General features: G+C 52.3%; 49 protein-coding genes and 1 pseudogene (2 of these 50 cut by a window edge). 40 read left to right on the top strand and 10 right to left on the bottom strand.

Annotated features, from left to right (window positions below):
• The 4 genes from IRJ17_RS00505 to IRJ17_RS00490 all read left to right on the top strand — a co-directional run.
• Positions 1-508, top strand: partial view of a mandelate racemase/muconate lactonizing enzyme family protein gene (locus IRJ17_RS00505; protein WP_242772707.1) — the 3' end only. Its footprint begins 602 nt before the window's first position; only the last 508 of its 1,110 coding nucleotides appear in the window; the start codon falls outside the window, past its left edge; the stop codon is at positions 506-508.
• Positions 509-548: 40 nt separating this feature from the next.
• Positions 549-1,022 (top strand): GNAT family N-acetyltransferase, encoded by a 474-nt coding sequence (locus IRJ17_RS00500; RefSeq protein WP_242772705.1) that lies wholly within the window; start codon positions 549-551, stop codon positions 1,020-1,022.
• A 17-nt stretch (positions 1,023-1,039) separates the two neighbouring features.
• Positions 1,040-2,137, top strand: coding sequence for a C45 family autoproteolytic acyltransferase/hydrolase (locus IRJ17_RS00495; protein WP_242772703.1), 1,098 nt, complete (start codon positions 1,040-1,042; stop codon positions 2,135-2,137).
• A 150-nt stretch (positions 2,138-2,287) separates the two neighbouring features.
• Positions 2,288-3,094, top strand: a complete 807-nt coding sequence (locus IRJ17_RS00490; RefSeq protein WP_242772701.1) for a leucine-rich repeat domain-containing protein — start codon at positions 2,288-2,290, stop codon at positions 3,092-3,094.
• A gap of 70 nt (positions 3,095-3,164) precedes the next feature.
• Here IRJ17_RS00490 and IRJ17_RS00485 read toward each other — a convergent pair whose 3' ends face one another.
• Entirely contained in the window at positions 3,165-4,463 is a 1,299-nt protein-coding gene (locus IRJ17_RS00485; RefSeq protein WP_173597170.1) for an MFS transporter, read from the bottom strand.
• Entirely contained in the window at positions 4,460-5,083 is a 624-nt protein-coding gene (locus tag IRJ17_RS00480) for a TetR/AcrR family transcriptional regulator (RefSeq protein WP_173597169.1), read from the bottom strand. Before IRJ17_RS00480 ends, IRJ17_RS00485 begins: the two co-directional genes overlap by 4 nt.
• Positions 5,084-5,415: 332 nt before the next feature.
• Here IRJ17_RS00480 and IRJ17_RS00475 point away from each other — a divergent pair.
• The 5 genes and pseudogenes from IRJ17_RS00475 to IRJ17_RS00455 form a co-directional block, all read left to right on the top strand.
• Positions 5,416-5,607, top strand: a pseudogene (locus IRJ17_RS00475) (response regulator transcription factor); the annotation flags it as partial.
• Positions 5,608-5,621: 14 nt separating this feature from the next.
• Entirely contained in the window at positions 5,622-6,737 is a 1,116-nt protein-coding gene (locus tag IRJ17_RS00470; RefSeq protein WP_173597168.1) for a sensor histidine kinase, read from the top strand.
• A gap of 115 nt (positions 6,738-6,852) precedes the next feature.
• On the top strand, positions 6,853-7,791 hold the full coding sequence (locus IRJ17_RS00465) for an ABC transporter ATP-binding protein (protein WP_122966340.1): 939 nt from the start codon (positions 6,853-6,855) through the stop codon (positions 7,789-7,791).
• 17 nt (positions 7,792-7,808) lie between these two features.
• Complete coding sequence (locus tag IRJ17_RS00460; RefSeq protein ID WP_173598703.1) at positions 7,809-8,936, top strand: ABC transporter permease; 1,128 nt, start codon at positions 7,809-7,811, stop codon at positions 8,934-8,936.
• Position 8,937: 1 nt separating this feature from the next.
• On the top strand, positions 8,938-10,086 hold the full coding sequence (locus IRJ17_RS00455) for an ABC transporter permease (protein ID WP_173598702.1): 1,149 nt from the start codon (positions 8,938-8,940) through the stop codon (positions 10,084-10,086).
• Positions 10,087-10,151: 65 nt separating this feature from the next.
• Here IRJ17_RS00455 and IRJ17_RS00450 read toward each other — a convergent pair whose 3' ends face one another.
• Positions 10,152-11,279: an NAD(P)/FAD-dependent oxidoreductase gene (locus IRJ17_RS00450; RefSeq protein WP_242772699.1), complete on the bottom strand. Its 1,128-nt coding sequence runs from the start codon at positions 11,277-11,279 to the stop codon at positions 10,152-10,154.
• 194 nt (positions 11,280-11,473) lie between these two features.
• On the opposite strand from IRJ17_RS00450, the gene IRJ17_RS00445 reads away from it, so the two are divergent.
• Both IRJ17_RS00445 and IRJ17_RS00440 read left to right on the top strand, forming a co-directional pair.
• On the top strand, positions 11,474-12,115 hold the full coding sequence (locus IRJ17_RS00445; RefSeq protein ID WP_242772697.1) for a prepilin peptidase: 642 nt from the start codon (positions 11,474-11,476) through the stop codon (positions 12,113-12,115).
• 46 nt (positions 12,116-12,161) lie between these two features.
• A complete protein-coding gene (locus tag IRJ17_RS00440) occupies positions 12,162-15,314 on the top strand; it encodes a hybrid sensor histidine kinase/response regulator (RefSeq protein ID WP_423751972.1) in 3,153 nt (1,050 codons plus the stop codon).
• A gap of 161 nt (positions 15,315-15,475) precedes the next feature.
• Here the strand turns inward: IRJ17_RS00440 and IRJ17_RS00435 are convergent, their stop codons facing one another.
• From IRJ17_RS00435 to psiE, 3 genes are all read right to left on the bottom strand, one after another.
• On the bottom strand, positions 15,476-17,230 hold the full coding sequence (locus tag IRJ17_RS00435) for a DUF4179 domain-containing protein (RefSeq protein WP_242772692.1): 1,755 nt from the start codon (positions 17,228-17,230) through the stop codon (positions 15,476-15,478).
• A complete protein-coding gene (locus IRJ17_RS00430) occupies positions 17,227-17,784 on the bottom strand; it encodes an RNA polymerase sigma factor (protein ID WP_122966333.1) in 558 nt (185 codons plus the stop codon). The genes IRJ17_RS00435 and IRJ17_RS00430 overlap by 4 nt, the downstream gene beginning before the upstream one ends.
• A 187-nt stretch (positions 17,785-17,971) precedes the next feature.
• Complete coding sequence (psiE, locus tag IRJ17_RS00425) at positions 17,972-18,388, bottom strand: phosphate-starvation-inducible protein PsiE (RefSeq protein WP_173597161.1); 417 nt, start codon at positions 18,386-18,388, stop codon at positions 17,972-17,974.
• Between the two features lie 221 nt (positions 18,389-18,609).
• Between psiE and IRJ17_RS00420 the strand changes: the two genes are divergently transcribed.
• Positions 18,610-19,356 (top strand): metallophosphoesterase family protein, encoded by a 747-nt coding sequence (locus tag IRJ17_RS00420; RefSeq protein ID WP_173597160.1) that lies wholly within the window; start codon positions 18,610-18,612, stop codon positions 19,354-19,356.
• A gap of 307 nt (positions 19,357-19,663) precedes the next feature.
• On the opposite strand, the gene IRJ17_RS00415 is transcribed toward IRJ17_RS00420, so the two are convergent.
• Together IRJ17_RS00415 and IRJ17_RS00410 are read right to left on the bottom strand one after the other, a co-directional pair.
• Positions 19,664-21,310, bottom strand: a complete 1,647-nt coding sequence (locus tag IRJ17_RS00415; protein WP_122966330.1) for an MDR family MFS transporter — start codon at positions 21,308-21,310, stop codon at positions 19,664-19,666.
• Positions 21,307-21,756, bottom strand: a complete 450-nt coding sequence (locus IRJ17_RS00410) for a MarR family winged helix-turn-helix transcriptional regulator (RefSeq protein WP_242772689.1) — start codon at positions 21,754-21,756, stop codon at positions 21,307-21,309. The genes IRJ17_RS00415 and IRJ17_RS00410 overlap by 4 nt, the downstream gene beginning before the upstream one ends.
• Positions 21,757-22,027: 271 nt before the next feature.
• Here IRJ17_RS00410 and IRJ17_RS00405 point away from each other — a divergent pair, with 271 nt between their 5' ends.
• From IRJ17_RS00405 to IRJ17_RS00395, 3 genes are all read left to right on the top strand, one after another.
• On the top strand, positions 22,028-23,794 hold the full coding sequence (locus IRJ17_RS00405) for an amidohydrolase (protein WP_242772687.1): 1,767 nt from the start codon (positions 22,028-22,030) through the stop codon (positions 23,792-23,794).
• Positions 23,795-23,982: 188 nt separating this feature from the next.
• Positions 23,983-24,660, top strand: coding sequence for an MBL fold metallo-hydrolase (locus IRJ17_RS00400; RefSeq protein ID WP_242772685.1), 678 nt, complete (start codon positions 23,983-23,985; stop codon positions 24,658-24,660).
• Positions 24,661-24,898: 238 nt separating this feature from the next.
• Positions 24,899-25,897: an ABC transporter substrate-binding protein gene (locus IRJ17_RS00395; RefSeq protein ID WP_412679076.1), complete on the top strand. Its 999-nt coding sequence runs from the start codon at positions 24,899-24,901 to the stop codon at positions 25,895-25,897.
• Between the two features lie 92 nt (positions 25,898-25,989).
• Here IRJ17_RS00395 and IRJ17_RS00390 read toward each other — a convergent pair whose 3' ends face one another.
• Positions 25,990-27,276, bottom strand: coding sequence for a hypothetical protein (locus IRJ17_RS00390; RefSeq protein ID WP_242772683.1), 1,287 nt, complete (start codon positions 27,274-27,276; stop codon positions 25,990-25,992).
• Positions 27,277-27,635: 359 nt separating this feature from the next.
• On the opposite strand from IRJ17_RS00390, the gene IRJ17_RS00385 reads away from it, so the two are divergent.
• From IRJ17_RS00385 to IRJ17_RS00280, 22 genes are all read left to right on the top strand, one after another.
• Positions 27,636-28,403, top strand: coding sequence for an ABC transporter ATP-binding protein (locus tag IRJ17_RS00385; RefSeq protein WP_122966328.1), 768 nt, complete (start codon positions 27,636-27,638; stop codon positions 28,401-28,403).
• A gap of 12 nt (positions 28,404-28,415) precedes the next feature.
• A complete protein-coding gene (locus IRJ17_RS00380) occupies positions 28,416-30,308 on the top strand; it encodes an ABC transporter permease (RefSeq protein WP_242772681.1) in 1,893 nt (630 codons plus the stop codon).
• 179 nt (positions 30,309-30,487) lie between these two features.
• Positions 30,488-31,525: an ABC transporter substrate-binding protein gene (locus tag IRJ17_RS00375; protein WP_122966324.1), complete on the top strand. Its 1,038-nt coding sequence runs from the start codon at positions 30,488-30,490 to the stop codon at positions 31,523-31,525.
• Positions 31,526-31,593: 68 nt separating this feature from the next.
• Positions 31,594-33,612, top strand: a complete 2,019-nt coding sequence (gene fhuB / locus IRJ17_RS00370; protein ID WP_341276017.1) for a Fe(3+)-hydroxamate ABC transporter permease FhuB — start codon at positions 31,594-31,596, stop codon at positions 33,610-33,612.
• Between the two features lie 119 nt (positions 33,613-33,731).
• Positions 33,732-35,378 (top strand): helix-turn-helix domain-containing protein, encoded by a 1,647-nt coding sequence (locus tag IRJ17_RS00365; RefSeq protein ID WP_423751951.1) that lies wholly within the window; start codon positions 33,732-33,734, stop codon positions 35,376-35,378.
• Positions 35,379-35,482: 104 nt separating this feature from the next.
• Positions 35,483-36,517 carry an ABC transporter substrate-binding protein gene (locus IRJ17_RS00360; RefSeq protein WP_173597151.1) on the top strand — a complete coding sequence of 345 codons (1,035 nt, stop codon included), beginning with the start codon at positions 35,483-35,485 and terminating at the stop codon, positions 36,515-36,517.
• A gap of 183 nt (positions 36,518-36,700) precedes the next feature.
• On the top strand, positions 36,701-37,525 hold the full coding sequence (locus IRJ17_RS00355) for a hypothetical protein (protein ID WP_242772677.1): 825 nt from the start codon (positions 36,701-36,703) through the stop codon (positions 37,523-37,525).
• 43 nt (positions 37,526-37,568) lie between these two features.
• Entirely contained in the window at positions 37,569-38,303 is a 735-nt protein-coding gene (locus tag IRJ17_RS00350; protein WP_242772673.1) for a hypothetical protein, read from the top strand.
• Positions 38,304-38,474: 171 nt separating this feature from the next.
• The gene (desA, locus tag IRJ17_RS00345; RefSeq protein WP_122966318.1) at positions 38,475-39,530 is read left to right on the top strand and encodes a Delta(5) desaturase DesA; all 1,056 of its coding nucleotides are present in this window, start codon (positions 38,475-38,477) and stop codon (positions 39,528-39,530) included.
• Positions 39,531-39,595: 65 nt separating this feature from the next.
• Positions 39,596-40,726, top strand: a complete 1,131-nt coding sequence (locus IRJ17_RS00340; protein ID WP_122966317.1) for a sensor histidine kinase — start codon at positions 39,596-39,598, stop codon at positions 40,724-40,726.
• A gap of 2 nt (positions 40,727-40,728) precedes the next feature.
• A complete protein-coding gene (locus tag IRJ17_RS00335) occupies positions 40,729-41,328 on the top strand; it encodes a response regulator transcription factor (RefSeq protein WP_063230618.1) in 600 nt (199 codons plus the stop codon).
• 207 nt (positions 41,329-41,535) lie between these two features.
• Complete coding sequence (locus IRJ17_RS00330; RefSeq protein ID WP_173598690.1) at positions 41,536-42,525, top strand: ROK family protein; 990 nt, start codon at positions 41,536-41,538, stop codon at positions 42,523-42,525.
• A 105-nt stretch (positions 42,526-42,630) separates the two neighbouring features.
• The gene (locus tag IRJ17_RS00325; protein WP_173598689.1) at positions 42,631-43,695 is read left to right on the top strand and encodes a Gfo/Idh/MocA family protein; all 1,065 of its coding nucleotides are present in this window, start codon (positions 42,631-42,633) and stop codon (positions 43,693-43,695) included.
• A gap of 85 nt (positions 43,696-43,780) precedes the next feature.
• Complete coding sequence (locus IRJ17_RS00320) at positions 43,781-45,367, top strand: glutathione ABC transporter substrate-binding protein (protein ID WP_122966314.1); 1,587 nt, start codon at positions 43,781-43,783, stop codon at positions 45,365-45,367.
• A gap of 144 nt (positions 45,368-45,511) precedes the next feature.
• Positions 45,512-46,435, top strand: coding sequence for a nickel ABC transporter permease (nikB, locus tag IRJ17_RS00315; RefSeq protein WP_122966313.1), 924 nt, complete (start codon positions 45,512-45,514; stop codon positions 46,433-46,435).
• A gap of 18 nt (positions 46,436-46,453) precedes the next feature.
• Positions 46,454-47,347, top strand: a complete 894-nt coding sequence (locus IRJ17_RS00310; protein ID WP_217022501.1) for an ABC transporter permease subunit — start codon at positions 46,454-46,456, stop codon at positions 47,345-47,347.
• Positions 47,348-47,365: 18 nt separating this feature from the next.
• Entirely contained in the window at positions 47,366-48,358 is a 993-nt protein-coding gene (locus tag IRJ17_RS00305) for an ABC transporter ATP-binding protein (RefSeq protein ID WP_122966312.1), read from the top strand.
• Positions 48,351-49,313 (top strand): ABC transporter ATP-binding protein, encoded by a 963-nt coding sequence (locus IRJ17_RS00300; protein ID WP_122966311.1) that lies wholly within the window; start codon positions 48,351-48,353, stop codon positions 49,311-49,313. The genes IRJ17_RS00305 and IRJ17_RS00300 overlap by 8 nt, the downstream gene beginning before the upstream one ends.
• A 27-nt stretch (positions 49,314-49,340) precedes the next feature.
• Positions 49,341-50,564 (top strand): ROK family transcriptional regulator, encoded by a 1,224-nt coding sequence (locus tag IRJ17_RS00295; protein WP_122966310.1) that lies wholly within the window; start codon positions 49,341-49,343, stop codon positions 50,562-50,564.
• Positions 50,565-50,593: 29 nt separating this feature from the next.
• Positions 50,594-51,520: a Gfo/Idh/MocA family protein gene (locus IRJ17_RS00290; RefSeq protein WP_122966309.1), complete on the top strand. Its 927-nt coding sequence runs from the start codon at positions 50,594-50,596 to the stop codon at positions 51,518-51,520.
• Positions 51,517-52,509, top strand: a complete 993-nt coding sequence (locus IRJ17_RS00285; RefSeq protein WP_242772671.1) for a Gfo/Idh/MocA family protein — start codon at positions 51,517-51,519, stop codon at positions 52,507-52,509. Before IRJ17_RS00290 ends, IRJ17_RS00285 begins: the two co-directional genes overlap by 4 nt.
• A 52-nt stretch (positions 52,510-52,561) precedes the next feature.
• A complete protein-coding gene (locus IRJ17_RS00280; RefSeq protein WP_173598683.1) occupies positions 52,562-53,434 on the top strand; it encodes a sugar phosphate isomerase/epimerase family protein in 873 nt (290 codons plus the stop codon).
• A gap of 54 nt (positions 53,435-53,488) precedes the next feature.
• On the opposite strand, the gene IRJ17_RS00275 is transcribed toward IRJ17_RS00280, so the two are convergent.
• Entirely contained in the window at positions 53,489-53,848 is a 360-nt protein-coding gene (locus IRJ17_RS00275; protein WP_122966369.1) for a DUF805 domain-containing protein, read from the bottom strand.
• A 257-nt stretch (positions 53,849-54,105) separates the two neighbouring features.
• Here IRJ17_RS00275 and speD point away from each other — a divergent pair, with 257 nt between their 5' ends.
• The 3 genes from speD to IRJ17_RS00260 all read left to right on the top strand — a co-directional run.
• Positions 54,106-54,918, top strand: a complete 813-nt coding sequence (gene speD, locus IRJ17_RS00270) for an adenosylmethionine decarboxylase (RefSeq protein WP_122966306.1) — start codon at positions 54,106-54,108, stop codon at positions 54,916-54,918.
• Between the two features lie 131 nt (positions 54,919-55,049).
• Complete coding sequence (locus IRJ17_RS00265) at positions 55,050-56,699, top strand: AraC family transcriptional regulator (protein WP_242772669.1); 1,650 nt, start codon at positions 55,050-55,052, stop codon at positions 56,697-56,699.
• Positions 56,700-56,793: 94 nt separating this feature from the next.
• Positions 56,794-57,671, top strand: partial view of an ABC transporter substrate-binding protein gene (locus IRJ17_RS00260; protein ID WP_122966304.1) — the 5' portion only. The gene runs 70 nt beyond the window's last position; the window shows 878 of its 948 coding nt (coding positions 1-878); its start codon is at positions 56,794-56,796; its stop codon lies off the right edge, out of view.

The following is a 57,671-nucleotide window of genomic DNA, read 5'->3' as shown; positions in this document are numbered from 1 at the left end:
TACATTGACGGCTCTCAAGCAAGTAGAAGATTGCCGGATTGACTGGATGGAGCAGCCTGTCGTCGCCCATGACCTGGACGCATTGTCGGACATTCGCAGACAGACATCCATCCCGATCATGGTCGACGAAGGATTGCTGGGAGCGAGCGAAATGCGCGAGGTGATCGCGAAAAAAGCAGCCGATAAAGTGAACATCAAGCTGATGAAGTGCGGCGGGATTTACCCAGCGGCCAAGCTGGTTCATCAGGCGGAGATGGCCGGGATGGAATGCCAAATCGGGTCGATGCCGGAATCGTCTATCGGGAGCGCGGCGGGGGCGCACCTGTCGATTGCGAAGAAAAATATTGTTTCCAATGAGCTGGCCGGACCGTTCATTTTTGCCAAAGACGTCGCTAACTTGACGTGCCAGGGAAATCAAATTTTGCTGTCCGACAAGCCAGGATTCGGGGTGGAGCTTGACGAAGCGGTATTGACACAATTGACAGTCCGCCAAGAAACGGTTTCCTAAAATCGCCCCTCATGTCCAGGGAAAAGGAGAGATCGGCGCTATGCATACAACAAGAGCGACAACGCTTGCGATTGTAGAGACATTGACAGAGCAGCAGCTGACCATGCTGAAGGAGCTGGAGCAGGAAGCGTTTGGCGTGCACGGAGCGATCGACGAATGGGTGCTGGTCCCACTGGCGAGACACGGCTGCCTCGTCCTGTTTCAGGAAGAAGGAGATGCGAAGCCTGTCGGTGTCTGCGAGCTGATGCGTGATTTTCGCAACCCGGATCATGTTTACATGTACGGATATTTGATTCGCTCGGATAAAAAAGGCTTGGGGTACGGCTTTGCTTTCCTGGAGCAAATACTGGATCGGCTGCGCAAGGATGGATTTGCCAAAGTGTGCCTGACGGTCAGCCCCGACAACAAAGGCGCGGTTGCGCTGTATCAAAAGGCGGGTTTTCAAATTGTGGAGACACGGATCGCCGAATATGGCAGCGGAAACGATCGCTACTATATGGAAAAGAGCTTGTAAAAGGGGGAGCACTGTCCATGAACAGATTTCCTGTCTTTCGGATCAGCGGTACGCCGCGCGAGCGCGGGCGGCAATTCGGCCAACTGGCGAGTGAGCAAATCAGGAACAACGTTCGGGCTTACGAGCGTACTTTTCGCGAGGGAGCCGCGATCCAATGGAAAGACGCGACAGCGTATGCGGCGCAGTTCATCCCCTGGATCGAGCAGTACGATCAGGAAATCATGGAGGAGATCAGGGGCATCAGCGAAGGGGCCGAGCTTGATTTGCTCGACGTGCTGGCGTTGAACGTGCGCAGCGAGATCATAACGAATCTGGGAGACACCTCGACCTCACACAAGGCGGACGGTTGTACGTGCATCGCGGCTGTTGCGCCAGCTACGCAGAACCGGGAGACGCTGCTCGGGCAAAACTGGGATTGGATCAACCTCGTGGGCGCCGGGCTTGTCGTGGTAGAGATCGAGCAGCCGCCGCGCCCAACCATTTTGATGATCACCGAAGCGGGAATAGTCGGGAAAATCGGCATGAACGCAGACGGGATCGGCGTGTGCCTGAATTTTTTGCGAACGAATGAAAAAGCGCTCGGAGTGCCGATCCACATCGTTTTGCGGGGCATTTTAAACAGCCGCACGCTGCCGCAGGCCATTCGCCAAGTGACAAGGCTGCCGCGAGGGACAGCAGCCAACTATTTGATCGCCCATCGGGAGGGCGAGACGGTCGGAGTCGAGACTGCCCCGGTTCGTTACGAGGTGTTTTATCCGCCAGACGGCCATATCGTCCACACCAATCATTTTGTCGGAGCGCGCATGCAGGCAGCGGATTGTGTCCGCATGGGGGCGGCTGACACGTATTTGCGGTTGGGCCGCGCCTCCAAGCTGCTGGCAGCCAGACAAGGAAGCATAGATGCCGACTGCTTCAAACATATTTTTCAAGATCACGCCGGAACCCCCGAAGGAATATGCCGTCACGGGGAAGTAACAACAAGCGAGTCAGACGAGATGGTAGATTGCACGCTATTTTCGATTGTGATGAATTTGACGGCGGGCACGATGGAATTGACGCCGGGCAAGCCCTGTGAAAACGTGTACGAAACATATGGATTTAGCCAAAACGAATAGGATGAAGCCAGCTCCACAGTCGTCGCACAGAGCGTTTGTTGCGGCGGCTGTTTTTTTCTCAAAAAGGAGTGAAGAAAACGGGGATGGCGACGTCAGACCGAGATTGATCTGCAAGGATTTCAAGCTCTCGATCTGGAGCCGCTTGCCAAATTGCCGAAGCTGAAAAAGGCATCATTCAGTGTTGTGGAGATTGCCGATGTCAGTCCACTCCAGCGTATTGAGGATTTGAGCATGCACTACGCGGAGGTAAAAAATATCGATTCACTCAAACAATTGAAGCAACTGCAAAAGCTGTTCATATACAGATATAGCGGAGCGACCGATGTCAGCCAACTGCTGGAACGCCTGCAAAACAGCACACGAATGAAGGAAATCCACGTAATTGACAACGAAGTGACGAACCTGCAGCCGCTTGGTCAGATGAAAAATCTGGAGGTGCTGCAACTCGTCATAGACAATCCGCTACATGATCAAACAGTAAAGCCGCTGGCAGGGCTGCGCAATTTGAAGGCGCTCATGCTATCCGCTCGTGAAAAGTCGCTCACCAGTCTGGAATTTTTGCGGCAGCAGAAAAAACTGGAGTACCTCATCGTCCGTCAGCAAAACATCAGCGACCTGGAGCCATTAAAAGAATTAACCCAATTGCGCTATCTCGACGTGGGCGAGAATAACCTTGCGGAGACGGCACCGCTGCAATCCATGACGAAGCTGATCTGGCTGAATCTGAAACAGAACCAAGTCAAAAACTTGGACGGATTGTTGCTCAATGTACAGAAAGGCGGCTTTGCCCCCAAAGGTTATATGTGCTTGTCGATGAATCCACTGCTGGAAAAAGCCAGTGCCAAAACGAAGCAGGAGCTGGCCACTTTGGCCAAAAAAGGCATCCAGGTGGAGATAGACGAGAGCGATAGTCCACAATTCGACGAAGTTTTGCCAGAGGAATTGTATTTTTGGTAGTCAGCCGTAAAAAGAAACGAGCCGGAAACCGCCTCAAGTGGGGGTCCGGCTTTTTGCGTTCGATTGTCTGCTATGCTTTTTCTTCTACCGTTCCCAGCTTCAGCTCCCGGATTTTTTGCACCCGCCCGATCACGATAGCGAGTACAAAAACCATCACACCGGAAAGCATGAACAAAAAGCCGATCCCTCTGCCTGCTCCTGTTCCGATGAGCTGTCCAACCGTGTCAGCAAGTGCGCCATTTTGCGCGAGAAGGGGAGAGAAAAAATGGTCGGCGAGAAAGCCTGCCGAACCGAAAGCGAGCAGCAAGCCTACTTGGGATATGGCTGACACCATCGACCAGACGCGCCCTTGCTTCTCATTGTCGATATTCGTTCGGATCAACACTTCCAGACTGGTGTTGACGAAAGGCAGCGTGGCGAAAAAGAGGAAGCCGAACACGACGATCGGAACGACTGCCGGAAACGTACCCATCAGTGCATAAAACAGCCCGGCAAGCGCCAGTGAAAAGGAAAGAATCTTCGGCTTGTTGTTGCCAAGTCCTTTCACCCCGATGAACAGACTGCTGGCGAGCATCCCGGACGCCGCCAAGGAAAGCGAGATTCCCAGCACTTTGGAGTCGGTCAGCGTCAGCATCATCGGACTGAACAGCGATTGCAGAAGCCCGATGTAAAAGCAAACGACAGACATGAGCAGGACGAGCAAAAACACGCCTTTTTGCGAGAGCAGATATCGGAACGACTCGGACAGCTCGCCGAAAAAATCGCGGCTTTCATCCGCGGGCTGTGGTTTGCTGCCCTTGTTCATGACCAGCAGCACCGCCACAACCGCCAGCAAAAACGTAAGCATATCGATCAGCAGCACGATCTGGATGTCAAAGAAGCCAAGCAAAAAGCCTGCGAGGATCGGCGACAGGAGATACTGCGCAGAACCTGCCAGTTGAATCAGGCCGCTCGCCTGCGAGTATTGCTCTTCCGAAACCATGTCCGTCACCGCCGCTTTATAGGCGGGCGTCTGGAGCGCAGTCGAGATCGAACTGATGCCGACGCCTGTGTATATATGCCACAGCTCCATTTGTCCGGTCCAGATGACAAACCAGATGAACAAGATGCCGACAATCGAGCCGATGTCACCGATGATCATCATCCGGGTGCGATCGAAGCGGTCTGCCAGCACCCCGCCAAAGGGCAAAAGCAGAAAGCTCGGCAAAAAGGAAAAGAGGATGACCAGCGAGAAGCTCGTGCTGGAATGAGTCGTCTGAAAGACGTAGACACCCAGGGCAAAAGCGGTCAGCCCGCTTCCGACCGCCGACAAAAACTGCCCGGACCAGACGACGAGAAATTGCCGAAATGCTTTGGTTTGGGCGCTCAAGTGGCACCTCCCAAAAAAGCAAACGCGCCCGGCTCGGCACCCAATGCTCGCTCAATGATCGTCTGCATGGCCCGGCTGCGCGCGAGCTGTTCTTCCCGATCCCAGCCGAAAATATTCGATTCCAGGAGAAACTGCGAGCCTGCGAGCAAAAACTGGATCGTTTCCAGAGGGGCTGCTACATCAAACACGGACTCCTTGTTGCCCTGTTCAATGACCTGCGCGAAGACAGGGGCGATTTTTTGCACGATCGCCACATTCAGCCGCTCGTGCAGTTCTCTGTTTTCCGGACGATGCAAGCTGTCCATCCATTCCTGTTCGTGCTGCGCGATCCGGCTTTGCCCCCGCAGCATCTGCCGCAGCTTTTCCAGAGCAGTCTGCTTTGGATCGTCTGCCAGTGTCTGATATGCGGCAGCGAGACGATCGACCATTCCTTGGACGAAAGCTTCCAAAATCTCTTCTTTCGACTTGAAGTAGTAGTAGAACGTTCCTTTCGCTACGCCAGCTTTCAGGATGATTGCGTTCACAGTTGTATGGACATAGCCTTGCTGCCGAAAAAGCTCTCCGGCTGCTTCGAGTATCTCGGTGCGACGAGTAACGGGGTCTTTGACGATGCGTCTCATGATTTCCTCCTTTTGGAAAACGGACGGTAGTTGGTTGTAAATTACCATATGACTGACCGTCAGTCTATAAGTAATTGTTTTTTTCGTTCGAACCGTCGTACATTTCCAATGCATGGCATCTGCATTTACTTTTTTTGTTATAATAGTTTTGCTAAAAATGCGGCTTCATCCAATCATACAGACGCCGAAATCGGCAGCCAGTGCGGTGAGGGGCTTAAAGGACAGGGGGCAGCCCACGATGAAGATCAAGGTGTTGATCGCGGACGACAACTCTTTTATACGAGAAGGCATGAAAATCATTTTGGCGAGCTTTTCCGATTTTGAAGTGGTGGGAACGGGAGCTGGGAGTCATCGAGCAGATTGCCAAGGGATTGTCGAACAAGGCAAGCGCCAAAAAGCTGTTCATTTCGGAAGGGACAGTCGCGAATTACATTACTTCCATCCTGAATAAAACAGGCCTGGAGCACAGGACACAGATCGCCATTTACTATCTGACAGGCGAGACGAGAATGTCTGGAGAATAGGAGAAGATTCATCGATGGATCGTTGGACGATTGGAAATAAGGCAACGGTGCTTGGCTATATCATGATCGCTTCGTTTCTCGCCCATCTTGCTTCCGAAGTGAACCCGTGGCGCATCCTGATCTATTTGCTGTACGTTGCGCTCAACATTTCCTTGCTGATTTTCAAAAAGCCGCAGTTCAAGCGCTTGCTGTCCGCTTTGTCCCTGGTGCTCGTGGCGGCAGGTGCGGTTTTTTGGGAGCCTTTACTCTGGCTGCTTTTGCCGATGAACATATGTGAACTGCTTCCTTCGTCAACCGTTGGCAAGGGATTGGGCATTGTCCTGATCGGAGCAGGCGGATTTTTGCTCCCGCTGGAACTGGTTCCTGTATACCTTTTAAGCGGCTTGCTCAGCTATTTGTTGTTCACATGCAGCAGCATGCTGTCGGAAAAAATTCGTTCCCTGGAGGGCGAGCGGGAGCGGCTGCGGGCGGATTTGCAGCGGCTGTCGCGTTCATTGAGCGAAAACAACGAATACATCAGGCAATCCGAATATACGATCAAGCTGGAGGAGCGCAATCGTCTTTCCCAGCAAATTCACGACGATGTCGGACATGCGGTGGCTGGCGCTTTGATCCAGATGGGGGCGGCGCGCATGATGCTTGCTACCGACCAGGAAAAGGCCAATGAGCTGTTGGGCAATGCGATTGCGATTTCCAAAGAAGGGCTGGAGCGCATCAGGCTGACGCTCAAGGAAGTGAAGCCGAGGCCGGAGGAGCTTGGGATCAATCGGCTCAGACTGTTCGTGGACGAACTGTCGGCAAAAGGAACGGTGGCAGCTACGCTCACGTTTGAAGGAGATATTGACGCTGTCACTCCGATTCAGTGGAAAATCATCCAGCAAAACGCGACCGAGGCTGTAACCAACTCGCTCAAATACGCCAAAGCGACAGCCATCTCCATCGAGGTGCGGGTGCTGAACAAGTTCATCAAGGCTGTTGTCGAGGACAACGGAGTCGGCACGGCAAAGGTCGTCAAGGGACTGGGCATCTTGGGGATGGAGGAGCGGGCCGCTTCTGCGGGAGGCACGGTCATCGTTGACGGGACGAAAGGCTTTCGCGTCACGACCCTTTTGCCGCACAGAAACGAATGATGTTTCTCATGAAAACAAGTGAAAAATCTCACGGCGAGGGGATGAACTTATGCACTGACATAGGGGCATCCTCTTTGATTAAAATACAGGCATAACCACGAAGGGACTGAGTCGGATGAGCCATGTACTCGAAATCCGCAACTTGACCAAAAAATTCGGCGATTTTATCGCTGTGGACAATATGACATTGAACATCGGCGAAGGAGAGATTTTTGGCTTTTTGGGGGCGAATGGAGCGGGCAAAAGCACGACGATCAACATGATTGCGTCCTTGTTGCGGCCGACAAAAGGAGAAATCGTTCTGCTCGGCAAAAACATCGTGAAGGACAGCAAGTTCGCCAAAATGAATACGGGCATCGTACCCCAGGAGTTGGCGATTTACGAAGACATGACCGCGTATGAAAACGTCAGCTTTTTTGCCGGCTTGTACGGTCTGCGGGGAGCGATGCTGCGGGAGCGGACGGAAGAAGCGCTCGCGTTCGTCGGATTGGGCGACAAGCACCAGAGCTTCCCGAAAAACTTTTCCGGCGGGATGAAGCGGCGGCTCAACATCGCTTGTGCCATCGCTCACCTTCCCAAGCTGATCATTATGGATGAGCCGACAGTCGGGATCGATCCGCAGTCGCGCAACTACATTTTACAGTCGGTTCGCAAGCTCAACGAGATGGGCTGCACGATCATTTACACGAGTCACTACATGGAAGAAGTCGAAGAGATTTGTACCCGCATTGCCATCGTGGATCACGGCAAAATCATTGCGGAAGGCACAAAAGAGCAACTGACATCGATCATTACAGACACGAAAGAAATCTGGATTGGCTTTCGCGCGGATGGAGCGATCTCCATCGAATCGCTGCAAGGAATCGCTGGGGTCACTGCCGTGCGCCAGGAAGAAAACACGCTCAAGATCGTGTCGAAGTCGGAAGTCAACAATTTGAACCGGATTATCCAGCAGTTGATTAAAGACCAGGTAGAGATTCGCTCTGTCGAAGAGCAAGCCCCTAATCTGGAATCGGTGTTTCTGACATTGACAGGCAGAAACTTGCGGGACTAGAGAAAGGGAGATGCCAGATGGCTATTTGGAGAATTGCGTTAAAAGAGATTCTTTCCAGCGTGAGAAATCGGCAAACGTTTCTCTTCATGCTCGCCCTGCCGATCATCCTGATGCTGATTTTGGGTGCGGGCTTGTCCAATGCTTTTTCGTCAAAGCATTCGGTCGGGGAGGTTCGCCTGCTGTACAAAGCGACTTTTTCGGAAAACGACATGTCTGCGTACTGGGACAGCTTTACGAAAGCGATCGGAAAAGAAGGGGTGGAAGTCGTCCCGATCAGGCCGGGGATGGATTGGCGCCAGGAAGTCAGCTCCGGGCGCTATACGGCTTATGCGACGATTGACAAGGACGGCATTGCGTTTTTCGGCAGCAGCAAAAATACAGTGGAAAGCGGCATTTTGCAAGGGATGCTGGTCGCCTTTGCCGATCGTTATGCACTCGGCACGGCCGCCTTTCAGGCGAGTCCGGGTGTCGGCACAAACATCTTGAAACATGCAGCGGAAAGCAAAGATTTTATTCAGGAAACAACGCTTGTAGCAGACAGAAAACCAGGCTCCATCGATTACTACGCCGTGTCGATGACAACGATGATCGCCCTGTTCTCGATCATTTCCGCCAACTATTTGTTCGGTGCGGAACGGGCGCGGAAGACGGCAATCCGCCTGATGGCAGCGCCGATCAGCAAGGGAGAAATTCTGGTTGGCAAAATGATCGGCAATGTGTTCATCAATACACTCTGTGTGCTGGTCGTCGTGCTGTTTAGCAAATTTGTCTATCATGCTTACTGGGGCAATCATTTTTGGCTGGTTCTGCTTGCTTTGTTGACAGAGGTACTCTTGGCGGTGAGCCTGGGACTTGGCATCGGGTTTCTGCTGACCAAACAGGAAGGCTCGTACATGGTAGTGATGATTTTCTTGCAGTGCGCTTCGTTTTTTGGCGGCGCGTATTTTCCGATTGAGAACACGGAGGGCATCTTGACGCTTCTGACCAACTTGTCTCCTTTGCGTTGGATCAATACGGCTTTGTTGGAGCTGATCTACATGGACAATATCGTCGCCGTCTGGAAAGTGATCGGACTGAATCTTGGAATCGCAGCTGTGTTTCTGGTCTTGACGGTCATCTCCATTCGCAGACGGGAGGCATTTTAACATGGATGAAATGGTGTGGCTCATTCGCAAAACGCTGAAAGATACGTTCCGCAAGAAAAAGAACTGGTTCTTGTACTTTGGTCTGCCGATTGTCGGGATTTTGATCTCGCTGTTTTTTTACAGCAATGCAAGTACAGGAACGATCCGGGCCGGGGTAGTCAATCAAGATGGCAGTCAGGTGGTCACGAGCGGAGTCATCCGTTACTTGGAGGGGCTTGGTCAAGTTCAGGTAACTCCATTGGATGAGGAGACGCTGCGTGCACGCATCGCTTCGGGCGATCTGGACTGCGGCATCATTTTCGAGCAAGGCTTTGCGGATCGTGTGAAGGCAGGCGAGCCAGGGCACATCCGCATCGTTTCCGTCAAAGGCGAGTCGGTCACGGCATACATCAAAGCGATGCTGCAAAGCTATATTGGCAACGTGGCTGCGATCGGCAAGGAGACAAAAGGCGATGAAGCGGCTTTTGCCCGCATTTACGACAGCTACAGCCAACATCCTTTCAAGCTTAAAGCGACGGCGCAGCCTGACACCTCGAATGAGAAAATGATGTCGTACCAAACGATTGGCTACTTGATCACGTTCATGATGTTTTCTGCGGCCAACTTGTCCGAGATCATCCTCAAGGAAAAAGAGAACCGGACGTTCTTGCGCTTGCTTTCCTCGCCGATGTCAGCGAGAGCGTACGTGCTGTCCAATGTCGTCGTCAGTTTGCTGCTGATCTTTTTGCAGATTGTTGTCACGCTGGTGGCGATGAAGCTGATTTTTCATATCGATGCGGGGATGCCGACCTTCCCGTTGATTGTTGTCCTGCTGCTGTTTGCTCTCACGGCAATCGGGCTTGCGCTGACGATTGTCGCATTTGCCAAAAGCACATCGGCAGCAGGAGCCATGCGCAATATGATCATTACCCCGAGCTGCCTGCTCGCAGGTTGTTATTTCCCGGTGAACATCATGCCTGAGACCGTGCGCAAAATATCGAGCTTTTTGCCGCAGCATTGGCTTTTGGACAGCATCGATCAGCTACAGCAAGGCCAGAGCTTGGGAAGCTTGTATGTGAATTTGCTCATTCTCGGAGGATTTGCCCTTGTGTTTGCCCTGATCGCGGTTTATCGGTTCGGGAAAAACAATGACAGCAGGCAGTTTGTATAAAGCTGAGCGGTATGAAATGAAGCGAGGTCTTATCCCTTTACAGGATAAGACCTCGTTGCTGTTAGCTAGGATTGTGCCGCAATGGCACCTGACACGTCGTAATGCTCTAACGGTATGTCCACTTCCAGACCGAGAGCGAGCTTCGCCATCTGATAGCCGATATAAGGACCCATCGTCAGGCCGGATGCGCCGAGGCCGTTGGCAACAAAAATGCCTTCCCAGCCGGGCAGCGGGCCGATGACAGGCAGAAACCCTGGCGTGAACGGACGGAATCCCACTCTCGCTTCGACGAATGTACTGTTGGCAAGCTCGGGAGCGATGTCCAGTGCTTTGGCAAAAACTTCGTGCAAGCCGCCTGGCGTAAGGCGTGTATCGAAGCTTGGCACATCGTTCTCGTGTGTGGCGCCGATCACCATTTTATGTTCATCGAATGCCAGCAAATATTGGTCGTTTGGAGGGATGACAACAGGCCAGTTGTCTGTCTGCCTGTCCGCGTATTCCAGATGAACAATTTGCCCTTTTTGGAAGGTGACCTGGAAGTTTACGCCCAGCGGCTGCAAAATGTGATTGGCCCACGCTCCGGCGCAGATCACGACAGAGTCGGCTGTGATGCTCTCCGTTCCAGCCTTTACCCCTGCGATCCGGTTCCCGTCGTAAACGAGTTCAGCGCTTTCGTATAAAAGGGACGCTCCGTGTTTTTGCGCGGCGCGCAGCAAAGCATCCCGCAAGGCGCGGCCATCCACGCGAGCGGCTCCTGTGACATGGACAGAAGCATAGCTTTCGTCCAGGGGCGGGAACAGCGCTTTTGTGTCGTCAGCTGAAAGCGTGGAGACATCCCCCAGCTCCGGTGCATCATCTTTGCGCGTGAGTGCCCGTTTTTCCAAAGTCAGCAGCTTGTCTTTGTCTGTATGGATGCTGAGCGCTCCCACCCGGGCATACCCGGTGTTCGTTTCTCCGCTTTGTTCCAGCTCGGCAATCAGCGAGGGATAGAAACGCGCCCCCTCCTTGGCCAACCTGTACCAGGCTTGATTGCGTCTTTGCGACAGCCACGGGCAAATGATCCCGGCTGCGGCATCGGTCGCCTGTCCTTTATCTTTTCGATCGACAATCATTACTTCTGCGCCTCTTTTTGCCAACTGATACGCCGTCGAAGCGCCAACAATTCCGGCACCTACAACAATGATTTTTCGCATGGTTCGCATCCTTTTTCATGAAGGGTGTACAGTGCATTTCCTTTCTTACTATAAACCACGGGAGAAAGAAAAGGTATCACCGCTATCAGCTTGCGCATGGAAGAGAGGGGAGCGAGCGGCTTTTTTGTCTCAACTTGCAAAGCTAAAATGAGGGAAATGATTCCGGATTCTGTGGAGTGAGGTGATGAGATGAGATGTTTGCAATCTTGCTTGCGCTTGGCTTGGGCTGGAGCGGTCTGCTGATTGGTTCTGCTTGCATAGCGCTCGGGATGCGGGCAGTTGGCATGCGTGACCAAAAAGATCGCGAGCGATTCAAGAGAGGGGCTTGGTTTATGAAAGCAGTGACAGGGCTGTGTTTTCCCCTTACGTACTGGAAATACGGCTGGACAGGGGAATTGCTGCTCGGCCTATCGCTTGTTTCTTTCCTCGTGCTCGTCACGGTGGCAGACTTGGCTGACCGCCGCATTCCCAATGGCGTGCTGCTTCCTTTTTGCCTGTCCGTTCTTTTGCTGCGCGGCTTGTTTCCTTATCAGGGCAGCGATTTTAGCGCTCAGCTGATCGGAGCGGCAGGCGTGTTTCTGCTGTTGTTGCTGATCGCAGTCGTGACGGATGGCGCAATCGGAGGAGGAGACGTCAAGCTGTACGGGGTGATCGGCCTGTTTCTTCCGCCGGATTTGCTTGTGTGGGCGATGATCTACTCGTCTGTTTCGGGGGGATTGTACGGTTTGGCGCTGCTCATAGCCGGGCGGGCGAGCTGTCAGTCAAAGCTGCCTTTTGCACCGTGGATCGCTTTTGGGACGCTTGTCGCCTATTTTTCGGGGGAGCGGTTTGCGTAGGCGGATAAAGGGATAAACATGTTGATGTCGAAAATATGCAACTATGATGAAACGACATAGCCGAACCATACCTCATTACGCAGCAGCGCCTCTCTGGAAGTATGCAATCATCCTGACTTTTTTTCTTGCGCTGCTTTTGGGACTGCGCTGGATGTGGTACTCGCTCAATGCAGACCCAAAGCATCCTGATGTAGAGCAAGGTGTCCTGGACATGCGTGGATGGGACTTTGAGCGTTCTCCTTCCATTTCGTTAAAAGGGCAGTGGGAGTTTTACCCGAATGCTTTTCTGAGCCAAAAAGATTTGAAGCAAGTGCCGGAAAGGGAGCGGCAATACGTTCAAGTACCCGGTGACTGGAGCAGCGCTTTTCCGAATGCTGCTGATTCGTACGGCTATGGAACGTATCGGCTGCGGATTTTGGTCGATCAGCAGTTGGAGCAACCGTATACGTTCTGGATTCAGGAAATCGAGGCAGCTTCCCGTATTGAGATTAACGGAGAGCATATCGGTGGACTTGGCGTGCCTGCAACAACAGCAGAGACGACCAAGCCGTGGAAGGCTTCCTACACAGCCACGTATACGGCAGGAGACGCCAAGGTCATTGAACTGCTGATCCAGAGCGCCAATTTTCAGCGGCCGCACAACGGAGGAATCATCAAAGACATTTACTTCGGCTCGCAGGCGGCGGTTGATACGGAACGGTGGTATTCGATTGGCCTGCAAATGGCGACCTTTTTGATTTTGCTGCTGCACGGGTTGTACGCGGGTATCCTGTTTGTCTTCAAGCCGCGCCAAAAGGAATTTTTATTCTTCTTACTATTGTTGTTTTGCGTCGCGATCAAGACAGTGATTGACTACGACAATCTGATGCTGCTCTGGTTCCCGATTCCGTACGCGTGGGCGCTCAAAATCGAACTGCTGTCTTACATCTGGCAGCCTTTGCTCATGATCTTGCTGGTGAGAAGACTGTCCAATGCGGGAGGAGAGACAACCTCCAGACTGTTCCGGGTTTACCTGTTCTTGCTCAGCCTGTACTCGCTGTTCCTTTTGCTGGCATCGTCCGAGTGGGTGTACCTTTCTTCCAAGCTGCTTTCCTTGTATTATTTAGGGCCGCTGCTGCTTTTTGCTTTTATCATTGTCCGCATGCTGATGCGCAGTCAGCAGGATGCGATGTTTTTGCTCATCGCCGCTGTCAGTGTGTATTCCAACGTGATTTGGGGCGTGTTGCAGCAGTATCAGCTGATCGACATGAAAAACGTCTATTATCCTGTTGACCTGATCGCCGCTCTCGTCAGCTTCTCGGCGTACTGGTTCAGAGGGTATTTCCGCCATGCCGAAGAGCGGGCGATGCTGACCGAGCAATTGAAGAAAGCCGACAAGCAAAAAGACCAGTTTCTCGCGCATACATCTCACGAGCTGCGAACGCCTTTGCACGGCATCATGAATATTGCGGAGACGGTCGTCATGAGCGAAAGACACGTCATGGGCAGCCGCAGCACACAAGACATGGAGCTGCTCATCACGATCAGCCGCAGAATGTCCCACCTGCTGGACGATTTGCTGGATGTTGTCCGCTTGCAGGACAAGCATATTGTGCTGGACAAAAAGCCGCTGCGCATTCAGGCGGTCACTTCCGGTGTGATCAGCATGCTTGCCTATATGGCCGAGGGCAGGCCGATCCAGTTGCAGATGGAAGTTCCCGATTCGACGCCGCCGATTCTTGCAGATGAAAAGCGTCTCGTGCAAATCTTGTTCAACCTGATTCACAACGCTTTGAAGTTTACGGAACAAGGAGCGATCACCGTTTTTGCCGAGGCAGTAGGCAATCAGGTGGAAATTCGCGTGTCTGACACGGGAATCGGAATGGATGAGGAGACGCAGGCGCGAATATTCAAGCCGTATGAGCAAGGCAGCCAAAGAGTGAACAACGGCGGAGGAATTGGCCTGGGGCTTGCCATCTGCGCACAGCTGGTAGAATTGCACGACAGCAAGCTGTATGTGCATTCCGAGCCGGGCAAAGGCTCGCATTTCAGCTTTCTACTTCCGGTGGTGGCAGAGCCGGAAAGCATGGCAAGCGTGGAGAACAACCGGGAGCGGGAGCGTTCGGGCGAAAAGGCGTACCAGGTGCCTGTATTAACCAAGTCCGTGCGCAACGAGTTTCACCCTTCCTGGTCTTCCCTGCACACGGCGGCCTGTTCATTTGCCGAACGAGGTGCCAACATTTTGGCTGTGGATGACGATCCGGTCAATCTCAAAGTGCTGGAGCGAATTTTGTCGCCGTATCAGATTACGACGTGCACGTCAGCGAGAGACGCGCTTGATCTGCTTTTCGCCAAGCAGTGGGACTTGATTATTATGGATGTCATGATGCCGCACATGTCAGGCTATGAGCTGACACAAAAAATCCGGGAGCACTTCACGCTGTCTGAATTGCCGATCTTGCTTTTGACCGCGCGAAGCCAGCCGGAAGACATATACACCGGGTATTTGGCCGGGGCCAACGATTATATTTGCAAACCTGTCGACGGCATGGAGCTGAAATACCGGGTCTGGTCGCTGACGACGCTGAAACAAACCGTCGATGAGCGCTTGCGCATGGAGGCAGCGTATTTGCAGGCGCAAATCCACCCTCATTTTTTGTTTAACACACTCAGCTCCATCTTGGCTTTGAGTGACATCGATACAGAAAAGATGCGCAATCTTGGAGACGCGTTTACTTCGTTTTTGCGGATCAGCTTCGACTTCCTGAACACAGGCGAACGGGTGCCGCTCTCCCACGAGCTGGAACTGGTCGAGTCGTACTTGTACATCGAAAAGGAGCGGTTCGGCGAGCGCTTGTCCATCGAGTGGGAGGTCGACTCTGGCTGCGAAACCGTGCTCATCCCGCCGCTCACCATCCAGCCGTTGGTCGAAAACGCCGTCAACCACGGCCTTTTGAGCCAGATCGAGGGCGGAACCTTGCGGATACGAATTGTGCGGCAGGAAGACGCTACCCGGTTTGAAGTGCAGGACGACGGTGTCGGAATGAACAAGGAAATCGTGGAGCGAATCCTGGACCTCGCCACGAAGGAAAAAGGCGGAATCGGCGTGTCCAATACGCACCGCAGACTGACGCAAATGTACGGCAAAGGCTTGTCCATCCAAAGCAAGCCGGGGGAAGGGACGACGGTGTCGTTTGTGATCCGCGATCAAGTCAAATAGGCATAAAAAGAAGGCATTCTGCATCGCTTTTCATCGCAAATTTCTTTCAATCAAAAGACCGTAAGTGCCCGCAGCCACTTTCATGAACAACGCCGGGACACTTCCATAGAAAAAGGCTGACAGTCCGCTGAACTGCCAGCCTTTTTCGTATGAATGTTTACTTACTTACCATTCAAAATCCGCACTTGCCACTCAGCATCGTCATGTTTGACCATGCGCTTCGTCGAAGTAATGATCAGCTCTTTCGGAAGTGGTTCGCTGTCCTTCACCAGCATCGTTCCAGCAAAATGCGCCAGGCCGTTTACGAGTTCGGATTTGTCGGTGTAGAAGTCTGTGTCATGCTCTTTTCCGGTTTCATCTGTGATTGTCCAATACGCAGGAGCTGTTAAGAGCGGCGCGGTATTTTTGCCTAGCGTGATGTCATAGGCGATATGGTGCCCTTCTATTTTCGTTGTAGTGCCATCCGGGTTTACCTTGTATGCGCCATCGTCGTATCCTTCCACATCAACGGCTCGATCAGGGTCCTTCACAAATTTTTTGAAGGTGAAGCGGTCTTCGTGATCCGCGGCGAGCACAGGCTGTTGTTCGAGTTGTCCCAGGTCGATTTTGACGCGAAAATCAGTCGGTTCCTCCGTGTAGACGGAGCCTAGCTTGAAAGACAGCTTCGTTTTGGGATCGATTGGCTGGAAGTAGTGGAAGTTTCGGTAACCCCCCTCAATCGACTGGAACGGGACGTCTGACATGGAACGAATGTCGTTTTGTGACTGGTTCACTCTCGCGGTAAACATCTGGGGATCGCGAGCGGCAATAACAGTGCCGCGATCATCCACAAGCTCGTAGCTGTAGCTGGCCGATTTGTCGGTGTTTGCGCTCCGGTCAATGACCAGCTCGATCCCTGTTGGGGCAAACGTCATCTCTTGCAACGTAAAAGTAATTCCTTGCGGCGTCGTGTAGCTTTTGTGAATCGCCTGTGAGCGCGTCGCCGCTTTTGCCTTTTGCATATTCACGGGAATGGACAGCTTCCAGTTTCCTTTTGTCACGTCCATTTGCTGGATGGAGAACTCGACAACAAGTTCGTCAGGAATCTTGCTTGCATCCGGGAAATACGTTTTCAGCTCGCGCTCCAGGAAAAGTTGTCCAGCCATGTTTCGCTGGCTTTTCCACTCGTCGTTCGGGTTTTCCCAGCGTCCTGCCTCAGCGAAATCGGCAGGCTGCAAAATGTTTCCTTGTTTGTCTTTCAACGTCACGACGGGTTTTTTTGCTCCTTGCTGATACATATCCTGCCAGAATACTTCCAGCGGTTTTCCCGCTTGATCGGTGATGGAGGCTGCCAGTTGAATGCGAAGCGGGTCTGCGATTACCTCTTGAACGGCAAACGTGATTCCTTGATCAGTCACTTGTGCCTGCGGGAATTGCGTGAATCCGTTTTGGACTGCCTGGCGTATTCCGTCGTCGCCAAATTGACCCAGGATGGTTTTGGAGACAGCAGGCGCAGGAGCTTGATTGTTTAGCGGCTTGCTTGCAAAGGCAGCATTGACATAGCTGGAAAAAGTAGGAGAAACGAGCATTCCTCCTGAAACGACAAGCGCTAATGCCGCAGCGGCAATGGATACATTTTTCATGACGGTCATACTCCTTTTTTTCTGGCGAGCGGGTGTAGCTGCACGGGCATCGGCAGTGCGGCTTAAAATGCTCACAGGATGCGGCGAGAGTGACTGGATGACTTTTTGCTCCAGGTCCGCACTGATTGTTTCAGCCCATGGTTCATTCGCTTGGGCGAGACAGTCGATGTACGCTTCAAGCTGTTGCTGGCAGCGGGGGCAATGATCGAGATGCTGCTCCCACTTTTGTCTGTCGGTTTGCGCTAAACGGTCGTCCAGATAAGCTTCCAGTTCTTGCGGCGAAAGGCAATTCACAGCGGGGCACCCCCTTTTTTCTCCTGCTTTTCAAGCTGTTCCCGCAGCTTTTTGCGGGCGTAGGACAAGCGCATTCGTACGGCATCTGGCGATAACGACAGCTTGCTGCCAATTTCCTTGTAGCTGAGGTGCTGGAGATAGTGCAAATCAAGGATCGTCCTGTATGACTGATCCAGTCTCTTCAGTTGCTGCCATAAAGTGTGGCGTTCTTCTTTTGCCAAATACTCTTCCAGCGGGACAGGGCATTCGTCCTGTAGCTCCATGTTCATTTCCGTTACGGCAGGCGTGCGCTTTCGTTTGCGCAACTCGTCAATTCCCCGGTTGATGGCAATCCGGTACAACCAGGCCGGGAACGAGTGGCCCGGGCGATAGTCGGGCAAGCTGTAGTACGCCTTGATAAATACTTCCTGGACAATATCTTCAACTTCAAGGGAAGGGCTCAAGTTTCGCCGGAGTATCGATGCGATTTTTCCTTTGTATTTGTTGACGATCAGAGCATAAGCTTCTTTATTGCCTGCAAGAACCTCCGCAATGACCTCCCGATCGTCCTGCATGATGCAATCCTCCTTGCAAAAAAGGTGCTGCGCAGCACTCGGCAAAACGTTCATGACCGTTTTGCTTGCTTACATTACTATAGACGATCAGCAGCAGTGCCCCCTCTCAAACTTTTTTTGAAAAAGAAAAAAGAGGATGCCTTTTCCGTGAAAAAGACATCCCCGATTTGCAGGCATGATGCGTTATTTACTTCCCTGGCCGCTCGACCGGAGTTTTGTTGATGATGTAATAGCTGACAATCAAAATCAGAATCACGCCGGAGTAAATCAGTGTGTTGAGCGGATTGTGGTGATCGACGATGATCAGGCGAACCATCGCCGTGATGCCGATGTACAAAAAGTAGCGCAGGGGAAAATGATAGTTTTCGCGAAAATACTTCACGATCATGGCGATAAATTCGAAGTAGAGAAAAAAGGCGATGATGGCTTCCAGAAATTCGTTCAAGGTCGAATCGGCAGAAAGCATCATTTTGCCAAAGTGGATCAATTCCTTGACGAGCAGGACGCAGAGGATGACGGCCAAAACAATCAGAGAGATGTTCAAAATCAACTGAAGCAAAGACGGAATCGAGAATTGCCTGAGCACCGATTTGACATAGTTCATGACAGCAGCCTCCTGTTGCAAAAGGTTCGTCCGAGCCAGGTTCTTTAAATGCGTTATACTAATATTAGCTAATTTCGGAATTTAATCAATCTATTTAACGAAAGTGACATACTATTTACAGAAAGTTTGAATACCCGGCTGTTCTCTTCATTTTGCTGGAGCATCCAGGTGTGGAGCGGTATGATGGATGATAAGCACTATGTGAGAAGGAGCGATCTGTCTTGAAGCACCATCATTCCATAGCCGTTATCTCTGACATACATAGCAACGTTTATGCGCTCGAAGCTGTACTCCAGGACATCGATTCACGGGGGATTCAAGTTATCGTCGATCTGGGGGACACGCTGTTCGGCCCGATTGCTCCGGTCGAAACGGCACAGCTTTTGATGAACCGCCCTTCAATCGTTTCCATCATGGGCAATTGCGATCGGTATTTGTTGCAGGATCATTTCGAATCTCCCACCTATGAGTATGTGAAGCCGCTGCTTGGTCAGGAGGTGCTGGATTGGCTGCGGACATTTCAAAAGTCATATGTGTACGAGGATGCTCTGTTTTGCCACGGAACGCCTTTTGCCGACGATGCCTACTTGATGGAAAGGGTGGCGCCGTACGGGACTGACGACAAAAGCGTGACTGAGTTGATGATTGAGCTTGCTGCTGTGCCGCAAAAGATCATCGTTTGCGGGCATACGCACGTGCAGCGGTCCATGTGGCTGCCGGATGGAAAGTGGATCGTCAATCCGGGAAGCGTGGGACTGCCAGCTTATTTTGAGGAGACGCCTTATCCCCACTCGATGGAATCGATGACGCCGCATGCCAAATACGCCGTTTTGCAGCAGCAGGATGAGGGGTGGAAGTTGGAGCAGGTGTTGCTTCCGTACGACTGTGAACAGGCGGCCCAAAAAGCGGAAGCGGCGGGCCGGATGGATTACGCTCATGCCATTCGGACCGGGCGAGCCGAGTTGTAAGGGAGCAAGCGGTGCGACGAGAGGTTGTTGCTTGTGGTTGAGGAGCGCGATGCAGCAAGCGGAGGGCTGGATGGATTACGCCCATGCCATTCGTACCGGGCGAGCCGAGTTGTAAGGGAGCAAGCGGTGCGACGAGAGGTTGCTGCTTGTGGTTGAGGAGCGCGATGCAGCAAACGGCGGGCCGATATGTTACCACTTGCTGTTGAGATGCGATGCAACGCAAAAAGACGCCAGCACGATACTGGCGTCTTTTTGGCGTCTCCGTTTCCGAAAAACGCGGCGAATGATCCATGTTTATGATCAATGATCAAGCTTTTCCAGGCTGAACGCCGTCCCACTCACTGCTGTTGTCAGCTGCGCGTTTTTCCGGTTGCTTCTGGCTTTGGCCGCGCAGCGGGATTTCTTTCAGGAACAGAGCGATCACGACAGCGAAGCCAGCCACGATTGCTCCTGTCAAAAAGGTCGTGGTAATGCCGTAGCTCATGGCATCGCGGATCATATCCAGCACGTGAACAAAGGCGGCTTGCGATTCCGGCGACAAGCTGTGCAGAGCTGCTTCGATCTTCGGCTGATCGAGCAGATTTTGCGGATTGCTAAACAGCGCCAGCTTCTCGGCCAAGGCCGGATCGTTCGGCATCGCGCCTGTTTGCCCCATTCCAGCGGAGAGCTGGGTCATTTTCGTGGTCATGCTGGCGCTCATGACGCTGCCCATGACTGCAATCCCGATCGTACCGCCGAGGTTGCGGAACAGTTGGGAAGTGGCGGTCGCGACCCCAAGCTCTTTCGGAGCGACGGCATTTTGCACCGTCAGGGAGAACACTGGCATGGCGATCCCCATGCCCAGTCCGAGAATGATCATGTACAGGACGAGCAAATAAATCGGGGTGCTTGGCACCATGAAGTACATCAGCACCATCCCGGCTGTCATGACGAGCAGTCCGCTGATCGCCATTTTTTTGTACTTGCCTGTCTTCGTCATCAATTGACCGGCGAGTGCCGAGGTCACGAGCATGGCAATCGACATCGGCATGGCGACGTAGCCGGCCATGGTTGGCGAGATGCCTTTTACCCCTTGGACGAAGAACGGTACGTAAATGATCGCACCCATCATCCCGGCGTTCAGGAAGAAGCCGACCAGGTTGGAGACGGTAAACACGCTGTTTTTAAACAAGCCAAGCGGCAGGACGGGCGTTTTTACTTTTGTCTCTGTCCACAGGAAGATGCCCAAAGAGACGACGGTGACAGCGAGCAGACTGATGATTTGCCAGGAGCCCCAGGCGTATTTGTTCGGGCCGTCTCCTGCCCAGGAAAAAGCAAGCAGCATCGGCACGATGGTCGTCGTCAAAAACAGGGAGCCGAAGTAGTCCACCGATTCACCCTGACGTTTTTCCACGCGCGGGAAGTGAAGCAGGATCAAAGTAAAAGCGATCACGCCAATCGGCAAGAAAATCCAGAACACCCAATGCCAGTCCAGATGATCGACGATATACCCGCCCAAGAGCGGGCCAGCCACACTGGAGACGCCGAACACAGCGCTCATGACCCCTGTCCATTTGGCTCTTTCCCGTGGTTCGTACAAATCGCCCATGGCGGTAAAAGCGGTCGACATAATAATCCCGGCACCAGCGCCTTGAATCGCCCGATAGGTGATCAATTGAAAAATCGTTCCCGAGAAGCCAGACAGCAAGGCCCCGATGCTAAACAGTCCAATCCCGGCCAATAAAAACGGCTTTCGTCCATAAATGTCCGACAGCTTTCCGACCAGTACGGAGGCGACTGTTGACGTCAGCAAGTAAATCGTGATCGCCCACGAGTAGTAATCCATCCCGCCCAGCTTGGCGATGATGCGCGGCATGGCGACACCGATAATCGTTTGGTTGATAGCTGAAAAAAACATGGCGGTAATGATCGCAATCATGATCGTAATTTTCTTCTTGTCCGTTAACTCACTCATGCTTGATTCTCCTCTCTTGCGCTTTCGATGTTATGCAAAACTTGGCGGTAGATACGGTTCAGATGCGCCAGATCTTCGTCTGACAATCCGGCAAACAAATCTGCCACTGTCCGCTTCAGCTCGATTTTGTACTGCTGCAAAACCTCGCTGCCTCGCTCGGTTATTTCCAGATAGACCACCCGACGGTCATGGCTGACACGACTTCGGCTGGCATAGCCACAGGCGATCAATTTATCGGAAAGACTGGTGACGGCTCCGGGAGTAATGCACAGCTGCTTTGCCAGAGTGGAAGCTTTTTGCGGGCCGTTTTTGTCGAGCATGCGCAAAATCATGGCTTGGGAAGCGGATACGAGCGGGTCCAGGCGCTTGTGCCAATTGGCGGATACACTTCGCTGCACCTGGATGTAGAGCTGTTCGAAATCGGTAAGGGAAGACTGACTGGACATGTTTATCGCTCCTGCTTTCCATGGTTAATAGTATCGTTAGTTAATAATTAATTATATGAAACATTAATTAGTGTAAATGTTCCTTCGTGCGATGTCAAAGCAACCTTTTTCCAATTGGCGAGCGATTTCGATGAAAGTCGAGCAATTTCGGCAAAAATCGGGGAAAAATACGAGTTTTCACAAGGGATTTCATGGAATTTTCTGAGTTGCGATGCTACAATCAGGTTTGTCGTGTTTTTTACCAAAGATAAAGAGATAGGTGGGGATTGTGTTGTTTGCAAAAAAATGGACCAGCGCATTGCTGGCAACGGCATTGATGCTGCCACTGCCTGCTTTTGCTGCCCAAGGGACAAGCCAGGGAGTCGGACAAGCGAGTGCTCCTGTGCAAAAAGCGGCGGTACAGCCAGCGGATGTCGTCCTGTCGGGCGGTGCCGTATATACGGTAGACAGAAACAGAAACTGGGCAGAGGCTGTCGCCATTCGTGGAAACGAGATCGTCTATGTCGGCACGAACGAAGGCGCCAAGGCGTACATCGGAAAAACGACGAAAGTGACCGATTTGAAAGGGCAAATGGTGCTGCCAGGCTTCATCGACAGCCATACCCATGCGAGCAAGACAACAGGACTGATCTATTCCATCGACCTGTTTGACGCAGGTACGATGGAGGAATACACCCAAGTGATTTCCGAGTTTGCCAAAGCGCATCCGAAAGAAGTCGCTTTCCAGGGCCGTGGCTGGAGCAATCCGGTAGCACCTGGCATCGGGCCGCGCAAAGAAGTGCTGGATGCGATCGTCCCTGCGATTCCGATTGCCTTGACTTCCGATGACGGACACTCGTTGTGGGTCAATACGGCTGCGCTGAAGCTTGCTGGCATTACAAAAGAAACGAAAAATCCGGAAGGCGGCATCATCGAGCGCGACCCGAAAACGGGCGAGCCATCCGGGACACTGCGCGAAAAAGCAATGGATTTGGTCCTGTCCAAAATCGGCGGCTACACCGTGCAGCAGTACAAAGCAGGGATCGAGGAATATCAGCACAAAGCGGTTGAACGCGGAGTTACAACGGTTCGCGACCCGGACATGCTGCGCTATCCAAACGTGCTGGAAGCATACGAGGAACTGTCCCGCGAAAACAAGCTGACCATCCGTTTCCGCAATGCGATCACGGCTAACCCGGACAAAGGGCCGGAGCAGATTGCCGAGTTTGTCAAAATCCGTGAACGCAATCAAAACTCGTTGTTCCAGGTGAACGCGGTCAAAATCTTTATGGACGGCGTTGTCGAAGGTGCTACGGCCTATCTGGAAAAGCCGTATGAGCATAAACATACAAACGGCGAACTGATCTGGAAGCCGGACGTCTACAACAAAACGGCAGCGGCTGTCGACAAGGCAGGCTTCCAATTGCATGTGCACTCGATTGGTGATGCTTCCACACGGGTCGCGCTCGATGGCATGGAATATGCCGAAAAACAAAACGGCAAGCACGATGCTCGCCACTCTCTCGTTCATTTACAGCTCGTCAACAGCGATGATATCGCCCGCTTTAAAAAGCTCGGTGCTGTCGGCATCGTTCAACCGTTCTGGTTCATGCAAGAGGAAGGCTACTACGATGAGATCGAAGTGCCATACCTCGGTCATGAGCGCGCAGAGCAAGAATACCCGATGAAAAGCTTCCTGAATCAAGGCGTGCATATCGCTTCTTCTTCCGACTATATCGTGACGCCGGAGTTCAACCCGCTTCACGGCATCCAGCAAGGCATCACCCGGATCGAAGACGGCGTGACAGACCCGGCGAAAATCGCCAATCCGAATGAACGCGCCACTTTGCCTGACATGATCGCCAGCTTTACGATTGACGGGGCTTACGCCAACCACGTAGACGACATCACAGGCTCGCTCGAAGTGGGCAAAAAAGCCGACCTCATCGTTCTGGACAAAAACTTGTTCGAAATTCCGGCCACTGAAATCAAGAATGCGAAGGTCATTTTGACGTTAGTAGAAGGAAAAGAAGTGTACAGCCAAAAGGCAGGGAAATAATAAGGAAAAGAAATGGCCGTCCATGAAGCGACGGTCATTTTTCTTTTAGTCAGTTGACGCCCGATGCAAGAGCATGTCGCACGTCGCATGCCCGTCCAAACTCTCGCGGCCAAAAGGATTCTTGCTGGCGGTCAGGGAACATAAAAGAGGAGATTTTTCCATTCGACTAGATGCGGGAGGTGTTTGATGTGGCTGCACGCGAAGGAATACAAACAATCAAACTGGAGATGGATGCAGGAGGAAGCCCATTCGTCGTCCACACGGCTGTGTTGTGGGATGAGCAAGAAGTGGTGCTCATAGATACAGGGCTTGCAGGTCAGCTGCCGCTCATTCGGGACACGCTCGCCAAGGCAGATATCCCTCTGGAAAAGCTGACGAAGATCATCATTACCCACCAGGATCGCGACCATATCGGCAGTCTGTTCGAGCTTGTCTCATACGGCGAGGGAAGAATCCAGGTGCTTGCCCATGAAGTGGCGATTCCTTATCTGGCAGGGGAAACTGCTCTGTTGAAAAGCGGTGCTTTTGCTACTCCGGTAAAAGTGGATCAAGCTCTTCATGATGGAGATATTCTTCCGTATGCAGGCGGGATTCAAGTGATTTACACACCTGGCCACTCCCCGGACCACATTTCTTTGTACCACATCCCGAGCAAAACGCTGATTTCAGGCGATGCTTTGACAGCAGAGGATGGCGTCCTCCTGTCATTCAATCCGGATTTTACCCCGGACCGGGCAGCCGCGGTGCAATCAATCGCGAAGCTTGCCAAGCTGGATATCGGGAGCGTAATTGCCTATCACGGCGGCGTCTGTACGAAAGATATAAAAGGAAGGCTTGCCGAGCTGGCCGAAACGACTCCGGCATGAATGGAACTGGCAGGCCCCGTCCCTGCTTGTGACGGCTGGTTTTTGAAGGAGTTGTTTGTCGGTTCTGATTCTATTGGAAAGCTTAACAAACAACGCATGGGGCGAACCTGTGCGTTGTTGTTTTGTGTTGGGCGTACGCAACGATTGACAGTCAAAGTTACACTTGCTATGATTTTTGATGATAATGAGAATCATTAACAAAATATTGAGCGTACTCTTACATAATGGAGGTTTCATCGTGAGAAAAAACAACATGGTCATTGCCGTCCTCTCCATGGTTTTCATGCTCTCGCTGCTGCTGACAGCATGCGGAGGAGCTGGCAGCTCGAACAACAGCGGGGCTGCCAATCAACCCGCAGGAGAGCAAGCTGCGGACAAAGCGGCAGAGAAAAAAACGCGCAGCTTCGGTACATCCAAAGGAGCTATCCAAATTCCTGAAAAGCCGCAACGAATCGTAACGGACTACTATGCAGGCGAACTGCTGGCAGTAGGCGGAAACGTCATCGGAGCGGAAACGATGGCGTTCAAGAACCCGTTCATCATCGAGCAGTTGAAAAGTGCCCAGGATGTAGGCGAGCGGGTCAACCCGGAAAAAGCTTTGGAACTGCAACCTGACCTGATCGTCGTCATGTATGACGACAACTACGAAGCCCTGTCCAAAATCGCGCCGACCGTTTTTCTCCCTTACGGCACGACGACGAACATTTACGACACAGTGAAGCTGTTTGGCGACCTCGTGGGTGAAAAGGAAAAGGCAGAGGCGTTCATTGCCGACTTTGACAAAAAGGCTGCCGAAGGCCGTGAGAAGATCAAGGGCATCGTGGATGAGAACGCCACTGTCGGTCTGTACGAGCTGACCAACAAAGGCGACTTGTGGGTATTTGGCGACAACGCCGGACGTGGCGGACAAGCGGTCTATAACGCATTGAAGCTGAAAATGCCGCACCCGGACACCACTAAAAACCAGACTCTCCAGTTGTCCATGGAGACACTGCCAGAGTACGCGGCTGATTACATGTTCCTGACTTTCTACGACCCGGAGAAAAATAGCGAGGCGCTGAAAAACTTGCAAAACTCGGCTGTCTGGAAAGCCGTTCCGGCAGCGAAAAACAACCGGATTTTCTACAACGATTTCGATACTTTCTATCGCTACGACCCAATCGCGATCAAGGCGCAAATCGACCTGTTCGTCGACATGATCGTGAAAAGGGAGCAGGAGAACAAAAGCAAGAAATAAGAGACAAGTGAATCAAGAAGCCAAAAAGTCATCTGTAGCTATAGGTGCTTTTGGCTTTTTGTTTTTCACTCTGCCGGAGAGTGTAAAAGATTTTACCTTCTTACAACCCAATAAAAGTACAAGTTGCCGGAAGTGTCCCAGTTATCAACCTCAGTCGGCTCCGCCCGACCAGAATGACCATCAATTGTTGCCTCGAAGTCATGACCTATTTTGTGTCCCTTTGCATTCTGGCTAATCGTGTACGATTGTGAAGAGACCCAAACGTCAGATTCTCGTAGAACATCATCAAAGTATTCATTATCTTCTACTTTAAATTCGTGCCAATCACCGGAAAGGCTTCCATTTGAATCGAAAATTTCTATGTCTCCAGATGTATCCCAGGATACACTCGCTCCAGGCGGCCATGTAAGATCAAAATCTACACTACCGGAAATACTGGAATCATCGGGCAGCCATCCTTTTGTAATGATATTACTTGATTTGTCTGCGTCAAGTCTGTCCACAAATTCTCTTGATTCAAAAACTTCAATCTCACTAAGCGGTTGGTCAGCACGAAAATAGACATAGCTTTTTGTATCCGGGTTATCAGGAGTTTCATCTTTATAAACTTCCCACACATGATATGACTTTGCTAGTCTCTGTTGGGTTGAATTAATATCAATAAAGTTATTCATTTCAGTTTCCCAAGTGTATATATTTGAAAATGAATCTGGCAGACTCACATCTATTCCAGCAGCCTTGGCTATATTTGGACTTAGAAAACCGAACTGAGATTTAGTGCTCTTGTTGATTTTGATATTGTATCTCTTCGTAATATCTACGAGATCTTCCAAATGATAATCTTGATTTCCTCTATTAAGCGAGATAACTGCTGACAGTTTGACTTGGTTATTTTCAAATTTATAGCCAAACATATCAAGTGAGTATGTTGAGTTTTTAGGGTACTCAGGGGTAAAACCAAAATCCGGTTCAAAATGATTGGTGATGTCCTCCGCATCTAGTTTTTCGCCAAAAACATAAAAAGGTTTGCTTTCTTTTTTAGCCTGTATATACAGGTTTTTTACCTTCGTGTCCGCTATATTCGATTCAGATATCCAAAGTGCATCGATATCATCTGGAATTTCTTGAATATCCTCTTCTAATATTTGTATGGATTCCTCTTCTGTAACAAGCCCCTTCTGTTCATTGATAGCTTCTTCGATTGTTCTGCCTACAGCACTTTTTTCTTTATAGCCGATTACACCAATTTTAAAAGGGCCTTGCCTTATCTTCGAGGTAGTAATATCTACTTCTTGAGCTTCGATACCAAAGCTCCCTGCAACTAAAGTCAGGAGTAGAACAATGCATGTCGAAAATTTTAGTATGTTCCTTCTTTTCATCGAGTCTCCCCTCCCCTTTTGTAAAAAAATAACATTCGATTGTTGTGTATGTCAATTATTGGAAAATGTTTTTCTAACATCTATATGGCATTCACTTTCATTGTTTCACAAAATGGTCATGACAGCTTTGCTGACCGCAAGCAGTCACATCCCATTTCATGAAAAACGGCGAGACGTCTTTCACAGAAAAAGGCATTCAGATTATACCGTGTGCCTTGGCGATTTCCCCCCACCTTACAAAAACGAAAGCAAACTGTAAGGTAGTTCAATAGCTCTCAAACTGGAAACTGGTTACAGTTAATAGGGAAGAGCAACACGGAAGACCGCTTGGCGCGGAAAAACGAATGGAGGAACAACGCGTGAGTACAGCTGTATTGGAAGTCAAAGACGTTGAAAAAGTATACGGATCAAAAGGCGAGAGTCAATCGCATGCGCTAAAAGGAGTATCGCTGACGATAGAAAAGGGAGAATTTGTAGGAATCATGGGGCCGTCTGGATCGGGAAAAACGACGCTCCTGAACGTGATCTCCACGCTTGATCGGCCATCGTCAGGTTTTATCCAGATCGCCGGAACCAACATTACACAAATGAAACAAAACCAGCTTGCCGATTTTCGCTCGCAGAAGCTCGGGTTCATTTTTCAGGATTTTAACCTGCTGGAAAATTTGAGTGTATACGAAAATATTGCGTTGCCGCTATCGCTGCAAGGAGTGGCATCCAAAGAAATCCGCGCAAAAGTAGACAAAGTGGCTCAAACGTTGGGTATCAGCGAAATTTTGCAAAAGTACCCGGTGCAAATTTCTGGAGGACAAAAACAGCGTGCTGCCGCTGCTCGCGCGCTCGTGCATGAGCCTGCGATTTTGCTTGCCGACGAGCCGACAGGTGCCCTTGACTCCAAAAACGCCAAAAGCCTGCTGGAGACGATGACCGATCTGAATGAAAAACACCAAGTCTCGATCATGATGGTCACACACGATGCTTTCAGTGCCAGCTACTGCAAACGCATCCTCTTCATCCAGGATGGCAGCTTGTACACCGAGATTCATCGCACAGGGGACCGTCAGCAATTTTTTAAACAAATTTTGGATGTACTGGCCGAGCTGGGTGCATCTCATGATGTGCGCTAGGAGGGAACATCCATGTTGTTGAAGTTATCGTTATCCAGTATGCGGAAAATGATGAAAGACTACCTGGTGCTCCTGGTAGGTCTGGTCGTTTCCATCTCGATTTTTTACATGTTTCAGACGCTAGCCATGAACTCCGATTATGTGAAAGCGAACTCGATGATCCGCTCTATCGGCATCGTTTTCAATGTAGGGGCCTTTCTGTTGGCGTTCATTACGATCTTCTACATCTTTTACGCGAACTCGTTTTTGCTTGCGCTAAGGCGTAAAGAACTCGGGATGTACATGGTGCTCGGGGCGAAAAAAGCCAAGATCAGCCAGATGTTGTTTGGGGAAACATTGCTGATGGGCATAGTCTCCCTGCTGATCGGTAGCCTCGTCGGCATCGCGCTGTCCAGCGGAATCGGGCAATTGCTGATGAGCTTGCTCGATATTTCCACAGAAGGGTACTTTCCATTTTACGTACCGTCTTTGCTGATGACATGGGGCTTTTTCCTCGTGCTGTTTCTGCTCACCTCGACGATCAACGCCATTCGGCTGGCGCGGGCGACCGAGCTGGACTTGATTCGCGCCGATCAGCAAAACGACCAGGTCAAGGCAAAAGGCATCGGGACGATTGTAGTTGCGATCCTCGGCATTTTGCTGGTCACTTTCGGCTACTATTTGCTGACGCATCTCAGAGATTATGTCGCTCCAGGCTTCATTGTCGGGGCGGTCGTGACGACGATTGGAACTTATCTCGTCTTCATCTCGTTGCTTCCGGTATTCGTGCAAATTTTGAAAAACAACAAAAAGCTGAACGATCGTCAGCTGAATGCTTTCACGTTTGCCCAACTGCGTTTTCGCGTGAACAATTTGACGAAAATTTTGGGTACGGTCGCCATGCTGATCGCACTCGGGGTCGGAGCGATGGCGGGCGGTATGGCTTTCCAGCAAAACGTAGAGCTGGTTGCCAGCATCGGACGCGGCTACGACGTTACACTGCAAGACCCGGGCCATGAAGATTTTCAGGCGCTTGCTACCATGCAAGTCCTGGAGCAAAACGAGTACCGCTACAAAAAAGACGGAAAAACCATCTATTACCTCAAGGATGATTTGCTGGCGCACCCTCCGCTGATTTCTGCCAACACGATGGAGAGCTACTCGCCGGAAAATAGCTTGAAACGGGCAAGTCAGCCTTTGACGGAAAAAGCATATATCATGTACCGCGATGAGGACGACAAGCAACAGCCTAAAGAGCTTCCAGAAGAGTGGAGTCAGGCAATCTCGCGAGAATTTATGAGCAGCTACAAAATGGAAAGGTCGCACGATGTGCAAGTTGTAGACCCTTCGATTTATAACCAAGTCAAGGGCAGCGAGCACAAGGTTGTCTTAGTGAAGCTGGACGAATTTGTCAAGTACAAAGAACAACTGAAGGCCATGGATGCCCGGCAAAAGGAACTGCTCAAGCCTGAGTATATGGACAAGGATGCAGACAAGGACGAGGAATTTTCGCTTGAGACCAAATACAGCGTCTATGAGCAAGCGTATGCATTCACAAGCGGAACGCTGTTCATGGGCTTCTTCCTCGGCGTAGCCTTCTTGTCGATGATGGCAAGCTGCCTGATGTTCAAGATTTTGTCCGGGGCGACTCGTGACAAAGACCGCTACAGCATGCTGCGGAAGATCGGCGTTCGCAAGGAAATGCTCGTCGGCTCCATTTACAAAGAGCTGTTCATCGTGTTCATCTTCCCGGCTGTCATCGGTTTGCTGCATGTGCTGATCGGGATGGAGATGTTTTCGATCATTTTGCTTGAGCCGTATAAAAACATCTGGATTCCGACATCTATCTTCGTTGTGATCTACGCGTTGTACTATTTGATTACGGTTCGCCTTTACCGGGGAATTGTGTTGCCGAAAGAAGCGTAAAATCCGGAAAAATCCTCCTCATTCGAGGGGGATTTTTTGCTTGGCCAAAAAGAGAGACATATTTGCATATTCTAATATTGACAAGGAAAATGATAATCATTATCATGCATAGTGGAAGACATGACCATCACCAGTAATCATCTTTAGAATGCTTGCAAAGAAAAAGGGGGAGTCATTACATGCGTTTCATGAAATTGCCGATCCTGCTCGTCTTTTTGTCGGCTATGCTTTTGCTGGCAGCGTGCGGGAACGGAGGAGCCGCTAACCAAAATACGCAATCCGGTTCCGGACAGGCACAGCCAAACGCGGCAACGCCGCAGCCGGAAGCAGACAAATCTGCCGAGCAAGTACGTACGGTAAAGCACTTGATGGGAGAAACAACAATCAAAGGTGTTCCTAAACGCGTTGTCGCACTGGAATGGAGCAGCGCTGAGCACGTGCTGGCTCTCGGCGTACAACCTGTAGGGATTGCAGACATTCCGAATATGAAAAAATGGGTGAAACTCCCTGTAGAAATTGCCCCAGAGGTAGTCGATGTCGGCAGCCGCGTCGCACCAAACCTGGAATCGATCATGCTGGCGAAGCCTGACCTGATCATCGGGATGAAACGAAATGTGGAAGCCAACTACGACGAATTGAGCAAAATCGCTCCGACGATCGCGTTTGATTCCAATCCGGCTGAAGGCCAGGGCGATCAGTATACCCGCATGATCGACACTTTCAAAGAAATCGCGGATATTTTGGGCAAAAACGCCGAAGCAGAAAAAGTATTGCAAGACCTCGACAAGACGTATGCCGAAGCAAAAGAGCGCATCGTCAAAGCAGGCATGGACAAAACGCCAATCGTACTGGCGATGGGCTACAGCAACCAGAATGCCGTAGAATTTCGTCTGTCCACAGACAACTCCACAGCGATTCAAATCTTGAACCGCGTCGGTCTGACCAACGCTTACAAGGCTAAGAAATTCGAAATGAACGGAATGACCACGACGGATGTCGAGGCTCTGCCTGCGCTCCAGGATGCGAACTTCCTGCACATCATTCAAGATGATGATAACGTCATCGAGAACCAGCTGAAAAACAATCCCGTCTGGAACGGTCTCAAATTTGTAAAAGAAAACCGCATTTACGCATTGGGCGGAGACATGTGGCCATACGGCGGTCCGTTGTCCGCACAGATCATGGCGAAAAAAGCTGCTGATTTGCTGGCGAAATGAGTCTCGCCAAGCGTGAAAGCTATGCCCAAAGCGGCGTCCATCAAGCCCCTTCTTCTTCAAGAGGAGGCTTGAGGCCGTTATGGATGCTGCTTGGCGGCCTCGTTCTGTTGGTGCTGCTCACGTTTGTCAGCCTGACGCAAGGCTTGGCGGATATTTCGGTGCGCACCGTCATTGAGGCGATCACTGCTCCCAAGGATATTGCGGACCATCAGATGATTCAGGGCGTACGACTGCCCAGAACGGTGATGGGGCTTTTGTCAGGCGCAGCTTTGGCGGTCGCCGGAGCGATGATGCAAACCGTGACGCGAAACCCGCTTGCTTCGGAAACGACTTTGGGCGTCAATGCGGGTGCCTACATGTTTGTCGTCTGCGGACTGGTTTTCTGGCCCGCGATTTTGCACCAGTATCCGTTGCCTTTTGCCATGGCAGGGGGAATACTGGCTGCCGCCGCTGTGTACTACATGGCGGGCGGGCGAAAAGGAACACCGATACGCGTGGCGTTATCCGGGATGATCGTGACTCTCGTGTTTTCATCGTTGACCAGCGCCATCATTTTATTTAATGAAGAAACGACACAAGGCATCTTCATCTGGGGATCAGGCTCTTTGAAGCAAAACGACTGGTCAGGGGTACAGTTCAGTTGGCCGCTGATTATGCTTGGAATTATGTTAAGCTGTCTGATGGCAAGACAACTCGACGTCCTCAGCTTCAACGAAGAAACGGCTCAATCGCTTGGGCAAAAAGTAGGCAAAACGCGTCTTTTTGCCATGCTCATCGCGATCTTGATTACGTGTGTCAGCGTCAGCGTGGTCGGGCCGATCGGCTTTATCGGCCTGGTAGCTCCGCATTTGGTGCGGCTTAGCGGATTGACACGGCACATTTGGCTGTTGCCGATCAGCGCGATTTGGGGGGCAGCGCTTCTCGTTGCTTCCGATACGATCTCGCGTACTTTTATCAACGCCTATGGGGAATTGCCAGCTGGCGCTGTGACGGCAGCGATTGGCGGGCCGTGGCTGATTTGGCTGGCTATGCGAGTATCTCGCAAGCTGAGCGGCAGCACTGGCTCCGGGGCGCAGACATCGATGAGCGTAGGTGGCTGGCAGCGCTCTGTTCCATATCCGCTAATTGTAATTTTGCTCTGTGTGCTGCTTGCTATCGTCTGGATGTCCGGTTTGGCGATCGGCAATCTGTATTTGCCGTGGTCCGAGATTATCGCCGTGTTCATGGGGCAAGGCAACGAGATGTACAGCCAGCTGTTGTTTGAGTTGAGAATGCCGCGGTTATTGACAGCGATGCTTGCGGGAGTAGCCTTGGCGATCAGCGGCAGTCTCATGCAGAGCGCTGTGCGCAACCCGCTGGCAGACCCGCAAATCGTCGGGGTGACGAGCGGTGCGGGCGTAGGGGCGATTTTGCTGCTACTTGTGTTCCCGCAGTTTTCTTCCTGGATGCCGCTTGGAGCCATGCTCGGCGGGATCGCCGCCGCTGCGATTGTGTACGCAGTATCGTGGCGCAGAGGGTTAAACCCGGTTATTCTTACATTGGTAGGTATCGCGGTAGCCGCTGCTGGCGCGGCCTTCATTAATATTTTGATTGTCAAAGCGCAGCTTTTGGCGGCTCCGGCGCTCGCCTGGATGGCAGGCAGTACATACGGCCGCGGCTGGACAGAAATCAGTCGGCTGCTCCCTGCAATCGTCATCCTGACGCCGCTCGCGTGGTGGCTGGGACGATGTGTCGATTTGCTCGCTTTTAACGACGAGAGTTCAGTCGGCTTGGGGCTGAAAGTGCGCCAGACGAGGCTGGCCGTAGCAACGATTGCGGTATTGCTCGCTTCTGCGGCAGTCGCCAGCGTGGGGGCCGTCGGCTTTATCGGCCTGCTCGCCCCTCATGCGGCGCGGCTTTTGGTTGGTGCCCACCATCGCAAAGCCGTCGTCGTTTCCGCATTATTGGGTGCGGTATTGCTGGCTGCGTCCGATCTGTTGGGGAGAGTCGTGATGATCCCCAAAGACATCCCTTCCGGCATCGTCGTTGCGCTGCTGGGAGCGCCGTATTTGTTCATCTTGATGTTTCGTGCAGCAAAGATACGCTAATAGAAACCCAACATGATCCAACGGGAAAAAGTAGTACAGGCAAAAGATTTTCAATCATGCTTGTCTACTTTTTTCTTGTATAGGACCGATGTTGAGACGAAAGCAGGGATGTGAGTCTGATGAGGAATGGCCGGAATTGTCATGCATATGTATGGACAGCTTTTCGCAAGCATCGGTTGAAAAAAGGGTTTCGTCTGGAGCAGCTGCGAGTGAGTGATTACGTCCTGTGCTACGTGGCGGAGGGAAGCGGGGAAATTACCGTCAACGCGAAAAAGCATGTGCTGGAAGCAGGCAAGCTCATCATGCTGACTCCTGCGATGCACGTAGACGAGCTGGTTTTCCACACGGGGCCGGTTCACATGTACCGATTGCAGTACGCACGGACGGGAGCGCTGGGAGCTGCCACGAGCACTGGCAGGGATGAGGAAGCGGAGCTGCACACAGAGCCGCATCCAGCCGAACAGTGGTCAGGAGCGGAAGTATTTCCTGTCTCTTCGGCAGTGTCGTTCGCGGCGAAGCTGGAGGAGCTGTTCCGACTGGGGCAGGAAGCGGAAGAAGATTGCGTCTCGTATTTGCGTGCGCAGGCGCTGTTCTGCGATTTGCTTGCAACCGCCTGCGAGGAGCAAAAAGCTCGCCAGCAGGGAGGCGACACCTCTGTTGCCGCGACGATTGACTATATGAAAAAGCATTTTCGCGAAGCACTGGATCTTGGCGCTTTGCCAAAGCTGGCTGGTCTTACGCCAAGCTCGTACTGCCGCGCGTTCAAACGGGCGGTGGGAATGACGCCCGGAGAGTATTTGACGCAGCTGAGAATGGACGAGGCGAAAGCGATGCTCTGCGAATCTTCCTCCGCCAATCGGGTCAAGGATGTAGCGCGCAGCGTCGGCTTCTCGGATGAGCTGTATTTCAGCCGCCTGTTCAAAAAGCGCGAAGGCTTGTCGCCGCAAATCTACATGAAGCAGGCAGGACAGCGAGTTGCTGTGGCGAGCAAGCTGTTTTTGCAGGATCATTTTCTGGCGATTGGCATCCAGCCGATTGCGGCTCCTTCTTTTCCGAATTATTTTTCGACGAGAACCGGATTCCCGATTTATTTGCAGCAGCGTCTGCGCGGCACGAAGGCGCTCAATGCGGAGCAGAACATTACGCCGCAAGATATTTTGTCCTTGTCGCCGGATGTGATCGTGCAGATTGACACGGGCGCGGAGAAGGAGCAGCGGCAGTGGTCGAAGCTGGGCGAGGCAGTCATTTTCAACGGCTATTTGAAATGGTACGAGTACCAGCTTCAGCTTGCGACCGTCTTCAACAAGGAGAGCCAGGCCGAACGGGTGATCCACCATGTAGACAAAGTGGAAAAACAGGCAAAAGACGCGCTGCTTCCGGTTACGCGAAAAGGTCATTGGACGATCGTGAGAGTGCTGGAAGACGAGGTGCGGCTGTACGGAACGGAAGGCCATGCGTTGACTGACCTGTTTTACTACAAGCTCGGCTTCCAGCCCGATCCTCGCGTGACGCACGCTTCGTACAAACCCGATGCCCTGCTGACGCTGCTTGAGCTGGACCCGGAGAGAATCATCCTGTTCTGGAGCGAAAAAGAGCATGTGGAGCGTCTCTGGCACAATCCGTTGTGGAGAAGCTTGCGCGCCGTGCGCGAGAAACAGGTCTACTATCCGGAAACAAGAGATTGGGACCCGTGGGGACCGCTCGGCAGGGAGTACATGATCCACAATTGCATGTCGTATTTTTTGAAGGCAATCCCGTCCATATAAAACGGACAATGGCGTGCATGGAAAAGCGCGAGCAGTCTCTATATACTATCAATTGATAATTGTTATCAATCAAGTGAACGATAGAAGTGGGGGCATATCTCGTTATGAAAAGACAGACTAGCGCACGTTCCATGCGCCATATTATGACCAGCTTGTTCGCGTTTTGCATGTTGGTTGTTCTGGCAGGTTGCGGAGGCGGAGCCAACCAGGCGCAACAAACGCAAACCCAGCCAGCGGCGGCGACAGAAACAAGCACAGCGCCAGCTCAAACCGCTCCGGCAGCAGATGCCAACGCTGAGCGCGAAGTCAAGCACGCCATGGGTACTACCAAAATCAAAGGGACACCGCAACGCGTTGTCATCCTGACCAACGAAGGTACAGAAGCTTTGCTGGCACTGGGAGTGAAACCAGTTGCTGCTGTGCAATCGTGGGATGGCGAGCCTTGGTACGATCACATCAAGGATGAGATGGCAGGAGTAGAGGCTTTGGGCTTTGAAAATGAACCGAACCTCGAAGCCATCGTCGGACTGAACCCTGATCTGATCATCGGTAACAAAGTTCGTCACGAGAAAGTGTACGATCAACTGTCCAAAATTGCGCCAACCGTGTTCTCCGAAGAGCTGTCCGGCAGATGGAAAACCAACTTCAAGCTGTACGCAGAAGCGTTGAACAAGCAAGCAGAAGGCGAGAAAGTGCTCAAAGAGTTCGACGATCGCGTAGCAGCTGCGAAAGAGAAGCTCGGTTCCAAGATCGGAACGAAAGTATCTGTAGTGAAATACTCGAAAAAAGGCGTGCAAATTTATCAAAAAGATACGTTCAGCGGCGTTTTGCTCGACCAGTTGGGTGTAGCGCGTCCAGACTCGCAAAATGTAGACAACTTCGCGGAATTTGTTTCCGAAGAAGGCATGTCTGTAATGGACGGGGATGTCCTGTTCTACTGGGTATCGGAAGCGAAAGGCGACACAGCGATCACCGAAATGTCGAAAAAATGGATGGACAGCCCGGTATTCAAATCGTTGAACGTGGCGAAAAACAATCAAGTATTCCAAGTAAGCGAAACGATCTGGAACACAGCAGGCGGCGTCAAAGCAGCGAACTTGTTGCTCGACGACATCATGAAGCGCCTCGACGTAAAATAATAGCGGCTTAAAGCCAAAACAAAAACACAAGACCTCATCCGTCAGCTGGATGGGGTCTTGTTGTTATTTGGGGATGGCAGTTCCAGACGATAAATTTTGGAAAATGAGGCTTATAGTCTGATAGTCAGGAACAAATTATGCGCTAAAATATGGAAGGGAAAAAGAAATCGGAGGAAACCTTCTATGGATAAAAAAGCGAAGCAAATTTTGCTGAAGACATTCTGGAGCAGCCAAGGCTGGAAAGACCGTCCTTATGTATACGAGGGGGAAGATTTTGTTTATGCAAAAAGCAAAGGGATGATGTTCGATCCGCTCACGATTCATCACGATGAGGCGGTGCGGCAAATCGTGGGATTGCACGAACAAGTGACGAAGGAGAAGGTGGCGAAAGCCTTTTTGCACAGCTTGTCCACCCGAAAAATTCACTTGCGCAGCGCACTCGCAAGCTGGGTATTGACCCGTCAGTTTGTGCAGCATTCGTTTGAAAGCAATGCAGGCCGCTACACCGCTCCAGCAAACGGGGTTGCCTACGCCATGTACGGAGATTGCTATGTATGCGACAGCTATCATATCGCAGGTCTGGAATCGTACACGGATGAAGATATGAACGTGCTGAATTTTGAAAGACACAAGTGGGGCGGCGTTCGTTTGAATTACCTTCCGTATGTGTTGCAAGATTTGCAGCTCATGAGCAAGGAGCCGGAGCTGGAGCTGGAAGTCACAGTGGCAGACGTGGCGATCTGGCGCCAGGTGCTTGCTGCGATTGAAAGCTGCGAGCCTACAGATGCTGCACGTCAACTGGAGAAGCGGCTTGCCGGGCTTTTTCCGTCCAGCAAAAATGAGCGGGACGCATTCATGGAAATTCTCGCGTCGGCAGGCATTTTGGCGACGACCAAAGACAGGCCGGGCCGCGGCGGAAAAAACGACTTTTTCGCGGTAGTCAACTGGCGGGGCGAGGATGGCTATTCCAGGCAGGCAGTACAAGACCTTTTCGGTAAGTGGATGTAGATAGAGACAAAAATTGCCAAAGAGAGAAGTGGAGGAGAGAAACATGGAGAAAAATCAGCAGGAACAAAAAGTGATCATGTATCCGAAAGCGAGCGAGGTTTTTGTGGATGAGCGGCTCGCTTGCTATTTCCGGCCGTTGCTCACGTTTTCTCATCTGCACGAGGGAAGTGTCTACCAGCTTCATCTGCTCGGCACAGATGGCCTTTACTGCGAGAAAGAGTACAAACACGCCGAGAACAACTTTTTCGGCTTCCGTTACGTGGCGGGCAAGTACGAATTTCTCGGCGACCTGGACGTCTTCGGCGGAGGAAATGTGGAGGAAGTCCACGCCTATTTGCAGGCTGATTTTGCCCAAAACAAGCAGGAATATTTGAAGGATAAAGTAACGCTCAAGGCGTATAAGGAACGAATCATGGACGGGCTGGCCGAGCTGGCTGATTTTGACGTGGACTATTATGTCGAAGGCTTCTACAGCTATGAGTTTACGAAGTACCATTACGAGCTGACTGGCGAGTTTCGGCACATCACGGAGCTGACGGAGGACTGGGGGCACGACGATTCCGACGTCCTGATCGATCAGGAGACAGCCCGGGAGATGAGCGGAGAGTTTTTCATGAACTTGCAGTGGAATGTCACCCACGCTTACGGGATCGAGGAGAGCATGGTATGCGGCGCGACAGAGCGCTTCCGCTTCATGTCGGTCATCGGCGGCGGAACGGTGTTTGCTTTGCTCAAGCCGGAAGAGCAGACGGTTTATTTGTTGGAGTATTTTTCGTGAGTGTTCACATATCCTAAAATTTCCAGTTGATTTGTTCAACCATGACATTTGTCATACCCTCGACTTGACGTTTATGACTACAGCGAACCGAGCGCATTTTCTACAATAAAGATAGAAAATTGCGTCTGGTCATCCAGTCATACGCGCTTCATATCGAGGAGGAACCAATTGATGCATCAATCGAACATCGCCCAGTTGAAAAAGAATGTGGCTCCCTTTGAAAAAACGGATACGAAATCGAGTATTCGCCAAATGATCAACACGATTGTTCCCTTGCTTTTTCTTTGGTACGGTGCCTATCTCAGCCTGTCCGTCTCGTACTGGCTGACGTTGCCGCTGGTCATCATCACAGCTGGTTTTGTCATTCGCACCTTCATCATTTTTCACGATTGCTGCCATCAGTCTTTTTTCAAAAGCCGGCGGGCCAATGACATTCTCGGCACGATTACGGGCGTGATTACTTGCGTGCCGTACGAACAGTGGAAGCAAAGCCATTCGATTCACCACGCCACGAGCAGCAACCTCGACAAGCGCGGTGTCGGCGACATCTGGATTTTGACCGTGGACGAATACCTCGCGGCTCCGCTCTGGCGCAAAATCGCTTACCGCATCTACCGCAATCCGCTCGTCATGTTCGGGATCGGCCCGTTCTTTGTCTTCGCGCTGCAATATCGCTTCAATCGCAAAGGGGCACGCCGCAAAGAGCGGCTGAACACGTACTTGACCAACGTGCTCTTGGTCGGCTTGTATGCGCTTCTCGCTTGGGCGATCGGTTGGCAAGCGTTTTTGCTCATACAGGTTCCTGTCTTTTTTATCTCGGGGTTGCTCGGAATCTGGCTGTTCTATGTGCAGCACCAGTTCGAGGATTCGTATTTTGAAAACGAAGAAGAGTGGAGCTACGTCAAAGCTGCTGTGGAAGGCAGCTCGTACTACAAACTGCCGCGCGTCTTGCAGTGGATCACGGGGAACATCGGCTTTCACCATGTGCATCACTTGAGTCCAAAGGTGCCAAACTACAATTTGGAAAAGGCACATAACGGGACGCCGCCGCTGCAAATGGCGACGACGATTACATTGTCTTCCAGCCTGAAATCGTTGAGCTTCCGCCTGTGGGACGAAGAGAGAAAGCAGTTTGTGAGCTTCAAGGAAATCAAGCAGATTCAAGCTTCGACCGGGGCGATTATGGACGCGTTGCACAGCCAAAAAACGAGTCTGGAAGGAAAATAAGCCTGCCCGAAACTCCTTCATTCCGATACACTGATAAGTAGTGGCGAAGAAAAAGGTGGGCATACATGCAAAAGTGGTATCACATTCTGCAAAAAAACACGGGCCTTAGCCCTTATGTGTGGGTTGTCTTCTACATCCTGCCGTTTTACTTCATTTTCCGCTCGTCGTCTACGTACGAGGTCGCAAGCGGAATCGTGATGATTCTTTTGTTTTTCGTCTGCTACGTCCTGTCGTTTCTCTCCAAAGGGTGGCTGATCTACTTTTGGACCAGTTTGCAGATCGTGATCTCGATCGCGATGACCGTCATGTTCGGCTACGTCTACTTCGCGCTGTTCCTGGCCTTTTTCATCGGGAACATCCAGAACAAGATCGGGTTCATCACGCTGTATACGATCCATCTGATCAGCACCTTTGCGACGATCAACATGGGCTTCCTTTCGAAAAATGCGCAGCTTTTCAACCAGCTTCCGTTTGTGCTCGTCAGCCTGATCGCTGTCATTTTGCTGCCAGTGACCACGTACAACTGGAACAAGCGGGAGAAGCTGCAAGGCGAGCTGAATCACGCCAACAAGCGGATTTCCGAACTGGTCAAGCTGGAGGAACGCCAGCGGATTGCCCGCGACTTGCACGATACGCTGGGACAAAAGCTGTCTTTGATCGGGCTGAAAAGCGATCTCGCCAGCAAGCTGATCTACAAAAATCCGGCTCGGGCACAGACTGAGCTGGAGGAAATCAGGCAGACGGCGCGAATTGCGTTGAAAGAAGTGCGGGAAATGGTTACGCAAATGCGCGGGACGCGGCTGACCGAGGAAATGTTTCGGATCAGGCAAATTCTCAAGGCGGCTGAAATCGAGTTTGCGCTGGAAGGCGACCCGGATTTGAACAATACGTCCTTGATGACGGAAACGGTGCTCAGCATGTGTTTGAAGGAAGCTGTGACAAATGTTATCAAGCACAGCAACGCCAGCCGGTGTTCCATCACCATCGAGCCGTCTCGTACGGATCTGATTGTGCGCGTGGCGGACAACGGCAGCGGAATGGTGGAGCAAGCGGCTTGCCGCGGAAATGGACTGCGCGGGATGCGTGAGCGGCTGGAATTTGTGAACGGCAGCATGGACATTTTATCATCGGAGGCCGGGACACAAGTCGTACTGCGGGTGCCCAACAGCTTCAAACAACCGGAAAAGGAGGCGTGAGCATGATTCGCATCGTCATTGCAGAGGATCAGCGCATGCTGCTTGGTGCTCTGGCTTCTCTGCTCGATCTGGAAGAGGATATGCAGGTCGTCGGCAGGGCGAGCAACGGTGAGGATGCCGTCAAGCTCGTCCACCTGCATAAGCCGGATATTTGCATCATGGATATCGAAATGCCTGTGAAAAGCGGTTTGGACGCTGCTGAGGAGCTGAAGGGCAGCGGCTGCAAAGTGATGATTTTGACGACCTTTGCCCGTCCGGGATACTTCGAGCGCGCCTTGAAGGCCGGAGCGAACGGCTATTTGCTCAAGGACAGCCCCAGCGAAGAGCTGGCAAGCTCGATCCGCAGCGTCATGGCGGGCAGACGAATTTATGCCCCGGAATTGGTCGATGAAGCGTATGGGCAGGAAAACCCGCTGACAGAGCGGGAAAAGGAAGTGCTTTTGCTGATTGCGGACGGCAAAAACACGAAGGAAATCGCCAGCCAGCTGTTCATTACGACGGGAACGGTGCGCAACTACATTTCCGTGATTCTCGACAAGCTCGGCGTGAGCAACCGGATTGAAGCGATCATGCACTTCAAGGAAAAAGGCTGGTTCAAGTAAACAGCAACGAAGGAAGCCCTTTCTGCGGTCTGGCAGGAAGGGGTTTTTTTGCGCACAAAAAATATTTTAAAAAGTGCGAATCCTTTATTTTCTTTTTCGCTTGTGATACAACTAGAGGTGAGTAACTTTATAAAGCCAATGGAGAAAATAATAAAGTGCCAGCAATCATCTTGCAACAGACGCAGCAACAAAAAGGAGTGGACTCGCGTGGAACAGGACGAGTATGCGGTTGGGCTTGATTTGGGCGGGACGAAAATATTGGCGGGCTTGGTGCACAAGAGCGGGCAAATGATCAACAGCACAGTGCTGCCCACTTCCTCGCAAGACGGCGAGCGGGCCGTGATCGACAGAGTGTTGGCGGCGATTGAAGGCGTGCTTGGGACAGCGAATGCTGATCGGCAAAAGGTGCGCGGAGTCGGCATAGCTTCCGCCGGAGTCATCGACAGCAAGGCTGCGGAGGTCATTTTCGCCGGCAATCTCGGTTGGGAGCACGTTCCGATCGGCAAGCTGATCGAAGACAAATTCGCTCTTCCGGCGCAGCTCATCAATGACGCCAATGCCGCGGCAGTAGCGGAGTGGATGTGGGGAGCGGGCCGGGGCGCGCAAAACATGATTTACGTCACAGTCAGCACAGGCGTTGGTGCAGGAATCATCAGTGACGGCCAACTGGTGCAGGGGAAAGACGGCAGCGCCGGGGAGTTCGGACACATCTCGATCGATTGGAACGGTCCGTTGTGCAGTTGCGGCAATCGGGGCTGTCTCGAACTGTATGCCTCCGGTACGGCGCTCGAACATCTGGTCAAACACCAGCTGGAGCAGGAGCAGCGCGAGTGGACAGGCGGTTCGCTTGCGGCGGGCGCTTTTCCGACGGCAAAAGAAATCGGGGAAGCGGCGCTGGCGGGAGATCGCTACAGCGTGGAGATTATCGAGCGTGCCGGGTATTGTCTGGGGATCGGCACGACCAGTCTGATTCATTTGTTCAATCCGGAAGTGGTTGTTTTTGGCGGCGGCGTGATGAACGCTTCGGATATTTTGCTCCGGGAGGTCAAGCGCAGCGTCAGGGAGCGGGGCATCCAGTCCATGGCGCGGCAGGTGCGAATCGAGCGGCAGCAAGTCGGGATTCAGGCTGGAGCAATCGGGGCAGCAGGTCTGTTGTTTGCAGCGAAGCAGTCCGAGGGAAAACTTCCTGCTTACTAGCAGAATATGTATTGCCAAAATTAAGATTATTTCGTATCATTCAATTAATAACTCCACTGAAAAAATAAATTAGCAATTTGCTAACGCAAGGAGGCATACATCCGCATGGAAAAAGTAAAGGTTGCGGTGATCGGGGCAGGCTCCATTTCGGACATGCATTTGCAATCGTATCAGCAAAATGAACGCGTGCAGCTTCACGCGGTTGTCGACTTCAACGAAGCGCGCGCCAAGGAAAAAGCGGAAAAGTACCAGGCAGCGACTTACTACAGCAACATCGAGGCAGCGCTCGCCGATCCGCAAATCGACGCAGTAAGCATCTGCACCTGGAACAACACACACGCAGACCTCGCCATCTCTGCGCTGGACGCTGGCAAGCACGTACTGCTGGAAAAGCCGCTCAGCATCTCGGTTGAATCTGCTTTGCGAATTGAAGAAGCGGTCAAACGAAGCGGCAAGCTGCTCCAGGTGGGCTTCGTCAGAAGATACGATACGAACGCTCAACTGCTCAAACAGTTCATCGATGCAGGAGATTTGGGCGAGATTTATTACGCCAAAGCGTCTTGCCTTCGCCGATTGGGCAATCCCGGCGGCTGGTTCGCGGACAAGGAAAGATCGGGCGGCGGGCCGCTGATTGACCTCGGTGTCCACGTAATTGATCTGTGCTGGTACATGATGGGCTGTCCAAAAGTTGCGACGGTGAGCGGCAATACATACAACAAGCTCGGCAACCGGGCCAACGTCAAGCATTTGTCTTTTTACAAGGCGGCCGACTACGATCCCGGCAAAAACACGGTGGAAGACATGGCGAACGCCTTGATCCGCTTTGAAAACGGCGCGTCCCTGTTCGTCGATGTGAGCTACACGCTGCACGCCAAAAAAGAAGAGCTGTCCGTCAAGCTGTACGGCGACAAGGGCGGAGCAGAGGTAGAGCCGGAGCTGTCCATCATTGCGGAAAAACACAACACCATCCTCAATGTCACTCCGCAAATGGATAAGCTGTCTTTTGACTTCAAGCAAGGCTTTCAAAATGAAATCGATCATTTTATCGCATACATTTTGGGCGAAAAAGAGACGCTCAGCCCAGTTGCGCACGGCGTAGAGATGATGAAAATTCTCTGCGGCATTTACGAGTCGGCACAGACCGGCCGCGAAGTCGTTTTCACGCCGTAAATCGTGAAACCGCATCCATGCTGTACCCAATGACGGACATCCAGATTGCTACCATAAGGAGAACCTTGTAAGGGGGAAAAGGGAAATGAAAAAAGCAGCGTATTTGCGAGCAGCATCTGTCTTACTTTTTTCAGTGGCATTACTTTTTGGATGTTCCAGTTCAGGAGGGGGAGGGACTCCGGCAGCATCGTCGCCCGACTCAGGGGCGAGTACGGGAGCACCGCAGAAAGATCAGATGGTGATCGCCGTAAACGAAAACTTCATCACGATGGACCCGCAAAACACCGGAGACGCCTTGTCCAGCGGTGTGCAGTCGGCCATGTTTGAAGGACTCCTGATTTACGACAAAGACTTGAAGCTTATACCGGGTTTGTCGACTGAATATTCGGTGAACGAAGATTCCACCGAGTATACGTTCAAGCTTCGTCAAAACGTCAAGTTCCATGACGGGACGCCGTTCAATGCGCAAGCTGTCAAAATCAACTTTGACCGCATGAGCAACCAAGACAACAACCTGCGGGCTTACCGCAACTACAAATACATCAAGAGCACAGAAGTGGTGGACGACTACACGGTAAAAGTGACGCTGAACCAGCCATTTTCCGCGATGATCAACAAGTTCACGACAGGGATCATCAGCCCGGCAGCGTTGGAGAAGTACGGCAAGGAAATTTCCAAAAATCCGGTCGGGACCGGCCCTTACAAATTTGTGGAATGGGTGCAGGGCGACCATCTGACCGTCGAACTGAACCAGGATCACTGGAACAAAGGTGCAGCCAAAGTAGGAAAAATCGTCTACAAGCCCGTACCGGAAAACGGCTCGCGCGTAGCGATGCTGAAAACGGGCGAAGCAGACGTCATCTATCCGTTGCCTGAACAGCAAGCGGAGACGCTGGGCGGAGCAGAGGGCGTCAAGGTAGAGCGCACGCCTTCCACGATCACCCGTTACGTTTCGATCAACATGCTGAAAAAGCCGTTCGATGATTTGCGTGTACGTCAAGCCATCAACTACGCCGTCGACAAGGACGCGTTCATCAAAGTCGTCAAAGCCGGGTATGGCACGCAGCTCGAATCGATCATGTCGCCGACGATTGCACATTACGCCAAGCAGGGTGTTTATGAGTACAACATCGAAAAGGCGAAGCAACTGCTCAAGGAAGCAGGCTACGAAAATGGCTTCACCACGGAAATCTGGGGCAACACGAACTCCGATACGATGAAAGGCATGCAATTCATTCAGCAACAGCTGCAAAAAATCGGCGTAACCGTCGAGGTGAAGTCGATGGAGGAAGCGACGCTCTCGGATGAAATCTACGGCATCAAGTCTCCGGAAGAGGCGAAGATGAACATGTGGTACGTAAGCTGGTCTTCCGCTGATCCGGACAACGCGATGCGCTCTCTGTTCAGCAGCGAAAACTTCCCGCCAGCAGGAGCGAACACCGCTTTTTACAAGAGTGACATCGTAGACAAGAGCATCAAGGAAGCGACCCAATCGTCTGACCAGAACAAGCAAAAAGAGCTGTACGGAGCCGTTCAGGAAAATGTATTCAAAGATGCGCCATGGATCTTCCTGGCTGTCGACGAGATTTTGTACGGCAAACGCGCCAACGTAAACGGCGTCTACATCACGCCAAGCGGCGGCATCTATGTGAGGGAAGCGGCATTCCAATAAGGTTTTTCTGGCAGCGTTGGGTCGCTGCTCACAGCCCAACGCTGCTTTCCTATTACGTCTTGGTTGCAAGAAAAGTCTTGGGGAGAAGGAAAGCATGACGCTGCATGCCGTGTGGCTTTCCCATCCATTAGGAGGAACCGCTCAATGTTCCGTTACATCGTAAAAAGGCTCATCGAGATCATCCCGATCATTTTCGTCGTGTCTCTCTTGATTTTCTTCTTCATCCATCTCGTTCCGGGCGACCCTGTGCGTCTGGCGGCTGGAAAAGACGCTACGCTGGAGGAGATCACCCGCGTCCGTCAGGAGCTTGGGCTGGACAAGCCGCTCCTTTCCCAGTACGCCACCTATATGCAGAACTTGCTCACGGGCAATCTGGGCCACTCCTTGAAAACAGGTCTGCCGATCAGCGACATGTTCGCCAACCGTTTTTCCATCACGATGAATTTGACATTTATGAGCCTGGGCTGGGCGCTCGTTCTGGGGCTGCTCATCGGAACCGTCTCCGCAGTCTTTCGCAACAAATGGCCGGACTACGTCGGAATGCTGACCGCGATTTCCGGCATTTCCTTGCCCGGCTTCTGGCTGGGGCTCATTCTCATACAAATTTTTTCCGTCACGCTCGGCTGGTTTCCGACCGGGGGAGTGGATGGCTGGAAAAGCTACGTTCTCCCTTCGCTGACGCTGGGGGCGGGAATCATGTCGATGCTGGCCCGGTTTACCCGCTCGTCTCTCCTTGAAACATTGAAAGAAGATTTTATCCGTACAGGTCGGGCGAAAGGCTTGAAGGAGTCGGTCGTCGTTCGCAAGCATGCGCTGAAAAACTCGATGATTCCCGTCGTGACGATTGCTGGCTTGCAATTCGGATTTTTGTTGGGCGGTTCGGTCGTGGTCGAGACGGTGTTCAGCATTCCAGGCATGGGGCGGCTACTGGTCGATTCCATCGCTTTTCGCGACTATCCGGTCGTGCAGGCTGTCATCTTGCTGTTCTCGCTGGAGTTTATCCTCGTGAACTTGCTGGTAGACATCCTGTACAAGGCGCTCAATCCGAAAATCCGTTATGAAAGCTAAGCGAAGGGAGCGAAGGAAATGGAGGTAGTAAATGAAGTCGGCCAGACGACTGTTGTCACGCTGGACAAGCAAAGCTCCAGGGCGCGCGAGTTTTGGAAAAAGTGGAAAAAGCAAAAGACGGCGTTCTGGGCCGGATTTTTTATCCTGTTTTTAGTGCTGGTCGCGATTTTCGGACCAGCGATCGCTCCTTACGATCCGTACGAGCCAAACTACGATGCAACGCTCCAGACGCCTTCCCTGGCGCACTGGGCGGGAACGGATGAGTACGGGCGCGATATTTTGAGCCGGATTATTGTCGGGGCGGGCCTTTCGCTCGGCGTCAGCTTTACCTCTGTTTTTGTCGGGGCTGTCATCGGGACGATTTTGGGCTTGTGCAGCGGCTACTACGGCGGCTGGATCGATCGGCTGATCATGCGCGGCAGCGATGTCATGTTCGCTTTTCCTGACTTGCTCCTGGCTATTGCCATCGTCGCGATTCTCGGCCCCGGTTTGACAAACGTCGTGGTGGCCGTGGCTGTGTTCAGCATACCGTCTTTTGCCCGGCTGATCCGCGGCAATACGCTGGCAGCCAAAGAAGCCGTCTTTGTGGAAGCGGCGCGCTCCATGGGGGCCAAAAGCAGCCGGATCATTTTCCGCCACATTTTTCCGGAGACGGTATCCAGCATGATCGTCTTCTTTTCGCTCAGGATCGGCACGTCTATCCTGGCAGCTTCCAGTCTCAGTTTTCTCGGTCTGGGCGCAAAGCCGGAAAGTCCCGACTGGGGAGCGATGCTCAGCATGGGCCGCGATTACCTCGCGACTTCTCCCCACGTGGTGATGATTCCCGGTCTGGCGATTTTCCTGTCTGTGCTGGCGTTCAACCTGGTAGGGGATGGCCTGCGTGACATTCTGGACCCGAAAACGAAGAACTAAACGAGGGAGTTGGGGCAGATGAGTGAAAACATCATCGAGGTTAAGCATCTGCAAACACAGTTCACGAGGGATGACCGCAAGACGGTCGTACTCGACAACGTCAGCTTTCATATAAAAAAGGGCGAAGTGCTCGGTCTGGTCGGAGAATCGGGCTGCGGCAAAAGCGTGACTTCGCTTTCGATCATGCGTTTGTTCAAGGATACGACGGGCGAAATCACCCAAGGCGAGATTGTTTATAACGGCACCAACCTGTTGTCCATGTCAGAGAACGACATGCGGCAGATTCGCGGAAAAGAAATCTCGATGATTTTTCAGGAGCCGATGACTTCGCTCAATCCGGTGATGAAAATCGGCGAGCAGCTGGCAGAAGCGATCCGGCTGCACCTCGGCTATTCGGATAAGCTGGCGCGGGAGCACGCGGTCAGCATGTTGACCAAAGTAGGGATTCCCCGCCCCCAAGAAATTTTGGCAGAGTATCCGCACCAGTTGTCAGGGGGGATGCGGCAGCGCATCATGATCGCGATGGCGATGTCCTGCCGCCCCAACCTGCTGATTGCCGACGAGCCGACGACGGCGCTCGACGTGACGATCCAGGCGCAGATTTTGGACGTCATGAAGCAGCTCCAGGCCGATGAGCATATGTCGATGCTGTTGATTACCCACGATCTGGGCGTGGTGGCGGAGATGTGCAATCGTGTCGTCGTCATGTACGCCGGGCGGGTAGTGGAGGAAGCGTCCGTTTACGACCTGTTTGACGAGCCGAAGCATCCATACACAAAAGGTTTGATTGGCTCTGTGCCGAAAATCGGACAAAAACGCGACAGGCTGGATTCCGTTCCAGGCAATGTACCGACTCCGAACAACATGCCCAAAGGCTGCAAATTTGCCCCGCGCTGCAAGGAGGCGATGTCGATCTGCTGGGAGCAGGAGCCTGCGATTGCCGGCGTGGGCGAGAACCGCTTTTGCCGCTGCTGGCTCTACGGCGAGGAAGGGAGGGGGGCGAATGCGTAAGCCACTGGTTGTGGTAGACGGGATCAAAAAGACGTTTCCGATTGACAGCGGCCTGTTCTCCAGCAAGAAAAGCGTGAAGGCGGTCAACCGCGTTTCTTTTGAAATCAAGGAGGGCGAGACGTTCAGTCTCGTCGGCGAAAGCGGCTGCGGCAAGTCGACGACAGGGCGGCTGGTTACGCGGCTGTTGACCCCGGATGAGGGCAAAATTTGGATCAATGGCGAAGAGATTTCGCAAATGAACGAGACGAAGCTGCGCGAGGTGCGCAAGCAAGTGCAGATGGTGTTTCAAGACCCGTATGCGTCACTGAACCCACGGATGAAAATCCGCGATGTCGTGGCGGAGCCGCTGATCATCCATTCGAAGCTGTCTGTCAAGGAACGGGAGCGGACTGTCGCCGAGATGCTAGAAGTCGTCGGTTTGAACAGCTACCACGCGGAAAAGTTCGCCCATGAGTTCAGCGGGGGGCAGCGCCAGCGCATCGGGATTGCCCGCGCCCTCATCCTGAAACCGAAGCTGATCGTGGCGGATGAGCCTGTATCCGCGCTGGACGTGTCCATTCAGTCGCAAATCCTCAATCTGCTGAAAGACTTGCAGGAAGAGTTCCAACTGACGTATTTGTTCATTTCGCACGACCTGAGTGTCGTGGAGCATATTAGCGACAAAATCGGCGTGATGTATTTGGGCAGCCTCGTGGAGTCCGCGCCCAAAGAAACGCTTTTTGCCAACCCGCAGCACCCGTACACGAAAGCGTTGCTGTCTTCCGTTCCGATCCCCGATCCGCGTGCCAAGCGGGAGCGCATCATTTTGCAAGGGGATGTGCCAAGCCCGGTCAATCCGCCGTCCGGCTGTCTGTTTCATACGCGCTGTCCATACGCGATGGAGATTTGCCGGACAACTCCGCCAGATTTGCGAAAGGCGGCCGAAGACGATCATCTGGTCGCGTGCCATCTGTGAGCGGCATGCGCGGCAGGGGAGATAGCGATGAATAAAAGGGATGGAGTCAAGCGAAGGACGGGCGACTTGAAGCTGATCCAGGAGTTGAATCGATCGATTATTTTGGACACCATCCGTCAATACGGCCCCATTTCCCGAAGTGAAATCGCGAAGCGGAACAAGCTAAGCCCGACAACGGTCACTTCGGCTGTCAGCGAGCTGATCCGCGACGCTTTGGTGAGCGAGGTTGGAGTCGGTGAATCGAACGGGGGAAGAAAGCCGATTTTGGTTCAGTTTTCGCCGGACAGCCGCTTTTTGATCGGAATCTCGATTTCCGGCTCCAAGCTGACGATTGCCCAGATGAATTTGGAGGCGCGGATCAGGAAAAAGGAAGCTTATCCGATCAAGCTGAATCAAGGCGACAGCGTGCTGGCATTTTTAATGGACGTCATAGAGCGGTTTTTGTCCCGGGCAGGCAGCCTGGACAACTGCATGGGCATCTCGATTGTGACGCAAGGAATCGTGGACTCGGCAAAGGGCGTGATTCGCTACAATCCAAAGCTGCGATTGCGGGACGCTCCTGTGAAGGAAATGGTTGAGCAGCGGTTCGGGGTAGACACGTGGGTGGACAATGATACGAATGCTTATTTGCTCGCGGAAAAGACTCTCGGACATTTCCGGCACTATCAAAACATGCTGTACGTGACGATTGGCGACGGGCTGGGCGCGAGCTTGTTGATGGACGGAGCGATTTATCGCGGCTACAAAGGCGGCGCCGGAGAGTTTGGGCATACGACGATTGATCGGGCAGGCATGCGCTGCGATTGCGGCAACATCGGTTGCCTGGAAAATTACGTCAGCTGGCCCGCGATCTACTCGAAGCTGCTTTCCGCTCTCGCCAAAGGGAAAGCGAGCAGCATCATGGCGCTGGCCCACGATGATCTCAACGAAATCAACGCGAAAATGTTCCGGCAAGCATTGGCTGAAAAAGACGCGCTCGCTGTCAGCATCCTGGAGGAAACCGCATCTTATTTGGCTGCTGGCATGGTGAACCTGATTCATTTGTTCAATCCGGAGGTCATCATTTTGGGCGGCGAGATCGCTTTTGAAAACGGGCTGTTGATCGAAAAGGTGCGCGAATACGTGTGCGAGTACGCCCACGGCATATTGACAGAAGAGTTGGAAATCCGGCCAAATTCGCTTGGAGAGGATGTCGAGGTCGTAGGGGCAGCCGCCATTTTGTTGCAGGATGTGTTCCAATTTTCGCTTTAGCGGATCAGGGGAAAAGGAGGTCTGGCGTCATGGTGAAGGTAGCAGTGGCCGGGGCCGATGACTCTGCGAAAGAGCGGCAGGCAAGCTGGTCGCAAATTCACGGAGTAGAGGTGGCTGGCCATGCGCAAAGCTTGCAGGAGCTGCGTTGTTTATTGGCGGAGGAAAAAGTGGAGCTTGTGGAATTTGCCGGAACAGTGGAAGGAACATGGGTCACGCATGCCGCTCGGTCAGGCGTAAACATACTCCTGGACGAGCACGCCGGGATGTCCGATCAGCAGCTTGTGGCGGCAGCAGACTTGTGCGAGCAAAATGGCTGCGTGATGTACTTGACGGACTCTTTGCGTTTTTCGCCGGAGTACGCGCAGGCGCGTGAACAGGTTGTAAGCGGGGCAATTGGCAAGCCAGGCGTATTGCGGCTGCGGCGAGGAACCCATGCAAGCGTGGATGGCTGCATCTTTTCCCGTTTGGGCATGCGCGAGTTTGACTGGCTGCGCTGGACGTTCGGCGAGGTGGAGCGCGTGCAGGCAAACAAGGTGGCGCGCGAGGTGGCAACAGGGCAGCTGCTCCAGTATGCGCTAATCATCCTGAGGATGCGTGATGGTGCGATCGCACAGGTGGAGCTGTCTCAGGCTGACTCGTCCGAGCACACGTTTTTCGAGCTGACGGGTGACGCAGGGATGCTGCTGCACGACAGCCGCGACAGTTTGCCGATCCGCTGGAGCAGGGGTGGCGCGGACGGACAGGCGGTTGCAGGTCAGACGGAACAAGGAAGTCACGCCGGGATTGATCCTTTACAGAAGCAGCGGGAGCAGCTCGTCCGACACCTTTTAGGCGAAGCGGCTGCTGGCATGACCGTACGCGATTGGTTGCTGGCAAAAGAAATCGCCCAGGCAGCCAGCGAGTCAGCGAAGGCCGGAAAGCCTGTCAGTCTGGCAAAAGGAGAGGTTGCCCAATGAAGGTAGGAATACTGAGCTTTGCTCATATGCACGCGCAAAGCTATGCCGCACACCTGCGAAATCATCCAGATGCGGAGCTGCACGCGATTTGGGACGACGATCCCGTTCGCGGTGAAGCGATGGCAGCTGCTTATGGAGCAAAATATTACCGCGATCTGGCCGCGTTTTTGCAGTCTCCGATCGAAGCAGTCGTAGTCTGCTCGGAAAACGCGAGACACAAAGCGCACGTGCTCGCCTGCGCCAAAGCTAAAAAGCATGTGTTATGCGAGAAGCCGATCGCAACGACCGTCCCGGATGCCGAGGAAATGATTCGGGTGTGCGCAGCGGAAGCGGTGATTCTGCAAGTGGCGTATCCGGTTCGCTTTGCGCCCGCGATCGAGCGTGTAAAAGAGCTGGTGCAATCGGGAGCGCTCGGGGAAATTCTCGCTATCAACAGCACGAATCACGGGCAGATGCCGGGCGGCTGGTTTGTGGAAGAAGAGCAGTCAGGCGGCGGGGCGGCAACCGACCATATCGTCCACCTGACGGATCTCGTACGCTGGATGCTTGCGGATGAGGTGAAAAGCGTCTACGCCGAGCTGGATACGCGGTTCCATCAGTTGGCGGTAGAAGACTGCGGCATGGTTTCACTGGTATTGGAATCCGGCGTGATCGTCGGGATCGATCCAAGCTGGTCGCGTCCCAAAACATTCCCCACGTGGGGCGATGTGACGATGCGGATCGTGGGCACGCAAGGAACGGTCGAAGTAGACGTCTTCCGTCAGCACTTGCTCCACTACAACGACCAGGCAGGAAAGCTGAATCAGCTTCCGTGGGCTGTGGATATGGACGCGCGGCTGATTGCCGATTTTGTACAAGCGGTCAAGGAAAAACGGACGCCATCCATTTCAGGGCTGGATGGGCTGCGGACTTTGGAAGTGGTCAAAGCCGCTTACGAATCCAACCGATTGCAGCAAACCGTTTTCATCGACCGAGCATTGCTTGCCTAGCTTACTTTTCAAAAATGAGAGCACATACCAAAAATGATGAGGTGGAGAACAAATGAAAATCGGATTGAGCACGTACAGTTTGTTGACTGCGATTCGCGCTGGGGAAATGGATGTGCTGGATGTTGTGCAATGGATTGCCGACAACGGAGGCGAGCATATGGAGATCGTGCCGTACGGATTTACGCTGGTGGACAATTACGAGCTGGCGGATGCCGTACGAGACAAGGCGAAAGCACTGGGGATCGAGCTGTCCAACTATTCGATGCCAGCCAACTTCATTCACGACAGCCAGGAAGCGTTTGAAGCAGAGGTCGCGCGTTTGAAAACGCACGTAGATTTGCTGGATCGCATGGGGATTCGCCACATGCGCCACGATGTCTCCACGTTTACCGTACCTGTTGAGCAGACGACGATTGCCTATTTTGAAAGCCATCTGGACGCGATGGTTGAAGGCAGCCGGCAAATCGCTGATTATGCGGCGCAATTCGGAATTACGACGACGATTGAAAATCACGGGTGGCTCGTACAGGCAAGCGATCGCGTACAACGCGTCGTGCAGGCGGTCAACCGTCCGAATTTCAAGACGACACTTGATGTCGGCAACTTCATGTGCGTCGACGAAGCTTCATTGGTGGGCGTGAAGAAAAATCTTCCGTATGCGTCACTGGTGCATTTCAAAGACTTTTACTTCCGTCCGTACTACCAGGACCCGGGGGCAGGCAAGTGGTTCAAGACGGTCAACGGCAATTTCTTGCGCGGTGCCATCGTCGGTCAAGGGGATATCAATATTCGCGAGGTGGTCAAGCTGGTGAAGCAGTCTGGCTACGACGGTTACATCACAGTGGAGTTCGAGGGCATGGAGGATTGTCGCGAAGGCTCGCGGATTGGCATGGACAATCTGCGGCGGTTCTGGGAAGAAGCGTGATCAGCAGAGGAAAAAGAAGGGCCTCTCCCGCAAGTTGAGGAGAGGCTTTTTGCATTAAACCAATGCTCTTCCTTCTGCTTTCGGGTTTGGACCGTAATTGTTGTCGGATTCACTGTCTTGGCAGAAGAATACGAGCAAAATAATGGCTCCGATAAGCGGAATCAACCCGAGAAGGAGCCACCAGCCACTTTTGCCAACATCGTGCAGGCGACGAACGCTTACTCCCAAACTAGGGAGCAAAACAGCCAGTGAGTACAGCGAAGACAAAGATTGCGGCAAGCCGACGAGGTATTCGATGAGCATGAGTACCAAAGAAATGATTACACTGAACAAGGTAAACATCCAATACTCTGTGCGTCTTGCGCGCCCACTGAAGCCTACATAATTCTTTAAAACTTTAAGATACCAATCCATGGCCTTTTTCTCCATTTCTTTGAAAATTTTTACACACATCATTATTTTAGCATCATTTTCCAAGCGAAAGATAGGGAGTTAGTCAAAATTTTTCCAATTGGTTCGATGGTATCAGGTGAGGTTAGGCAGAAAGTAACGTTCCTTATTTATGAACAGCATATCGTGCTGCATCCGATGATTTTTATGGGAAGGAATGGGCAAGCTGAAAAAAGGAAATCATGGCGGAAATTCGCTCATCGCAGGGGAGGACACGACACTTGGAACAAACGAACGATCAGCATATTACGCTGCACGGCTTCAACAATTTGACGAAATCGCTCAGCTTCAACATGTACGACATCTGCTACACGAAAACGAAGGCGGAGCGGGAAGCGTATATCGAGTACATAGATGAACAGTACAATGCCGAGCGACTGACCAGCATCTTGAAAAATGTTTCGGAAATCATTGGCGCGCACGTCTTGAATGTAGCGCAGCAAGATTATGTGCCGCAAGGGGCGAGCGTGACGTTTTTGGTTTCCGAAGGCCCTGTGGTGGAGGTGCCGACGGAATCGTACGAGGAATCGCCAGGCCCGTTGCCTGAGAACGTTGTGTTGCAGCTGGATAAAAGCCATATCACCGTCCATACTTATCCGGAATACCATCCAGATGAAGAAATCAGCACATTTCGCGCAGACATCGACGTCTCCACCTGTGGCGAGATTTCACCATTGAAGGCGCTCAATTACTTGATTCGTTCTTTTGATACGGATTTGATGACGATCGATTATCGGGTGCGCGGCTTTACCCGGGATATTCACGGCTACAAGCTGTTCATCGATCACGACATCAGCTCGATTCAAAATTATATTCCCGAGGAAATCAAAGAACTGTTCCACATGATCGATGTCAACGTTTATCAGGACAATATTTTCCATACAAAATGCAAACGCAGGCAGTTCGATCTCAACAACTACTTGTTCGGCTATACGAAAGACAAGCTGACGCCAGCAGAACAGTTGGAAATAACCGAGCGGCTGCAATTGGAGATGGACGAGATTTATTACGGAAAAAATATCATTCGCCACTAAGGCTGTATTTTTTAGCAAGTCTTTTGCAGGAAGCCCTCGCTGAGCAGTGAGGGCTTTTTCTTGAATTGACGGTGATAATCATTATCAAACATAATAGGAGCATAAGAGCTAAAGGACGGTGGCAGCCAGCTATGCAGAGCAAGCGAAGCAACGGGAACAGCAGGGGCGAGTCATTTCAAGGCTTGTGGATGAAGCTGCGGCATTGTGAAGAGATCAGAATCAAACAGGATGTCCCTCACGCGGGTCATGAACTGGACAACAAGCATCGACTGATCGTCGTCCTGGACGGCAAAGGCTCGATGGAGACAGACGACGAATGTCAGCCCGTCAAGGAAGGAGACGTGTGGGTGCTTCTCCCGGGGCAGCGGTGTTCTTTCTATATAGAATCTTTCCGGCAGTTAAGCCTGCATGTGTTCGCTTTTGATGCGTATCGCGAGCAGGAGGGCGAAGACGATGAGACGATCACGCTGCGGCGTGCGATCTGGCCGTTGGCTGGTCGCATGGCATGCACAGCTCCGTCATCCATGTTCACCCGCTGTCGTGCGATGGAGGATGCGTGGCAGCAGGCGGACGAGCGGAGTCGCTTTCGGGCGCAGGCGTGGTTTCAGGAGCTTATGTACGAGCTGGCAGTCCATGCAGACAGCGCACCCGTAGAGGATTCGCTGGAGACATTGGAGCAGACGCGGCTGTATTTGGACAACCACTACCAGGAAAGCTGGACGATTGGGAAATTGGCCGCCATGGCTGGTTTAAGCCCTTACTATTACATGCATCTTTTTAAAAAGACTTACGGAAAAAGCGCGATGGATTACGTGAACCAGTTGCGGATCAACAAGGCAAAGCAGTTGATGGGCGAAGGCAGGGAGCGGGTACGGGAAATCGCCAAACAGGTCGGCTTCAGCGACGAGTATTATTTCAGCCGGAAATTCAAGCAGCAGCAAGGCGTGGCGCCTACTGTCTACATGAAAAGCAGGCGGCACAGAGTCGCGACGTACCATACGGCGATTACCGGACAGCTTTTGGCTTTGCAGACGATTCCCGGCGCCGCGCCGCTTGATCCCAAGTGGTCCGCGTACTATCGGCAAAAGTACGCCATCGATATCCCCGTTCATTTGCGCGATCCGTTTGTGGCAGAAAACTGGGCGGTCAATCGCGAGGCGATTCGCCATTTCAGCCCTGACCTGATCATTACGAGCGACTATCTCGATCAGACTGTGAAGCAAGAGCTGGGACATATGGCGAATGCCCTGTTTATTCCGTGGAAAGAAAAAGACTGGCGCGTGCACTTGCAAATGATCGGCGAGTATCTCGGCAGGGACAAGGAGGCCGAGCAGTGGCTTTTGGCTTACGACAAAAAATCGGCAGCCGCACGGGAGACGCTCCGGCGGGCGATTGGCGACGACTCCCTGCTTATGCTCTACGTGAACCAGTCTACGCTGTATGCATGCGGCAGCCAGCGCACCGGGTCGGTACTGTACAGCGATTTGCAGCTTCGGCCTGTTGCCCAAGTGGAGTCGCTTTTTGCCTACGAGCAAATCACCTTGGATGAATTATGTCACTATCATGCCGACCGCTTGATCGTGATCGTGAAAAAGGATCAGCCATCGCGGGATTTTTGGAGCGAGCTGCAAAAAACAGAGCAATGGTTTTCCTTGAAAGCCGTGCAAAACAGGCACGTATACGAGGTGACGCCTGATCCGTGGCTGGAATATTCCGCGATCGGCCATGAACGGATCATGGAGGAGAGCTTGCGGCTGTTCGCGCAGTATCATCCAAATTAGATGGCAGGATTGTCTATGGTCGGGCGTGGAGCAAACCGTTTATAATCCTCCTAGTGAAAATCATTATCAACGATGAATTGCAGGGAGGATACAAATGAAACGGGCACTTATGCATACATTTATGCTCATCTTGCTCGCCACGACAGTTGTCGGATGCGGCCAGGCAGCAGCGCCAAAAGAGGAGCCTGTGCAAGCGGAAGCGAGCCAGACCAGAAAAGTCCAGGATGCAAAAGGGGAAGTGGAGATTCCGGCTCATCCCAAACGGATTGCGGACATTTCCGGCGCTTCCGAGGAATTGCTGATTTTGGGGCATACGCCTGTCGCTACAGCCAACACGGATTCATACGACCATGAGAAGCCGTCGCTCTATGTGCGGGACAAGCTGAAAGATTCCAAGATCGTCGGTTTTTACATGATGGACACGATCAATATCGAGGCAGTGATGTCGGCTGAGCCTGATTTGATCATCATGAATGCCAGACAGGAAAAAATTTACGAGCAGTTGAAAAAAATCGCGCCTGTCGTCGTGCTGAAAAACAGCCTGGAGCAGTGGCGGGAGCGGTTTACAGAGGTCGGCACGATTCTCGGACAAGAACAGGACGTCCAAAAATGGCTGGCTGACTACGATGCCAAAGCGAAAAAAATCGGCGAGCAAATCAAGGCGAAATCAGGTAATGAGTCGTTCTCCATCTTCCTGGCGCACAAAAAAGGGCCGTATTTGTTGGGGAGCGAAGGGGCAGGCTCGGTGCTTTACGATGATCTGGGACTGCCGAAGCCAGCGACGTCGCCTGACACGAAGGAAAAGACGATGGTGCTCCTGACGCTGGAAGGCATCACGACGATCAACCCGGACCGCATCGTGCTCCTGCACCCGGAAGGCGGCGAGCAAGCTTACAAAGATTCCGCTGTATGGCAAGGGCTGAAAGCATACAAAAACGGGAAAATTTACTACCTGCCAGCAAATCCGTACTA

The organism is Brevibacillus parabrevis (genome assembly GCF_022701015.1).
Classification (GTDB): domain Bacteria; phylum Bacillota; class Bacilli; order Brevibacillales; family Brevibacillaceae; genus Brevibacillus; species Brevibacillus parabrevis.
The sequence above is the reverse complement of the archived record's forward strand: the minus strand, read 5'-3'. Positions and strand labels throughout refer to the sequence as shown.

Excerpts from the sequence above, each read along its gene's own strand:
- IRJ17_RS00500 (WP_242772705.1), top strand. The coding sequence starts at position 549 with ATGCATACAACAAGAGCGACAACGCTTGCGATTGTAGAGACATTGACA.
- IRJ17_RS00495 (WP_242772703.1), top strand. The coding sequence starts at position 1,040 with ATGAACAGATTTCCTGTCTTTCGGATCAGCGGTACGCCGCGCGAGCGC.
- IRJ17_RS00480 (WP_173597169.1), bottom strand. The coding sequence starts at position 5,083 with ATGAGACGCATCGTCAAAGACCCCGTTACTCGTCGCACCGAGATACTC.
- IRJ17_RS00470 (WP_173597168.1), top strand. The coding sequence starts at position 5,622 with ATGGATCGTTGGACGATTGGAAATAAGGCAACGGTGCTTGGCTATATC.
- IRJ17_RS00465 (WP_122966340.1), top strand. The coding sequence starts at position 6,853 with ATGAGCCATGTACTCGAAATCCGCAACTTGACCAAAAAATTCGGCGAT.
- IRJ17_RS00460 (WP_173598703.1), top strand. The coding sequence starts at position 7,809 with ATGGCTATTTGGAGAATTGCGTTAAAAGAGATTCTTTCCAGCGTGAGA.
- IRJ17_RS00455 (WP_173598702.1), top strand. The coding sequence starts at position 8,938 with ATGGATGAAATGGTGTGGCTCATTCGCAAAACGCTGAAAGATACGTTC.
- IRJ17_RS00450 (WP_242772699.1), bottom strand. The coding sequence starts at position 11,279 with ATGCGAAAAATCATTGTTGTAGGTGCCGGAATTGTTGGCGCTTCGACG.
- IRJ17_RS00445 (WP_242772697.1), top strand. The coding sequence starts at position 11,474 with ATGTTTGCAATCTTGCTTGCGCTTGGCTTGGGCTGGAGCGGTCTGCTG.
- IRJ17_RS00440 (WP_423751972.1), top strand. The coding sequence starts at position 12,162 with ATGAAACGACATAGCCGAACCATACCTCATTACGCAGCAGCGCCTCTC.
- IRJ17_RS00430 (WP_122966333.1), bottom strand. The coding sequence starts at position 17,784 with ATGCAGGACGATCGGGAGGTCATTGCGGAGGTTCTTGCAGGCAATAAA.
- psiE (WP_173597161.1), bottom strand. The coding sequence starts at position 18,388 with ATGAACTATGTCAAATCGGTGCTCAGGCAATTCTCGATTCCGTCTTTG.
- IRJ17_RS00415 (WP_122966330.1), bottom strand. The coding sequence starts at position 21,310 with ATGAGTGAGTTAACGGACAAGAAGAAAATTACGATCATGATTGCGATC.
- IRJ17_RS00410 (WP_242772689.1), bottom strand. The coding sequence starts at position 21,756 with ATGTCCAGTCAGTCTTCCCTTACCGATTTCGAACAGCTCTACATCCAG.
- IRJ17_RS00390 (WP_242772683.1), bottom strand. The coding sequence starts at position 27,276 with ATGAAAAGAAGGAACATACTAAAATTTTCGACATGCATTGTTCTACTC.
- IRJ17_RS00380 (WP_242772681.1), top strand. The coding sequence starts at position 28,416 with ATGTTGTTGAAGTTATCGTTATCCAGTATGCGGAAAATGATGAAAGAC.
- IRJ17_RS00375 (WP_122966324.1), top strand. The coding sequence starts at position 30,488 with ATGCGTTTCATGAAATTGCCGATCCTGCTCGTCTTTTTGTCGGCTATG.
- IRJ17_RS00365 (WP_423751951.1), top strand. The coding sequence starts at position 33,732 with ATGAGGAATGGCCGGAATTGTCATGCATATGTATGGACAGCTTTTCGC.
- IRJ17_RS00360 (WP_173597151.1), top strand. The coding sequence starts at position 35,483 with ATGAAAAGACAGACTAGCGCACGTTCCATGCGCCATATTATGACCAGC.
- IRJ17_RS00355 (WP_242772677.1), top strand. The coding sequence starts at position 36,701 with ATGGATAAAAAAGCGAAGCAAATTTTGCTGAAGACATTCTGGAGCAGC.
- IRJ17_RS00350 (WP_242772673.1), top strand. The coding sequence starts at position 37,569 with ATGGAGAAAAATCAGCAGGAACAAAAAGTGATCATGTATCCGAAAGCG.
- desA (WP_122966318.1), top strand. The coding sequence starts at position 38,475 with ATGCATCAATCGAACATCGCCCAGTTGAAAAAGAATGTGGCTCCCTTT.
- IRJ17_RS00340 (WP_122966317.1), top strand. The coding sequence starts at position 39,596 with ATGCAAAAGTGGTATCACATTCTGCAAAAAAACACGGGCCTTAGCCCT.
- IRJ17_RS00335 (WP_063230618.1), top strand. The coding sequence starts at position 40,729 with ATGATTCGCATCGTCATTGCAGAGGATCAGCGCATGCTGCTTGGTGCT.
- IRJ17_RS00325 (WP_173598689.1), top strand. The coding sequence starts at position 42,631 with ATGGAAAAAGTAAAGGTTGCGGTGATCGGGGCAGGCTCCATTTCGGAC.
- IRJ17_RS00320 (WP_122966314.1), top strand. The coding sequence starts at position 43,781 with ATGAAAAAAGCAGCGTATTTGCGAGCAGCATCTGTCTTACTTTTTTCA.
- nikB (WP_122966313.1), top strand. The coding sequence starts at position 45,512 with ATGTTCCGTTACATCGTAAAAAGGCTCATCGAGATCATCCCGATCATT.
- IRJ17_RS00310 (WP_217022501.1), top strand. The coding sequence starts at position 46,454 with ATGGAGGTAGTAAATGAAGTCGGCCAGACGACTGTTGTCACGCTGGAC.
- IRJ17_RS00305 (WP_122966312.1), top strand. The coding sequence starts at position 47,366 with ATGAGTGAAAACATCATCGAGGTTAAGCATCTGCAAACACAGTTCACG.
- IRJ17_RS00300 (WP_122966311.1), top strand. The coding sequence starts at position 48,351 with ATGCGTAAGCCACTGGTTGTGGTAGACGGGATCAAAAAGACGTTTCCG.
- IRJ17_RS00295 (WP_122966310.1), top strand. The coding sequence starts at position 49,341 with ATGAATAAAAGGGATGGAGTCAAGCGAAGGACGGGCGACTTGAAGCTG.
- IRJ17_RS00290 (WP_122966309.1), top strand. The coding sequence starts at position 50,594 with ATGGTGAAGGTAGCAGTGGCCGGGGCCGATGACTCTGCGAAAGAGCGG.
- IRJ17_RS00285 (WP_242772671.1), top strand. The coding sequence starts at position 51,517 with ATGAAGGTAGGAATACTGAGCTTTGCTCATATGCACGCGCAAAGCTAT.
- IRJ17_RS00280 (WP_173598683.1), top strand. The coding sequence starts at position 52,562 with ATGAAAATCGGATTGAGCACGTACAGTTTGTTGACTGCGATTCGCGCT.
- IRJ17_RS00275 (WP_122966369.1), bottom strand. The coding sequence starts at position 53,848 with ATGGATTGGTATCTTAAAGTTTTAAAGAATTATGTAGGCTTCAGTGGG.
- IRJ17_RS00265 (WP_242772669.1), top strand. The coding sequence starts at position 55,050 with ATGCAGAGCAAGCGAAGCAACGGGAACAGCAGGGGCGAGTCATTTCAA.